This is a genomic window from Rufibacter hautae, assembly GCF_008271695.1.
In the GTDB taxonomy this organism is placed as follows: Bacteria; Bacteroidota; Bacteroidia; order Cytophagales; family Hymenobacteraceae; genus Nibribacter; species Nibribacter hautae.
In genome coordinates, this window is the sequence record NZ_VKKY01000001.1 from 519,044 (window position 1) to 576,714 (window position 57,671).

Consider the following 57,671-nt stretch of genomic DNA (forward strand, 5'->3'; position numbering starts at 1 on the left):
CAAACCTCCAGCCCACTCATCTCCGGCAGCATGATGTCCAGAATGATAAGGTCGAAGTGAAAGGCCTGCGCCATTTCTAGGCCGGTGGTGCCGTTCATGGCTACGCTCACCTGATACCCCTCCTGTTTCAGGCCGCGCTGAAGCATGTCGGCCAGCTTGGCCTCATCCTCCACGACTAAAATCTTCTGCCCCATAGACGCGTGTTGTTACGTACTTTATTGTAGTGAAGAGGAAACAACCCGGCGCAAAGGTTGTTTTGCCTTCCCTCTTTTTGCAGCGCAGCGGCGCGCTGACGTACCAATTTTGGGCACGTTTTCCGGAAAACAGCCCAGAAACGCTTCTTAGCGTCTTACCTCTTCCTGGCCAATCTTCCGGTCCAGCACAAACGTCCCGAAGGGCAGCAGCGAGGCCACAAACGCCAGCACCACCTTCCAGAACGACCACTTATAGGTCACCCACACCTGCAGCAGCAAACCCACAAACAGCACAAACAGCACGCCGTGGGCCCAACCCACGTATTTCACCGGCTCGGGTATCCCGGCCAGGTATTTCATGGGCATGGCAATCAGCAATAAAACCAAAAACGAGATACCTTCTAAAATGGCAATGGACCGGAAACGGTTAAGAGGTGTATCGAAAGAGAAATGCATAAGTTTAAAAGTTTGAAACCCAAAGGTACACCACAAGCGCCTAAACCTCATGCCTATTGCCCCACGGCTGTCAGATAATTGCGTTGGAACCTGCATTTCGCACAGTAACAGCCTTCATTTATTTTAGGCCTGATTTCCAGAAAAGAAGCGCTAAACGGCATTTTTAAACCGCAACTTTTAGCCCCGGGTCCGGTGTTTTCTTTGTATCTTCGTAGTCCGTTTCGGGTCCTTTTTCAACTCAGGACTCTAGACTCAGAACTCTAGACTATTTACCGCTGTGCCAGATTTTTCCCACCTCCATACCCATACCCAGTACTCGTTGCTAGACGGGGCCGCCAGCATTGGCGCGCTCATGAAAAAGGCCTCGGCCGATGGCATGAAAGCCATTGCCATGACCGACCACGGCAACATGTTCGGGGCGTTCAACTTCGTGGCCGAGGCCAACAAGTACAACGTGAAACCCATTGTGGGCTGCGAGTTCTACCTGGTGCAGGACCGCCATCAGAAAAGCTTCTCTAAGGAGCAGAAAGACGTGCGCCACCACCAATTGCTCTTAGCCAAAGATCAGGAAGGTTACCAGAACCTGGCCAAGCTCTGCTCCTACTCTTACATTGACGGCTTGTACAGCAAGTGGCCGCGCATAGACAAGGAGTTGTTGATGAAGTACTCCAAAGGCTTGATTGCCACCTCCTGTTGTATCGGGGCCGAGTTACCGCAGGCCATTCTCTGGAAAGGCGAAGAAGAAGCGGAGAAACTGCTGAAGTGGTGGCTGGATCTGTTTGGCGAAGATTACTACATCGAGATTCAGCGGCACGGCCTCATGAACATTGATGGCACCGGCCTGAGCCAGGAAGACGTAAACCAGGTGCTCCTCAAATTTGCCATCAAGTACAACGTAAAAGTCATCTGTACCAACGACTCACACTACGTGGAGCAAACCGACTGGAATGCGCACGACATTCTGCTGTGTGTGAATACCGGTGAACAGGAAACCGTACCCGTGGGCGATTTCCAGACCCAGTATTTCCGGATGATGTCTGGTAGCGGCGAAGTCATTTATGATACTATAAACAACATCCGGAACACGTATGGCCACGACGAGAACGTGCGCCGTATGTTGTACCGCATTGAGGAAGAGCAGCAGAAACCGCGTCCGCAAGACCGCTTTGGGTTCCCCAACGACCAGTTCTACTTTAAGAACCAGGCCGAGATGAACCAGTTGTTTTCTGATGTTCCGTTTGCGGTAGACAACACCAACGAGATCGTGGACAAGATCACGCCGCCCAAACTGCAGCGCGATATCTTGTTGCCTAACTTCCCGCTTCCTCCGGAGCACCCCACCGCCGACTTATTCCTGCGTCACTTAACCTTTGAAGGCGCTAAGAAGCGGTACCATGAGATTACCCCTGAGGTAGAGGAACGCCTGAACTACGAATTGGGCATTATTGAGACTATGGGTTTTGCGGGGTACTTCCTCATCACGCAGGATTTCATCAACAAAGGCCGCAGCATGGGCGTGGCCGTGGGTCCGGGCCGGGGTTCGGCGGCGGGTTCTGCCGTGGCGTACTGCGTGGGGATCACTAACATCGACCCGATCAAGTACTCGCTCCTGTTTGAGCGTTTCCTGAACCCGGAGCGGGTGTCCATGCCCGATATTGATATTGACTTTGATGATGTGAACCGCCAGCGCGTGATTGACTACGTGGTAGACAAGTACGGCAAAACGCAGGTGGCCCAGATCATCACCTTCGGTACCATGGCGGCCAAGTCGTCTATCAAAGACGTGGCCCGCGTGCTGGATTTACCTTTGTCTGAGGCGAACGAACTGGCCAAAATGGTACCGGAAGCCCCGGGCACCACACTGGCGAAAGCGTTTATTGAATCACCTGAACTAGCGGCCATCCGTGACGGGAACGATTTAAAGGCCAGAACCCTAAAACTAGCCGAAAAACTGGAAGGCTCCGTGCGGAACACGGGTATTCACGCGGCAGGTGTCATCATCGCGCCAGATGACATCACCAACTACATTCCGGTGTCCACTTCCAAGGACTCTGACCTCTTGGTGACGCAGTTTGACGGGAAGGTGATTGAGAGCGCGGGCATGCTGAAGATGGACTTTTTGGGCCTGAAAACCCTGTCCATCCTGAAAGATGCCATGGCGTTGATCAAGCGGAATCATGGCGTGGAGATCGACATTGACAACATTCCGCTGGACGACGAGAAAACCTACGCCCTCTACCAGCGCGGCGATACCATCGGTACGTTCCAGTTCGAGTCGGAGGGCATGCGCATGTACCTAAAGGACCTGAAACCCACCAACATTGAGGACTTGATTGCCATGAACGCCTTGTACCGTCCGGGCCCGATGCAGTTCATCCCGAACTTCATCAACCGGAAGCAGGGCAAGGAAGAAGTGGAATACCCGCACATCCTTTTGGAGCCGCTTTTGAAAAACACCTATGGCATCATGGTGTACCAAGAGCAGATCATGCAGACTGCGCAGGTACTGGCGGGTTACTCCCTGGGCGGTGCCGACTTGCTGCGCCGCGCGATGGGTAAGAAGGACATGAAGAAAATGGCCCAGGAGCGCGAGAAATTCGTGGCCGGAGCCAAAGAGATTCATAACATCCCGGCCAAGCACGCTTCTGAGGTGTTTGACGTGATGGAGAAATTCGCGCAGTACGGCTTCAACCGCTCACACTCCGCTGCTTACTCTGTGGTGGCGTACCAGACCGGTTACCTCAAGGCGCACTACCCGGCAGAATACATGGCCGCCGTGCTCACCCACAACATGAACGACATCAAGAAGGTGACGTTCTTTATTGAGGAGGCACGCAAGCAGCAGATCCAGGTGTTGGGACCCGATGTGAACGAATCCATCCACCAGTTCAACGTGAACCAGCAGGGACAGATCCGTTTCGGGATGGGCGCCGTGAAAGGCACCGGCGAGGCCGCCGTGGAAGCCATTATAGAGGAACGCGAAAAGAGCGGTAACTACACCGATATCTTTGACTTCGCGAAGCGCGTGAACCTGCGCGCAGTGAACAAGAAAACCTTTGAAAGCCTGGCCCAGGCTGGCGCCTTTGACTCGTTTGAACGCTACCATCGCGCTCAATACTTGGAAACTCCGGAAGGCGAAAGCATCAACCTGATTGAAAAGGCCGTGCGCTTCGGGAACCAGTTCCAGGCCGAGAAGAATGCTGCCCAGCAATCACTTTTTGGTGGCGGCGGAGCCGTGGATATGCCATTGCCGAAGGTGCCGGACGTACAACCCTGGACCTTAACGGAGATGCTGCGCCGCGAGAAAGAAGTAATTGGTTTCTACCTCTCAGGCCACCCGCTGGATCAGTTCAAACTGGAGATTGACTCGTACTGCACCTGTAGTTTGGATAGAATCGCGGAGTTCAAGAACCGTGATGTGAACGTGGCCGGCATTATCAGCAACGTGGTCATGCGGACCGGTAAAAACGGTAACCCGTTCCTGCTCTTCTCTCTGGAGGATTACGACAACACCATGGGCTTGGCTTTGTTTGGGGAGGATTTCGTAAAGTTCTCGCCTTACGTTAAAGAGGGCATGTACCTGTTCATCCGGGCCAAAGTAACCCTGCGCTATAAGTCTGAGGACCAGTGGGAGTTGAAACCCATCTCCATGCAGTTACTCTCTGACGTAGCCGATAAAATGGCCAAAGGCGTACGCATGGACATCGACATCCGGAACATCAACGCCATGCTCATTGACCGCCTGGAGGAAGCCGCCATCAACAGCCCGGGCCAGAAGAAACTGGAATTGGTGCTGACGGAGCCCGGCGAACGCTTATCCGTGGAACTGTTCTCCCGCCGCTACCGCATCGACCCCAAAGCGTTCCTGAACAACGTAAAGGATTTGGAAGTAGCTACCTGCCAGTTGATCTAGAACACTAGCAAGTACCACAATGATAAAAAAGCCCGGTTGAGGAAGCGATCCTCGGCTGGGCTTTTCTGTTTTTGGTGTGTTTTCACAAAACCAATCCAAAAACTGGAACCTGAACCAGCTTGTTTATAAGCTTTCTCCTATATTCACCAGGAGAGAACCTATTGAAACACCGCCATGCGCCTTCACCTTACGCCAAAGAATACCGTCGCATTTCTGGCGCTGCTGTTCATCTGCCATGAGTTGCATGAATTGATTCACATCTTAACCGGGTACTTTTTGTGCGGATGCTTTGGAACGCGGGACTTTGAGGGCTGGGAAGTTTGCACCGCTTGTCCGCCTTCGGTGACCATTGCCTGGATCACGTTTGCAGGGCCGTTCCTCACCTATGGGCTCATGTGGGTGGCTTTCTGGCTCATGTCTTCCCGGAAAACTGCCGGACAACGGGCCATAGGATTCGCCTTGCTGTTCGCCAATCTTCCGCTGGGGCGTATTCTGCCGGTACTGGACCGCGAAGGCGATGAATCTTTCATTACCCGCCAAATCATTCAGAAAACGTCTATGACGGTGATGTCGTGGGGTACGGAGATGGCCATTGTGTTCCTGCTCACCCTTCCGGTGCTGATAAGGGCCTGGCAGTTGCTGCATCCCAAATACCGGTTCCTTGTCTTCTTAGGGCTTTTAACGGTCCCCCTGCTGGCAGAATGGGGGTTGATGAACAGACTGGCTAATGGCCTGCTCCACCAGGGTGTTTTAGCCGGAAATGGAATTCTGGGGAGTCCGGTGCTGGTGAATGTGTGGAATGCCGGGTGGCTGCTGGTTTTGGCACTCACCTGGCGGCATTTGCAAACCCTGCTTACCGGGGCAGAAAGGAAGCCTCAGGCTACCAGGCAGGTACTGGAGGAGGCCTCCTGATAAGGGCCAATGCCGCTGGCTTGGGGGTAAAGGCTACGCCATTCTGTCATTTAAGCTTCTTTCTTTTTTAGGCCCAACCTTTTCTGCATGATTCAGTAGATATACTAGGTTTTTGGCCCGTTTTCCAGAATCCGATGCTAAAACGGTATCCTCTAGGATAGCGGCAAACCTGACACAAAAGCGTTAGATTTACTGTTGCATTGGAGTTGGTTCTATTTTTGAACTGAGTCTTTCATCATTCATGATACTTATATAAACAGACAATTATGGCACATAAAGCAATCGAGATCACCGATGCTAACTTCGAGGAGATCATCAATTCAGATAAACCTGTTCTGGTAGACTTTTGGGCAGAGTGGTGCGGACCTTGCCGCATGGTAGGCCCAGTGGTAGAAGAACTGGCCGGCGACTATGAAGGTCGTGTGGTGGTAGGAAAAGTGGACGTGGACGCCAACCCACAGACTTCCGCTAAATTCGGTATCCGTAGCATCCCAACCCTGTTGGTTTTCAAGAACGGACAAGTAGTAGACAAACAAGTAGGTGCTGTTCCTAAGAACGTATTGGCCCAGAAATTAGAAGGTCAGTTAGCGTAAGCATTCCCTGCTTTTATATAATGAAGAAAGCCGCTCCTGTTCAGGGGCGGCTTTCTTGTTTTAGGCCAGTTTTAGGCAAAACAAGCCTAAAAGAGACCTTCAGGTTTTCTGTGGCTAATCACAGCCGCAGAGGTTCTTCTCGGCGGCGCAGATATCGGCGTAGCCTTGGTCCAGGCGGCGCATGAGGCCGCTGAGGCGTTGGTTATGTTCTTTAACCGGGTCCAATTTAAGTTCGGCAGGTGGTGTTTTTTGGGCAGTTTCCAAGTCTCCTACCACTTTCCGGAGTTCCAGTTTCTTCTCGTACAGACGCTGCACGTACTCGGGCAGAGACTCGGCCGGGTACTGGGTTTTGAAGGCGTTGTCCATGCAGGCGTCTTGCTTCAGGTACGCTAGGATTTTGCGCTCCACCTGTTGGTTTAGGTCCAGTAAGCGGGCTTTTTCCTTTTCCAGCTGCTGCTCCTCCAGGCGTTGGTTGAAGAGGCGGGCAGCATTCTTTACCTCATCGCGGCAGGTACGGCATTTGGTGGCGTTGGCTTTCTCCAGCAGGTTGTTACGGAAATTGATGTTCTCCTCGGTAGGCGCCATATCGCGCAGGCGCGATACCTCTTTGGCGTACACATCGTTGTAGAGCGTGGATTCCAGCCGGTTCAGGTGCCGTGACAAGCCTTCGCCCTCTAGCGTGCTGGCCAGGAACTCGGGGTTGGGCAGTTCCACGGAGTACAGTTTGTTTAAGTATTGCTCGCGCTGCGCTACGCTGTAGGTTTTGGCCTGTTCCTGGTCAAGATCCAGCAGGGTGTTCACCATTTCTTTGCCGTTTTTCAGATTGAAGTCAGATTCCATGTAACTATCAGCGTTTGCCAGGATGGAGTTGTACTCGCTTTTGAAAATGCGTTGGTAGGTGTAGTTGCGGGAGAACTCGCGCTCGCGCTGGTACGCCAGGGTTTTCAGGCGCTTGTAGTCCTGCACCACCGCAAACATGGTCTTGGCGTTGGCCTCGGGGCTGTTGTTTTTGTAGTTCAGGCGGTAGTTGTTCAGGTTCTGCTTCAGGTCGCTGAAGTTACGCAGGAACTCCACAAACAGCTTTTCCTGCTTGTAAGCATCCTCGGTAACCAGGCCCGCGGCAAAGGCCTGCTCAATTCGGATGCGGCGTTTCTCAATGGTCTCTGAGGTGATGTCGCTGCCGGTGAGGGCATCCATCTTGTAGAGCGATTTGTAGTTGGCCACCACCAGCACCGGGTAATCTTTGAAGTTCAAGGCTGCCTCCAGTTTCTGGCGCTCAAACCCCTGCGGACTGTTGCTCAGCAGCTCGGTGAGCCGAACCGTGCGTAATGCGGGCAGTTTTGCGAAAGAGGGCACAAACACGTACACCCGCACCGAGTGCAGCCGTGTGTCAAAGTTCTGCCCTTCGTAGAGCCGGATGGTGGAGCTGAATTTGTATTCTTTGCGTTGGGCAGCGTTTCTGATCAGGTTCCCGAACTCCCCCACCAGCGACAGCATAGCGGCCTGCGGCGTCATCAGTTTGGAGATGTTGGTGAGTTGGTTGGCAATGAGGCTGAAGAAAACCTCGCGGCTGTCTGAGGTGAACAGCTTGGCTTCTACCGTGGCGTCAATGTTGCGCTCATCGGCGGCAAGAGGCAGCTTGTCAATGATCCGGATGACCTCTATGTTATCAGAGATGCGCGAAGAGTAGTTTTTGCTATTGCTGGCGGGCTCAAACGCGAAATTGTACAAAGGGTACACCACGGGCTCCTGCCCGAAAAGCTTGGCGTTCTTCAGCTGCGCCGAGATAAAGAGCGACTCCAGGTTGATGTAATCACGGCGGCGCGCTTTGGTGGTACCCTGCTCCAGCTCGTTGATGACCTTGGAGAACTGCCCCGGGTTAAACAGGTACATGTCGGTGGTGAGGTACTGCCATTCATCCGTGAACTCAAACTTATCTAAGTAATTGTACCCCAGACGGGTTTGGATCATGTCTTGTGCCTGGCCTTTGAAGGCGCACAGCACCAGAAAAACAAGCAGGAAGCGGGTAATGCTTGACTTCATGTATGCACTAGTTATGGTATCTGTTTTTGGGTAAAGCTTGACGGCCTAAACGCGTGTGCCCAACCACAAAGTTCGTTCCTAAATTACCCATTCCCAAAGGAATAGTCTTTGCTTTGTGTATTCTTTCTCCCGACCTTTCTCTTTTCAAAGAATACTCCAACCAGTGCCCCAGTTTTTTTCCCTGATTCAGCGCCCGCTCTCCTCTCCCCGCTTCTGGTTTCTGGCCGTAGTTGGCTTTACCCTGGCGTATTACTTTCTGGCTCACGAAGGCTTCTACTTCGGAGACGATTACTCCTACAGCCTGTATGCCCACCAACTGCTGCACGGCGGTTTCCACTTTGACGATTACTCCTTCTGCCACCGGTTCATGGTCTTTGTGCCCACCGCCCTATTTTACTGGCTGTGGGGCATGAACATCTATACCACCACCCTGTGGCCGCTTTTGTGCACTTTGGGCACTTTGCTCTTGCTGTACCTCACCTTCCAGAAAGACCATCCCGTCGCTACTTCCTGGGCCCTGGTGCTGCTGGGTTTGTATTACTTTCAGCTGAACACCGTCAATTACCTGTACCCAGACAACATTCTGCTATTCTTCACCACAGCCTGCCTGTTGGTGCTCTACAAAGGCAGAAATCCACTCCCCCCTGTAAACCAGGAAATCATCTGGGGGATAGCTTTCGCCGGACTCAACCTGTTGGCCTTTCTCACCAAAGAAACAATCGTCTACGCCCTGCCCTTTTACCTAAGTCTGTTGGCCCTGCAAGTAAGTAAGCGGGAGAACTTGCGTTTCTGGCTGGCGGCCGGCATAATGGGGGGCTTTTTGCTGGCGGGATACTTTCTTCTCTACAAGATCTTCTCCGGCGATGCACTGCAACGGTTCAAAGACATTGCCGCCGCCGGAAGAGCGGATACCGGGGCAGCGTATTTTGCTTCGCGCGCCTCTACTGTACCCAAACGCCTCACGTATGAACCCTTGCTGTTCTTCGTGGGCTCCGGTTTAGCTTTTCCGGTGGTTTTTGCAGTGACAGGACTCTTCAACAGAAGAAGTAAAGCCTTCCGCTTCTCTCAGCCACTTACATTTTGGGTTATGGCCACAGTAAGTATGCTGCTGCCCATCTGGTTTGGGTCGGTTTCGCTGGAATATTACAAGCCCATGCCGCTGCTGCCGCGCATGTTTCACCCGCTACTCCCGGCCTTCTGCCTGGTAGCTGGTTTGGCGATAGAGCAAACCTGGGGCAAACGCCTTCTGTTCTTACTACTGGCCTTTCTATTTGGGACTTGTGCGTTGCTTGCAGACCAGAAGATGATGGTCATGTACGCGCCTCTGGCTATTTTCTTCCTCGGGTTGTTTCTCTGGAACAGACCATGGCCCCAATGGCTTGGCTTGGCGGCAGTAGCGGCTGCTTTGGCCATCAGACCGGTTTACTTCATGCTGAAGCCGACAGTATCTTACTATTTTGAGCAGAAAAGTATTGTAGACCAACATTTGAAGCACCCAAAGGGAAACTATGTGGTTCTCATAGATTCTGTAATGCTAAGTCGTTATAAATACTTCTATGGCTTTGACGTGCCAAATAATTATTCCTTTCGCAAGTACGCTGCCTATCCCATCCAGACATCTAAATCAGTTGATACAGTTTATTTACTCGTCAACAACGGGGTATTAGAACATCCTGAGCTGATGATAAAGCAACGAGAAAAAGACATTCTCCCGCTTTTCCCTTCGGCGAAGTTCCTAGACCAGAAAGGGAAAGTAAAACTCTTTATGCTACCCAAAGACACCTTACACTAAAAGCAAAAAGGCCGGATGCATTTCCGTCCTTTTTTATTGAAAGTAGCTTCAAAACAAGTTCAACTAAGAATTACTCATTAGGCCACAGCAACAACCTAAATTTTCAAATCTCCACATCTACAAATCTCCCAACCTAACAATAGTACATCAGCACATTAAACAAGTAGCATATTGTTACTGCCCCGCCTGTTCTTTCTTTATGCGTTGGTAATCCCTCAGATCTGCTTTGTTTTCCAGGGCCACGTATTCGGCTTGGAGGGCTTTGATCTTGGTGGCGTGCCGCAGTATGATATCGCCGTGCAATACCCGCTCACGGTCATTGAGGCGTTTGTAGATGGAGTTGGCGTAGTCCCAGTCCTCGGTGGTCCATACTTCTTTGCGGTCGCGCACCTGTTGCAGGAAATGAACATAAGCATCCCGGATACTGTCTGCCGGTACCTGGGCCAGGTTCCGGTAGTCGCCCAGCAGTTCCCTTTCCATCTGCACCTGTTTTCCGGCTACCGGTCCGCGGGCTTCGCGCCTCTTGCGCTCGGCACGCTGTCTGGCCAGGGCACGCCCGGCTTCTTTCAGCTCATCTTTGGTTTTGACGGCTGCGGCATTGGCTTTTTCGTCTAGTTTGTCCAGCTCGCGGGAGGCAATCTCCTTGCGCTGGTTAGGGGTGGTATCACAGGCGGTCAGCAGCAGTGTCGCCACCAGGAACGGTGCCGCCACAAGGTTTATAGAAAACAGATTTGCTCGTTTCATAGTAGTACAGAAAGGTAATCACCTCCCATACGCAAGCCAAGGCAGATTGGGTGCTTTGGCCTGCAAGCGCAAACCTACATGGCAAAAAACGGCTTCAACTATACGCTAGACTTCAAAACCACCGATTTCCGGCAACATCCAGAACTGTACCGGGTAGGCGTGGGCGAACAGGGCGTTTTGCTGGTGGAACCCTACAAAAGCGAGATTCTGCCCCATTGGAGGTTCAAGAATGTGGAGGTAGCGCAGGCCTCGGCAGAAAAGATCTACGGGTTATTTGAAGCCTACCTGGGCCAGCATGATTTTGTAGGCGCCGATATGGCCCGCAAGTTCCTGCAGATGGGTTTCACGCGCGCGCGCCGCTACGCCAACCACAAAGGCGGCCGCAAATACACGTCCTCGGCGGAAAACAACAACGAAGGCTTGGCTTATCCTTACTCCTCTGGCAGCGCGCACAAAGGCAATAAGGTGCTTCCCCAGGAGGCAGATGCCCTCACGAATGAGAAGGCGCAGGCGGCGGCTATTTTCAAGGAGTACTGGTTCAAAGCCAAAGACCATCCCGAGTACCTTCGGCAGAAACAGGAGTTCAGAGACCGTTACTACGAGAAGTAGCTTTTGGCTTGTTTTGCCAAAAAGAAGCCAAAAGCGCCATTAGCCTTGGTCCGTTGGGAATCAAAGCATTTCGGCTAGGTAAAAGATTGGGCCTCTGTTTTAGGGCTGTTTCCTGTGAAACACCCGCAAAACAGAGGCCCAAAAAGTATGGAAGTTTCTGAAGCTCAACTTACATCACCGGCTGCTTACGGGCTTTGTAGGCCGCTACGCCGGCATCCAGGAATTTGATAAAGTTCTGCACGTTGGGCTCGTAGGCGATGGGCGTTACCAGCGGGTTCTCGTTCCCGTCCATGAGCACGTAATACGGCTGGGCGTTCACGTTGAACTTAGTGATCTGGTAATCGGCGTACTTCTTGCCCAGGGTGGTTTTCTGTTTCTGGTCGTAGGTGCTGGTGTACCACTCGCTTTGGGGCAGTTCGCTTTTGTCATCCACGTACAGGGCCACAATCACGAAGTTCTCGCGCAGGCGTTTCAGTACCTCAGGGTCCGACCACACGTTGGCTTCCATCTCGCGGCAGTTCACGCAGCCGTGGCCGGTAAAATCCACGAAGATGGGTTTGCCTTGTTCCTCAGAGCATTTTTTGGCCTGCTCCAGGTCAAAGTAGCCCTGCAGGTTGTGGGGCAGTTCCAGGAAATCGGCGTACTTGGGGGTCTCGCAGATGGTGCTGGCAGTGCTTCCGCCCGATGACATACCGGACGTGAGGTTGAAATCCTGGGTGGCTTGCGGCGGCAGGTACCCGGACAGCGCTTTCAGCGGCGCACCGAACAAACCAGGGATCATGTACACCACAAAGCCAAAGGTGGCAACGGCCATCAACAGCCGGGGCACCCCTAAATAGGGCAAGTCTGAATCATGGGAGAATTTGAGTTTGCCCAGCAGATAAAATCCCATGAGGGTGAAAATCACGATCCACAAAGCCAGGTATACTTCCCGGTCCAGTAGCCGCCAGTGGTACACCTGGTCAGCGATGCTCAGGAATTTTAGCGCCAAGGCCAACTCAATAAACCCCAGGCAGACCTTCACCGAGTTAAGCCAACCGCCCGATTTAGGCAAAGAACTGAGCCAATTAGGAAAAACCGCGAACAAGGTAAAGGGCAGCGCAAAAGCCATGGAATAGGCGAACATGCCGGAGATAGGCTTCAAGGTCTCACCGCCCGCCGACATCACCAGAATAGAACCCACAATGGGACCGGTACAGGAAAAAGAGACCAGCACCAGCGTGATGGCCATGAAAAACACGCCGTAGTACCCGCCTTTGTCAGCCTGGGCATCGGCTTTGTTCACGAGCCAGTGCGGCAGCGTGATCTCAAACATGCCCAGAAACGACATGGCAAACAGCAGGAACACCACAAAGAACAGCAGGTTAGGAAACCAGTGCGTGCTTAGGAAATTGGCCACCTCGGGTCCGGCCAGTTTGGCTACCAGCGTCCCGATGAGGGTGTAAAAAGCGATGATAGACAAGCCGTAGACCAAGGCCTTGATGATGCCTTTGAAGCGGTTGGCGCTTCCGCCAGTGAAAAAGGTCACGGTCATGGGAATCATGGGGAACACGCAGGGCGTGAGCAGGGCCACTAACCCCGAGAGAAAAGCCCCAATCATGAACTCCCACAAACCAATGGGTGCCGCTGGCTCGCCGGTGGTGACAGCCATTCCGGCCAGGGTAGCTTTCGGTTGCGGGTCGGCAGAAACTTCGGCGCGGTTGCTGTCACCGGCCTGCGGGAAAGCGGTGGTCGGGACATCGGCGGTTAACCCGGAAGTATCCGTTGAAAGGCCAGTAGCAGACGGCGCAATGGGGGCCACGGTACCTGAGTTGGGAGCGACGGTGCCCGTACCGGCTGCTGATGGGGTTGACCCGGGAGCAGCGCCGCCGTTGTTGGTGCCGGCATCTGGCGTGGGGGTGTTGGTAGCGGGTGCCGCACCGGGCAACACCTTTATCTGGGTAAAATTGAAATCGCCCTCGCCCGGAATGCATTGGCCGTTGACCTCAGAGCACACCTGGAATTCATAGCCGCCCTTCACTACCAGCGTGGGCTGCAAGACCTTTATCTTTTGCCGGAACTGGGCCGTTTTGGTGAAATAGGTGTACTCGCCCCCCCACAGCTGGTCAAACTTTTTCTTTGGGTTCACGGGCTTAATCTTGCCCACCAGCGCGTAAGAAGGGTGTTTCTGGAAGGTAAACGTAGTCACAATCGGCCCCAGATCGGGGTCAAAGTCTGAGGAGTAGAGGTACCACTCGGGGATGATCTTGACGTTGAAGATGAGCTCCACCTCCTCGCCTACCTTCACCTCCTGGGCAGACACGTCATAACTCCAGGTTGAGGGTTTGAGCACCTGGGCCTGAACCGCCAAGACCAAAAAGAGCAAAGGCAGCAGCAATCCCACGGTGCGTTTCCAAACAATTATCATCTGATTTTCAGCTTCTGGTAAAGAGTGGCAAATTACTACAAATCCGGCGTAAACCCGAACAAACCAGCACAAAGCCTGGCTTTTAAAGGATACTGGTCACCTACTTTCTAACGCGGTTCACGTAGAGGAAACGAGCCCTGTCCCTTTGATAGTGCTGATAAACCATTAAATTTGACGCAAGTGATCCTTTTGCACCCCTAAAGGACCGCCTCCAACTATGATCCTCAACATCTTTCTTACCATTCTGCTCGTTGCCCTGAATGGTTTTTTTGTGGCCGCTGAGTTTGCCTTGGTTAAAGTCCGGGCTTCGCAGATTGAGCTTCGGGCGCAGGCCGGAAACCAACTGGCTAAGATTGCCTACCACATGATCGGGCACCTGGATGCCTACCTTTCTGCCACCCAGTTGGGGATCACGCTGGCCTCCCTCGGACTTGGCTGGATTGGCGAGGGCGTGGTGTCTGAGATCATCATTGAGATCATGCACGCCTTTGGGGCGGCCCCAGACCCGGTTCTGGCCCACAAAATAGCCTTGCCGGTTTCCTTTGCGGTGATCACCGTTTTACACATCGTTTTCGGGGAATTGGCTCCAAAATCCTTGGCCATCCAACGGCCCGAGTCCACCACGCTAGCCGTAGCGGTTCCGCTGCGGATTGTGTATTACATTCTGCTGCCTTTTATCTGGATTCTGAACGGTTTTTCCAATTTCATCTTGAAACGGGTAGGCATCACGCCCATGCACGGCTCAGAGGTACACACCGCTGAGGAACTGAGGCTCTTGTTTGAGCAAAGCGCCGAGAGCGGCGAGATTGGCGGCAGCCAGCAGGAGTTGATTGAGAACGTGTTCGAGTTCAATGAGCGCATGGTGAAGCAGATCATGGTGCCCCGCACCAAGCTGGTAGCCCTGGACCTTGATTCTACCGAGGAGGAGATCTTTGAGGTGGTGTTCAACGAGGGCTACACCCGCATGCCCGTCTACCGCGACTCCATTGACAATATTGTGGGCATCATGTACGTGAAGGATCTGCTAGTGGTGCTGCGAGCCGGCGAGAAGGTGGACTTGGAAAAACTCATGCGCCAGGCCTACTTCGTGCCCGAAACAAAGAAAATCAGCCGATTGCTCAAAGACTTCCAGCGCAACCGCATGCACATTGCCGTGGTGTCAGATGAGTTTGGCGGCACCTCAGGCATTGTCACCATTGAAGACATCATTGAGGAACTGGTAGGCGAGATCCAGGACGAGTACGATGAGGAAACCCCGTTGGTGGAGAAACTGAACGACTTTGAATTCAAAGTAGACACCTCTGCCTCCATCCTGGACGTGAACGACGACCTGCCCTACCCGCTTCCCGAAGGCGAAGATTACGAAACCGTGGGCGGCTACCTGAATATGATCTATGGCCGCATCCCAGAGATTGGCGAAACCGCAGTACACGGCGTCTACGAGTTCAAGATCCTGGAGAAGACTGAGCGCAACGTAGAATCCGTGCTGCTCACCGTCACCGAAGACAAACGCGACGACATCTTGTAAGCCGTTTTGGGGCTTGTTTACAGAAAACAGGCGCTAAACAGAATTTGAAGGTTATTCCATGAAAGGCTCCTTAAAACAGCATCTTTCAACCGCTGCCGTATTTGGAATCTCTATTGCTCTTTTGGTAGGGTTTGGGGCCTTAATAAACCTCTATCAAAATACCTATCTCCTTGATGGAGGAGAAGCATTCCATAAAGGCTATGGCCATATCCTGAAAGAAAACTTGGAAACTGGACTGGTGTTCATTCTCCTTGTCAACTCCATTCCTCCCATCTTACTTACCTTTTTGTTTTTCCTTCTCCTTGAAAGAGAGGTGCAAATCATAGCCTTCAAGATTCTAAGAGTAGTCGTCCTTTTATTCTTAATCATATTGATGATGTACCTGGCCTCAAACCTAAATGAAGGTATCCCCTTGGCCATTGACGGAAACCAAAGATTATTAGAACTTTCCCTCACCTGGGTTTTAAGGTTCATGGGTTTCTTCCTGGGCTACCAACTTACAAAGTCAAGCTTTCTTACTAGAAGAAACTAAAGCTTTTTAGACTGGTATTGATCACCATTCATTTTCAACTGACCTTATTGATTAGAACCCAGGTCTTACCTTGGTTTACCTATATTATCCTCTTCAACACTTCCCTCTCTTCTCTACCCCTTCCCCTCAACTTTCTACTTGTAGTGAATAATAAAAACGCTTGTGACCTGCTTATGGATAATAAAGCGTTATCTTCCTTAACCTCAGGGCCGCTTACCATTCACCCACATCCAAACCACCCAAGTTCACTTAAGTAGAACTACTTGTTTGGCATCCGTATAAGTACCAAGAAAATGGCCAAACATAACCCAAGGAGGATGTTCTTCGTTCCTTTCCATAAAAAAAGAATAAAAGCTATATATTAATTCCTCAGCATCTTCTACTATGGTTATAAGCCTTTCTATTCCTTCAATGTGGGTTTTCCTCTCAGAGGATGGCGCGTGCGGAAGAAGCAAGGCCCTAGAAGGGAGGCATATGGCAGGTAGCAAAAAAGACCTGGTGCCTTGGGTAGGTACTCCAAAGATAGAAAATCTGCGCAACCTTGCCACCAGAACCAAGGCCTTCACGGGCTCTTTCCTCATTGACAACACCAATCCTGTAAATAACACATTTGAATTCATCTGGTCTGGAGCTTTAAACCCTATGAAGTCGGCCCTCCCAGGCGGTTTGCTCTACGGCAATCCCTGCGCTACTTCTGGGGGGCACAAAGCCTCTCCGCACCTTTTGTAACCAATTAAAACACCTACTAACAACTATGAAAAAGAAAGTCTTGATAACGGGCGGCGCAGGCTTCATCGGGTCGCACCTGGCAGATGAGCTGATCAATTTTGGATATGAAGTACGCGCCCTGGACAACTTATCTGAGCAGGTTCACGGCAAAGACTGCACGCGCCCAGAATACCTCAACCCCGAGGTAGAATTGCAGGTAGGTGATGTGCGCGACAAGGCCGCCGTTCTCAAAGCCCTAGAGGGCGTAGATGCTGTGTTCCATTTCGCCGCCATGGTGGGTGTGGGACAGAGCATGTATGAAATCAAAGAATACACCGATGTGAACAACATCGGCACCGCCGTGCTTCTGGAGTGCCTGATTGAGAAACCAGTAAGCAAACTGGTAGTGGCTTCCAGCATGAGCATTTACGGCGAAGGGTTGTACACCTCTACCACCGGTGAGAAAGTGATTGGCGCCGAGCGCGTCCTGGAGCAACTCAAAGCCGGTGACTGGGAACTGAAAGACGACAAAGGCGGTCTCCTCACCCCGATTGCGACGCCAGAATCCAAAATCCCGTGCCTGTCTTCAGTGTACGCGCTGTCTAAGTATGACCAGGAGCGCCTTTGCCTTATGGTGGGCCGTGCCTACAACATCCCAACGGTGGCCATGCGCTTCTTCAACGTGTACGGAACGCGTCAGGCGCTTTCCAACCCGTATACCGGCGTATTGGCGATCTTCGCCTCGCGCTTCCTGAACAACAACGCCCCTATGATCTTTGAAGACGGAAACCAGCAGCGCGACTTCGTGCACGTGCGCGATGTGGCCTTGGCCTGCCGTCTGGCCATGGAGAAAGAAGAAGCCAACGGACAGGTCTTCAACGTGGGCAGCGGCAACAACTACACCATTAGAGAGATTGGCGAGCGCCTGGCCGAAGTGATGGGCAAGCAGGACCTCATGCCGGAGATCACGGGCAAGTACCGCGTAGGCGATATCCGCCACTGCTACGCCGATATCAGCCTGGCCAAAGAGGTGCTGGGCTTCTACCCGCAAGTGGAGTTCAACAGCGGTTTAGCGGAGTTAGCTGATTGGCTGGAAGGACAGATTGCGTACGACCGCGTTAATGAGGCTTCTGCCGAGTTAGCCGCAAGGGGCCTAACGGTTTAAGCCCGCGTTTCTGCCCTGTTTTTCCAAAAGAAGCCTACAAACGCTATGAATAAAACCAAGAAAACGCAACCTACACATACTCCCCTCGCCGCCCCCACCATCAGCTTGGCAGAATGGTTCCAGCCTGGTGAGCACGCCCGGGTAGACCTGGTTCTGTCTGAGCTGAAGGAACTGGGCGTAACTGAATTGCGCACCGGCATTTCATGGGCCCACTACGCCACCCCCGAAGGCAAGGCGTGGTACACCTGGCTTATCCCCACGCTGGCCAAACAAGTGCAGGTGCTGCCTTGCTTCCAGAATACCCCCGCAGATTTGGGCGTGACTGCCAAAACCTCGGCTCCTCCCAAAGATCCCCAAGCCTTCGCCGGTTTCCTGGAGACCTTTCTCTCAGAACTGGGCACGCACCTTACGTGGGTAGAGCTTTGGAACGGGCCCAACAACAAGCGAGAATACGACTACACCCTGGACCAGAACTGGACTACCTTTTCTGATATGGTTTCTGCAGCCGCGCAGGTGGCCCGGCAACACGGCAAGAAAACCGTGCTGGGTGGCATGAACCCCGTAGACCCCAATTGGTTGCAACTCATGTCTGACCGCGGCGTACTGCAACACATAGACGCCGTGGGCATCCACGGCTTCGCCGATGACCAGGAATGGGAAGGCTGGGAAACGAATCTCCAGAAAGTACGCGATGTACTGAGCCGCAACAACGCCAAAGCCGAATTATGGATCACCGCCGCCGGGTACTCTACCTCCCAGCACGATGAATACCGCCAGTTCCAGGAGTTCCGCAACGCGTGCAAGGCCCCGGTGAACAAAGTATTCTGGTATACGCTCCATGACCTGGACGTAAACCAAGCCCCTGAAGGCAAGTTTCACGTGGACAGCCGCGCATGTTCCTTCGGGTTGAAAAACGTAGATGGCTCTCCAAAGCTGCTTTACAGATTATGGGCTGAAAACGGCTTGGATGGTCTGGACAAATTCAGCTTCATCCGCCGCAAAGAAGATTTCTCAGATCAGGAGCGTTACTCTGTGGTGACCGGCGGTGCCGGATTTGTGGGCACGAACCTGGCCAAGCGCCTTTTAGAGCAAGGCAAGCGCGTGCTCATTTTCGATAACCTTTCCCGCGTGGGCGTGGAGCGCAACCTTCAGTGGCTGCACCAGAACTACGGCGACAAACTGGAAGTCTACGTAGGCGACATTCGTGATCTGCAAGCCGTGAAACGCGTGATGAAGTACGCCAACGAGGTGTACCACTTCGCGGCGCAGGTAGCAGTGACTACTTCCTTGACTGGCCCTATCCAGGATTTTGAGATCAACGCAAGAGGGGTGGTCAACGTGCTGGAGGCCATCAGAGCCCAGGACAATCCGCCGCCGTTGGTGTTCACCTCCACGAACAAAGTGTACGGCGGCCTGGAAGACCTTCGCTTCATCCCGAACGGCACCCGCTACAACCCTTCAGACAAGCACATCAAAGCCAACGGTATCTCAGAAGCTCGTCCGCTGGACTTCCATAGCCCGTATGGCTGCTCCAAAGGCGCTGCCGATCAGTACGTGGTAGACTACGCCAGAACCTACGGCATCCCGGCGGTGGTGTTCAGAATGAGCTGCATCTACGGTCCGCACCAGTACGGCAACGAAGACCAGGGCTGGGTGGCGCACTTCGCCATCAGAGCCATTGAGAACAAAGCCATCAGCATTTACGGCGACGGCAAGCAGGTGCGCGATATCCTGTTTGTGGAAGACCTGGTAGACGCATTTTTGCTGGCCCAGGAGAACATCCAGGAACTGTCTGGGCAGGCCTTCAACATTGGCGGAGGCGTAAAAAACACCACCAGTTTATTAGAACTACTGGATTTGATTGGCAACTACCGCGGCAAGAAAGTGAACCTGAGCTTCGGCGATTGGCGTCCCGGCGATCAGCACTACTATGTGTCTGACATCCGCAAGTTCCACGAGGCCACCGGCTGGTACCCTAAAAACAGCGTGCAGGAAGGCGTGGCCAAACTCTACCAGTGGCTCTGCGAGACCAGGGGCATTGAAGTGTCGCTCAAAGCGCCGGTCGCCCTTGAACAAGAAACCGATAACGTAGCAGTAGCATAGTACAGCATGCAAACCAACCTATTTCCAGAAACCCTTGATACCGCCGCAGCCACTACCAACATGGCTGCGGCGGTGATTACCGCTCCTAAGCAAGTAGAAATCCAGGAAGTGGCGCTGCCCGAACCAACGGCCACGCAAGTGCGCATCAAGCTGGAAGGCTGCGGACTGTGCGCCTCCAACATTCCCGTGTGGGAAGGCCGCGAGTGGTTCTCCTACCCTACCCCGTCCGGAAATCCGGGCCACGAAGGTTGGGGCATCATTGACGCCGTGGGCTCAGAAGTAAAAGACCTCAAAGTAGGCGACCGCGTAGCCGCCCTTTCCTATAATTCTTACGCCGCCTATGACGTAGCCGAAGCCACCTCGGTGGTGAAGTTACCAGAGTCATTAGCGGGCAAACCGTTCCCGGGCGAGCCGCTGGGCTGCGCCATGAACATCTTCAAACGCTCTGACATCAAAGCCAGACAAACCGTGGCCATTCTGGGTATCGGGTTTCTGGGGGCTTTATTAGTACAATTAGCCAAAGAGGCGGGCGCCAGGGTTATTGCCATCTCCCAGCGTCCGTTCTCTCTGGACATCGCCCAACAGTGCGGCGCCGATGAAATCATCCCGATGGATGACCATTACAAAATCATTGAGCGCGTGAAAGAACTCACTGGCGAGGTGTTCTGCGACCGCGTGATTGAGTGCACCGGCAAAGAATGGCCATTGAACCTAGCCGGCGAACTGTGCAAAGAGCGCGGCCGCCTCATTATCGCCGGCTTCCACCAGGACGGCATGCGCCAGGTGAACATCCAACTCTGGAACTGGCGCGGCCTGGACGTCATCAACGCCCACGAACGCGACCCGCAGATGTACTTAGACGGCATCAAAGAAGCCGTGGAGGCCGTAGAAAGCGGCCGCCTCAAACCCGAGATGCTCTACACCCACACCTTCCCGCTGGAAAACATGGAAGAAGCCTTCACCGCCTTATCAGACCGCCCGGATGGATTCATGAAGGCGATTGTAACGATGTAAAATGTAGGGGCAATCCCTTTTGGTTGCCCTTTGCTGCTATTACCATTAGGACAACTACAAGGGATTGCCCCTACAAACCAAAACCCGTTTTGGCCCTGTTTTGAGAAAACCAGGGCCAGAACATGCTTCTACAAAGAAGCTTAACCAAACCTTAGACGAACCCTTTCATTCAATGACTGAAGATACTTTACTAGAACCAACTGAGGCAACCACGCCAACCACAGACACCCTGAAGCTCGGCTTTCTGGGCATCGGCTGGATTGGCCGCAACCGCATGGAAGCCATCGCCCATGCCGGCGTGGGCGAGGTGACCTCTGTGGTAGACCCTGTTCCTCAGAACGTGGAGGAAGCCCACAAAACTGTCCCCAACGCCAAAGTGGGCAACACCATTGAAGACTTGTTGACCGATGAAATAGACGGGGTGGTGATTGCTACGCCCAGCGCTTTTCACGCGGATCAATCCATCCAGGCTCTGGAAAGCGGGAAAGCCGTTTTCTGTCAGAAACCCTTGGGCCGATTTGCCGAGGAAACCAGACGTGTAGTAGAAGCGGCCCGCAAAGCCGACACACTTTTGGGCGTAGACCTCTCCTACCGCAGCACGGTGGCCATGCGCAAAGTCTATGACCTGGTGAAATCCGGTGAACTGGGCGAGATCTACGGCGTGGAGCTGGTGTTCCATAACGCCTATGGCCCTGACAAACCATGGTTCTATGACCCCAAACTCTCCGGCGGCGGCTGCGTGATTGATCTGGGCGTGCACTTAGTGGATTTAGCCCTCTGGACCTTAGACTTCCCGGCAGTGGAAAGCGTGACCAGCAGCCTCTTCTCCAAAGGCAAACGCCTGACCTCCTCTGCAGATACCGTGGAAGATTACGCCACTGCCAGCATCCAGTTAGCCACTGGTCCGCATGTGCAGTTGACCTGCTCCTGGAACTTGCCCGCCGGGCAGGAGGCCATCATTAGCGCTACTTTTTACGGCACCAACGGCGGCGCAGCTTTTAAAAACGTAAACGGCTCTTTCTATGACTTCGTGGCCGAGCGCTTCTGGGGCACCAAAACCGAGTCCCTAGTTTCGCCGCCGGATGCCTGGGGCGGACGGGCCGGTGTAGAATGGGCGCAGCGCGTGGCCAATGGCGAGAAATTCAACGAGGACGCCGAGCAGTTTGTGAAAGTAGCCGAAGTTTTGGACAGCATCTATGGTAGATAAACCGCACAGAAGCGTACTCATGACCACCGACAGCGTGGGTGGCGTCTGGACCTACAGTCTGGAGCTCATCCGCGCCATGGCACCTTTTAACGTGCACTTTTACCTCGCCACCATGGGCGCCGCCATCACCCTGCAGCAACGGCAGGAACTGGCGGCCCTCACCAACGTGACCGTGTACGAAAGCGAGTACCAGCTGGAGTGGATGGACAACCCCTGGGCAGAGGTAGACCTGGCGGGCCAATGGCTCTTGGAACTCAACGAGCAGCTCAACCCCGATCTCATTCACCTGAACAACTTCTGCCACGGGCAACTTCCCTGGAACAAACCCGTGCTCATGGTCATCCATTCCTGCGTACAAACCTGGTGGCGCGCCCTCAAAGGCGAGAATGCCCCCGCAGACCGCAACGATTACCTGGACCGCGTGCGCGAGGGCCTGCATGCCGCTGATTTGGTAGTGGCGCCCACCCAAGCCATGCTGGAGGAGGCTGAAACCGTTTACGGCACCTTTTCCCAAAAACAGGTCATAAACAACGGCCGCGATCCGCATGCCTTCCGCTTCGGAAGAAAAGAACCGTTCATCTTCAGCATGGGTCGCGTCTGGGACGAGGCCAAGAACATCGCGCTGCTCACCCAGGTAGCCGATAACGTGGACTGGCCCATCTACATCGCCGGCGATGCCGTGCATCCGGCCACCGGTGACCACAAGCTTTTCAAGAACGTGCACTTCCTGGGCAAACTCTCGCAGCGCGAGGTCGCCGACTGGCTTTCCAGGGCTTCGTTGTACGTGCTACCCGCCATGTACGAGCCGTTTGGGTTATCCATTTTGGAGGCCGCGTTCTCGGGTTGCGCCTTGGTACTGGGCAAGATCAACAGCCTAAAGGAAATCTGGGGCACCTCCGCCGATTACGTGGACACCAATGATGCCGAAGGCCTCACCCTGCTGCTCCAGAAACTGATCAAAGACGAATTCCTGCGCAACATCATGGCCTGCCGGGCGGTGAAAAAAGCCCAGGACTACACCACCGAGCTCATGGCCCAGGATTACCTCCGGGCCTACGCAACTTTATCTAACCGCGTGATAGCCGAAGCGCCGGACCAGGTGGAGACGGTATAAATCAAACCTCTTCACCATGGTAGGTTCAAGTTTTCAACTTGAACCTACCATGGTGAAGAGGTTTGAGCCTCAAGATACGCATTGCTGTTCAAAAGTAATGCTGAAGAGAAAGCGCCACACGGCAGTTACAAACTGCCATCATTGTAGGTCCAAGTCACAGACTTGAACCAGCGCAAAATGTAGGGGCAATCCCTTGTGGTTGCCCTAATGCGGTGCAAACGTGAACGGGCAACCACAAGGGATTGCCCCTACAAACAAAACCAAAATTCTAGTATTCAGCTACTAGCGTCAACCCAATAGAACTATGAAACTTGTTTTATTCTACCACTCCCTGCTCTCTGACTGGAACCACGGCAATGCCCACTTCCTGCGCGGCATAGTGCAGGAACTCAAAAGCCGCGGCAACGACGTGCAGGTCTACGAGCCCAAAGACGGCTGGAGCCTGCAGAACCTTGTCTCGCAGTACGGCGAGGAGAAGATTGAGGAACTGCACCAATACTACCCTGGACTGGACACCAACTTCTACGAGCTGGACACGCTTAACCTGGACCAGGTTTTGGCCGGTGCCGATCTGGTGCTGGTGCATGAGTGGAACGACCATGACCTGGTGCGCATGGTGGGCGAACACAGAACCAAGAACAACTACCGCCTGCTCTTCCACGACACCCACCACCGGGCCGTGACTGAGCGCGAGAGCATGGCCGCCTATGACCTCACCCATTATGACGGCGTGCTGGCCTTCGGGAACGTGATCAAGGAACTCTACCTGAAGGAAGGCTGGACGAAGAAGGCCTGGACCTGGCACGAGGCCGCCGACACCCGCATTTTCTATCCGCGCACCAAAACCGAGACCGAGGGCGACCTGGTCTGGATTGGCAACTGGGGCGACGAAGAGCGTACCGCGGAGCTGCATGAGTACCTGCTAAATCCGGTGAAAGAACTCGGTCTTAAAGCCAAAGTCTACGGCGTGCGCTACCCAGAGCATGCCATCAAATCACTGGCCGAGGCGGGCATCGAGTACGGCGAGTGGCTGCCCAACTACAAAGCCCCGGAAGTGTTTGCCAAGTACAAAGTCACCGTGCACGTGCCGCGCAGACCTTACGTAGAAGCGTTGCCTGGTATTCCTACCATCCGGCCGTTTGAGGCGCTGGCCTGCGGTATTCCGTTGATTTCAGCGCCCTGGGAAGACGCCGAGAAACTGTTCACGCCGGGCGAGGATTTCCTGGTGGCCAGAAACGGCGAGGAAATGAAAAAGCACCTACACAGCGTGCTGCATGACCACCGCCGCACCCAGGAAATGGTTAATAACGGGCTGCGCACCATCAACCGCCGGCACTCCTGCTCGCACCGCGTGAATGAGCTGGAAGCCATTTGCGACGAACTGGGCATTGCCCCGGAAAAAATCCATCCGCACAAAAAATCAAACACCACTTATGCAGAATAAAAAGCTTAACATCGCCTTCTTCGGATCTAGTTTGGTATCGGCGTACTGGAACGGAGCCGCCACGTATTACCGCGGCATCGTGCGCGCCCTGCACGAGCGTGGCCACCAGGTTACGTTCTATGAACCGGATGCTTACCAACGCCAGGAAAACCGCGACATTCCAGACCCCGAGTACGCCAAAGTAGTCGTGTATCCGGCCACCGAGGAAGCCGTGTACCAGATGCTGGAAGACGCGGCCTCGGCCGATGTGGTGGTGAAAGCCAGCGGCGTAGGCGTGTTTGACGAGTTGCTGGAGGCCGAGGTACTGAAACTGCAATCTGAGAACTGCCTCGTGATCTTCTGGGACGTAGACGCGCCCGCCACCCTGGACCGCGTGGAAAGCGACCCTTCCGATCCGTTTAGAGCTCATGTTCCGCAATACGACCTCATTCTGACCTACGGCGGCGGTGACCCGGTCATCAACGCGTATGCGAAGTTGGGTGCCAAGAAATGCGTGCCGGTTTACAATGCACTGGACACCGCCACGCATTACCCGGTTGAATCCGAGGAGCGTTTCCAATGCGACTTGGCCTTCCTGGGCAACCGCCTGCCCGACCGCGAAGCGCGCGTAGAGCAGTTCTTCCTGGACGTAGCCGCTAAATTACCTGAGCAACAGTTCCTCATCGGGGGAAGTGGTTGGGGCGATAAGCCTATGTCTTCCAACGTGAACTACATCGGGCACGTGTATACCAAAGAGCACAACGCCTTCAACTGCACGCCTAAAGCCGTCCTGAACATCAGCCGCGAAAGCATGGCCCGCTACGGCTTCTCGCCCGCGACCCGCGTGTTTGAAGCCGCCGGCGCCGGTGCCTGCATCATCACCGATTACTGGGAAGGCATTGACTTCTTCTTCGAGCCGGAGACTGAAATCTTGGTAGCCAAAGACGGGGCCGAAGTGGCCGAGCTGCTGCAAGGTTTAACGCCAGAACGTGCCAAAGCCATCGGTGAAGCTGCGTACAAAAAAGTACTGGCCCAGCACACCTACGGCCACCGCGCCGATGAACTAGAACAACTCCTGCTCACCACGCCGCGCACCAAAACCGACATTACCGCTACAGACACGAAGGAAGTAGTGTCCTAAATCTGTTTTGGGGCTGTTTTTAGAAAAACGGCCCCTAAACGGAAATACACATTCCGCTGCTTCCCGTTGCTCCCGCTGGCGCGAGCGTCCCGCTCGTGTCCTCACGCGTTTCAGAGGACATCGATTCCACCCACTCCTGTCATCTTGGAAAGATCTTGTGGGCGAACTAGAAAGGCGTTGAAGAAAAGCCACTACCGTTCGCTCACAAGATCCTTTCAGGATGACAAAATTTAGGAAAGCTATTTATCCAAAATGCGTGCGGACACGAGCGAGACGCTCGCGCCAGCGGAATATTTCGTTTCATTGTTCTTTTCAGAAAAACAGGTCCTAAACGGACCTTCCAAAGAAAGAATAAAAGTCTAGGGTCTACCATCTAGATACTAACATCCTCCACATGAGTCAAAAACCGTTGAACATAGTCATTCTGGGCTTGTCCATTACCTCTAGTTGGGGGAACGGGCACGCCACCACGTTTAGGGGCCTCGTGCGCGAGTTGCGCAACCGGGGCCACCACATCCTGTTCCTGGAGCGCGATGTGCCGTGGTACGCCTCTAACCGTGATTTACCTAACCCGGAGTATTGCCAGACTGAGTTGTACCAATCCTTGGAAGATTTGCAGGCCCGCTTCACCGAGCAGGTGCGCGCTGCTGATTTCGTGCTGGTGGGCTCGTATGTTCCTGAGGGAGTAGCCGTGGGTGAATGGGCTATCCAGACTGCCCAAGGCGTGACCGGGTTCTACGACATCGATACCCCGGTGACGCTGGCCAAACTGGCCCGTGAAGACTACGAGTACCTGCATCCGCGCCTCATCCCGCGGTATGATATGTATTTGTCGTTTACCGGCGGACCAACGTTGGAGAAACTGGAGAAGGAATTCGGTTCGCCCATGGCCCGGCCGCTATACTGCTCGTTTGACCCTGAGCTGTATTTCCCCGAGCCGCAGGAAGAGAAAGTGTGGGACTTAGGCTATCTGGGCACCTACTCAGATGACCGTCAGCCACCGCTGGAGAAACTCATGCTGGATGCCGCCCGTGCGTGGCCGCTGGGCTCCTTCGTAGTGGCCGGTCCGCAGTATCCGGAGACGGTTCAGTGGCCCGAGAACTGCGAGTACATCCACCACCTTCCGCCCGCCGAGCACCGGAAGTTCTACAACCAGCAACGCTTCACCCAGAACATCACCCGCGCCGACATGATCAAGGCCGGCTACTCGCCCAGCGTGCGCCTCTTTGAAGCCGCCGCCTGCGGTACGCCCATCATCTCAGATTACTGGGACGGACTGGATGAGCTGTTTGAGTTCAACAAAGAGATCCTGGTCTCCTACTCCGCCGAGGACACCTTGGGCTTCTTGAAGGACTTACCCGAGGAGGAGCGCTTGGCCATGGGGGAACTCGCCCGCCAGAAAGTCCTGGCCCACCACACTGCCGCGCACCGCGCGCAGGAGCTGGAAAGCTATATTTATGAAGTCCTGAGTTCTGCGTCTAGCATTCTGAGTCAGGAAAAAGAAGTGGAGCTGGGAAGCTAATTTGCTTTCACTCTCGTGCTTATTGTTTTCGGCCTGTTTTGAGAAAAGCAGGCCGAAAATGTTTTTACGCCCACGTAATCCTCACCTACACCATCACTTTTCATCAGCTTGGTGGAGGTAGCTTTCGCACTTCTTTGGTTGTTTTCTCCAAGGCATAGATTCGCCTGGTTTTTACACGTATAAAGAAGATCATGGGAATAGAAAAGCACATATGGATGAGCAGCCTCCTGTTGCTATGGCTGGGCTCTGCCTGTGAACCATCATCCTCGCAGACGCAGCACCAACCAGAGAAAGCAACTGTCCAAACCATGGCTGACAGCTGCGACAATCCCGATGCCGCTATTGAATGCTGTTTCCTGAACATGCCTCAGAAACTCACCAGCACCATGACCATCGCGGGTAGAGCAGAACCCGGGGAAAGGCTGGTGATTTCGGGCCGAATTTTCAAAAATGACGGTAAAACGCCCCTTTCCAACGCCCTCATTTACGCCTACCAAACAGACAATACAGGCCATTACACCAAAAAAGGCATTGAAACCGGCGTACAGAAATGGCATGGGCACCTGCACGGCTGGTGCAAGACAGACCAGAACGGTTCCTATGAAATCCAGTCTATCCGGCCCGCACGCTACCCAGACAACTCCATGCCCGCCCACATCCACGCGGCCATAAAACCGGAGAACACCGCACCCTTTTACATCAGTGATTTCGTGTTCAAAGACGATGACTTGGTAACCGACAAATACCTGGCATCTCTGTTTACAGACCTAGGAGGCACGGGCATTGTGACCGTCCAGAAGAACGCAAACAACACCTGGATTGGGAAGAGAGACATTGTCCTGAAGTAGCATTCTTTAACCCTTAGTTCACTTCAAGCATTAAGCATACAAGAGTTCTTGGGTAACAGCCTGCAAACATCCTTTCAACCCATTGCTATTCTCCTGAAGCTCCCTATCTTCATACTGGAAGGTAATTGGTAAGAAAACCCTCCTTTACTTTTGCAGGACTTGCCGGGACCAGCAACGATATCTTTGTTCACCCCCAAAGCTCAGACCATGCATTCCATCGGTTTTTCTTTAAGAATTCTCCTGCTTCTGGTACTGGTGGCCGGGCTCCCTTTCTGTGAATTGAAGGCGCAGACCAAAAACTTGCACATCCTTCAAATCAGTAGCCCGAAGGAGCTATCCAACTTCTTCCGGTTCAGCCCAAACAGCATTCCTTTGATCAGTGGTCACCGAGGCGGAATGGAGAAAGGGTACCCAGAGAATTCCATTGCTTCTTTTGAACATACACTCCGCAGCACGCCGGCTTTTTTTGAGGTTGATCCGCGCCTGACCAAAGACAGTGTCATTGTGCTCATGCATGATGAAACGCTGGACCGTACCACCACCGGCAACGGCAAGGTTTCTGACTATACCTGGGAAGAATTGAAGAAGTTGAACCTGAAAGACAAAGCAGGAAATGTTACCGCGTACCATATCCCCACCCTGGAAGAAGCCATCACGTGGAGCAAAGGAAAAACCATTTTGAACTTGGATAGAAAGGACGTGCCGCCTTCTATGATTGCTCGGTTCCTGCGTGACCGCAAAGCCGAAATCCATGTGATGCTGACCGTGCACAATGCCCAGCAAGCCAAATACCACTATGAACAAAACAACAAAGTAATGTTCTCGGCCCACGTGCTTACCAAGGATGCGTTTTTAGAGTATGAGAAAGCCGGTATTCCTTGGTCGCAGACGATGGCCTACATTGGCCCCACGTACAAGCCCGAAAACCAGGAACTGCTGGACCTGCTGCATGCCCGCGGGGTGATGTGCATGATTTCGGCGGCGCCCACGTATGACAAACTTCAGAGCAAGGCAGAACGGCAGAATGCCTACCGCGAAGTTATCAAATCCGGGGCCGATATTATTGAATCTGATTTGCCCACCGAGGCCGCAGAAGCTATCAAACCTTTAATACCCGGTAAAAGTGATAAAGCCAAATACTTTAGGATCGTGGAAGCAAAATAACTTTTCAAGACGCAAAGACAATGGTATCTTTCAGAAAAGTAAATTGATTTTTACAGCCACTTATCACTTGTTAATACCCGCAACAGAAAACATCAAACACCTAGCGAATAAGACCAAACCATGAACCATAGACTAAACAAAATCTTCCTCCTGCTCCTGCTGGCGGTGCTGGTGGCACCCACGGTAGGGGCGCAAACCAAAAGCAAAGCCTCTGGGGCTTCCACTTCCTCTGCCAACCAGGTAAAAACAGCCAACGGCCTGGTAGAAGGCACCCGGGAGAAAAGCGGCATCCGCTCGTTCAAGGGGGTGCCGTTTGCCGCGCCGCCTGTAGGCGATTTGCGCTGGCGCGAGCCGCAGCCGGTGAAGAACTGGCAGGGCGTTCGCAAGGCTACCCAGTTCGGACCGCGGGCCATGCAGTTGCCGGTGTTCGGGGATATGAATTTCCGGAGCAACGGCGTGAGCGAGGATTGCCTGTACCTCAACGTCTGGACACCGGCTAAAACCGGAAAAGAGAAACTGCCGGTGCTGGTGTACTTCTATGGCGGCGGCTTTATTGCCGGCGACGGTTCTGAGCCGCGCTATGACGGCGAGAGCATGGCGCAGAAAGGCATTGTGGCCATTACGGTCAATTACCGCTTGGGCGTGTTCGGGTTCTTCGCGCACCCAGAGCTGACGCAGGAATCACCCTACAAAGGCTCGGGCAATTACGGGTTCCTGGACCAGTCCGCGGCCTTGCGTTGGGTGAAAGAAAACATTGCGGCGTTTGGGGGTGATCCGGCCAGGGTGACCATTGCCGGAGAATCGGCGGGGTCTATCTCGGTGAGCGCGCAGATGGCGTCTCCTTTGTCTAAAAACCTAATGGCCGGGGCTATTGGTGAGAGCGGAGCCCTGGTGAACTCCCCCTTCGACCCTGTTCCGCTGGCCGAGGCTGAGCAGAACGGCGTGAAGTTCGCTTCCAGCATCGGGGCTACTTCCCTGGCCCAATTACGGGCAATGGACGCCAAGCAGTTGTTGAACGAGGCCGGCAAACCGGGTATGGGCCGCTTCGTGCCTACCCTAGACGGTTACTTCTTCCCTAAATCGCCTGCGGCCGTTTTCGCGGCGGGTGAGCAGGCCAAGGTTCCGCTGCTTGCCGGCTGGAACTCAGAGGAAATGACCTACCGCGCCCTTTTCGGGCAGGATGCGCCTACGAAGGAAAACTACACCAAACTGGTGCAGAAACTGTACGGTCCCCGCGCTGAAAATGTCCTGAAACAATATGCCGCTGCCTCCGATGCCGAGGTCGCGCAAGTGGCCACGGACTTGTCTGGTGACCGTTTCATTGCCTACAGCACCTGGAAATGGATGGACCTGCACAGCAAAACCAGCGGCAAACCCGTGTACCGTTACCTGTACTCCCGCCCTCGGCCCGAGATGGTGCCCGAGATGGGCAACGCCACCGCGGGTCTGGCGGGCGGCGTGGTAAAGGACTCCAACGCCCCCAAAGCCCCACCAGCCACGGGCGCTGTGCACTCCGCCGAGATTGAGTACGCCATGGGCAACCTGGCCACGAACAAGGTCTTCGCCTGGACGCCGGAGGATTACAAAGTCTCCAAAACCATGCAGGAGTACTTCGCCAACTTCATCAAAACCGGCAACCCCAACAGCGGCAGCTTGCCTAAATGGCCCACCGCCACCGGCAACGCCGTGCAGTACCAGGTCATCGACGTGAACACCAAAACCGTCACTGAGAAAAACCGCGGGCGTTACTTACTCATGGATGAACTGAACACCAAGAAATAACCAGTCCGACCCTTTATAACGCGGCAAAGCCATCGGTCAGAAACGTAGCTTTTCAGGAGCTTCTTTTTCTGGCCGATGGCTTTCTCTTTTTATGCTTACTTTAGCCCAGATTTCTTAAAATCACCCTCAAACCGATACAAGATTCTATCCACCCAGCCTCCCTATGAAAACGAAACCTACCCACTGGTTTGCCGCCTTACTCTTCACCTGCCTCGGATTATTTTCCTTTCTGCCCAAGAAAGAATGGACGCCTTTACTAGACAAGAATCTCACGCAGTGGGAAACGTATCTGAGCTACCGGCATAAGCTGGGCTACAACGGCAAAGTGCCGGTGGATGCACAAGGAAAGGAAATCGCCCCCATTGGCTATAACCAGAAAGGCCAGACTGTCTTCACGTACCTAGAGGAGAAAGGTGAACCTATGCTGAAGGTGAGCGGCGAGATCTACGGTTGCGTCTATACCAAACAGGAATACGAGAACTACCACCTGAAGCTTAAATACAAATGGGGCCAGAACAAGTTCGAGCCCCGCAAAGACCTGCTCAAAGACTCGGGGGTGCTGTACCACTCCGTGGGGGAAAGCGGCAAGGATTATTGGCGCGCCTGGATGCTCTCGCAGGAATTCCAGATCATGGAAGGCCACACCGGCGACTACTGGAGCATCGCCAACTCGGCCATTGACATCCGGGCGTTTCTGCCCGAGGGCATGATGAACTCCGTGGCCGATGCCAAACAGCCGTTCCTGGGTTTCGGGAGAGGCTCCGGCAGAGACGGCCTTTGCCTGAGAAGTGAAAACCGCGAAAGCAAAAACGGCGACTGGACCCAGATTGAACTGATCTGCTACAAAGGCAAAAGCCTGCACATTGTGAACGGCCAGGTGGTGATGGTGCTGCAGAATTCCCGCTACGTAGAAAACGACAAAGCCACTCCGCTCACCAAAGGCAAAATCCAGATCCAAAGCGAAGCCGCCGAGGTGTACTACAAAGACATTCTGCTGAAGGAGTTAGACGAGCTGCCCAAAGAGTACGCGGCGTATTTCAACTAAGTGTTTTCAGGCAAGAATGCTTCACTATAAAACCGACCTACGAGCGCTCAAAAAGAAGGAACTCAAAAACTTGTGGTTTTTTGTACCGTTTTATGGATTGCTTCCTGCCATAGACTTTCTATTCAAAACGGACTTGGTTTGGGACAGCTATTATTTTGTAGTCGGGGCTCTTTCCTTGGCCTCTTTGGTGGACTTGTACAGTAAAAGGAGACTGCACCAACTTGTCTTTGATACCCAACGGGCAGAAATCATCATAGAGACTAATACGTTCGAAAATCTTTTAAAAAGACAAACACTCCCTTTTAGAGAAACCAATCTTCAGGTTTCTAGACCGGTTACAATATTCCAATTGAAAGAAACCCCGCTCACCTTGACCTTCTATCATAGGAGAAAAGAAGTCCTGAAAATAAACAACCATAAGGATGGTCTTCCACCGGAGACTTTGGAGGAAATCAGGGAAAAGGTGCTGGCATATTGCAGCCCTAACCTCGCAAATTGAGCTTGTACTTTCAGCTGGAGGAGAAAAATAAAAGGTCGGCCCTGTTTTACGTAAGTTTTCTGAAAAACTGCCGCAAAACGGGGCCGACTTGTTTAGGAGGATCAGACTACTTCTTCGCGGAGGCGGTTGCTTTCAGGTGCTTGGCGGCTTCAATAAAGGTAGTGTTCCAGATGTCTTTTTCGTTCTTCTTCAGGAACTGCAGTAATTGGCGGTGCGCTTCCAAGGAGACGTTCAAGGAGTGCTCGCCACCTACGCCGTGGAAGAGGAACACGATCATGCTGTTGGTCTCCATGGCCTTTTTCACCATGGCAATAAGCTCGTCGCCGGTCTGGCCGTTGATCATGAAGGAACCTACGTTGTAGACGTCTGTCTCCGTTTTGGGAACATAAACGCCCTGCACGCCACGAGCTGCTACCAGGTCGTTTTTCAGGCCATCAATGAAGTTGACACCGGCCACTTTGGTATCGCCGCAGGGATAGGCGAAGGTGTGCTCTTTCTTGCCGTCCACGGCTTCCAGGGCAGCGTTGGTCATCTTGATTTCATCGGTGATGCGGCGCACGGTGTAGGTGGCCAGGTCATAGTCTGGAATCACAAAACTTCTGCCAGGTTGGCGCCCGTCGCACGGGTGAAAAAGCGAGTGGTTGGCGAGTTCGTGCTTGTTGGCAGCGGCTTTCCGCCACTCGGGCAGGCGTTTGGTGAAGGCCGGCGAAGAGGCGATGAGGTAGAAGGTGCCTTTCAGTTTCACGGAGTCCAGGGCTGGAATCACTTTATCCAGGTGCGTGTTGAGGGCATCGTCATAGGTGAGCACCACGGCGCACTTTTTCTTGTTCCAGTCTTGCGCGAAAACAGAGGCGCTCACCAGGCAGAGCAGAAACGTAAGGGTTCTTTTCAGGATCATTTTGTTTGTATAAATGGCTTTTTAGGGAAGAGACAAGTTTGCCATAAGTTACAGCAACTCCGCCACAAACCTTGCATTTAGGGCCTGATTTTCACAAAACAACCTCAAAACAACCAGGCAAGGCCACTTACCAAAGAGGATATAAATCCCCAGGAACTCTTCGGCGCTCCCTGCACATACATATAACTTTTACTATCCTGTTTTCCGTACAAGCGTGTGAACACAAACTAACCCCAGCCACCTTCTATGGACCTAACTCAGGAAATAGCCCAACTAGGCCCCTGGTTTCATAACCTGCACTTGCCAGACGGCACCCAGACTGCCCCCAACCATAGCTTAGGCGATTTCCCGGCCTTTAAATGGGAACACATCAAAAAATACATTCCAGAGGACCTTACCGGCTGGCGCGTGCTGGACGTAGGCTGCAATGCTGGTTTCTACACCATGGAACTGGCCAAGAGAGGCGCCTCGGTGCTGGGCATTGACGTAGACCCGCATTACCTCCGGCAGGCCGCCTGGGTAGCCCAGCAGTTCGGGTTTGATGACAAGGTGGAGTTCCGGCAGATGCAGGTCTATGACGTGGCCCACCTGCAGGAGAAATTCGATCTCGTCTGGTACATGGGCGTGATGTACCACTTGCGGTACCCCTTGCTGTCATTGGACATTCTCTCGCAGAAAACTACGCGCCTGATGGTGTTTCAGACCCTCACCATGCCTGGCGAGGAAGTAGCCGAGATACCCGCTGATATTGACTTCAACGAGCGCGAGGTGATGCTGGAGCAAGGCTACCCCAAGATGGGTTTTATTGAGCATAAGCTGGCCGGCGATGTCACCAACTGGTGGGCGCCTAACCACGCCTGCATTGAGGCCATGCTGCGCTCCTGCGGCCTGAAAGTGACCCAAAAACCAGACCACGAAATCTACCTCTGCGAGCCAGACCCCGAAAACCAGAACAGCACGCACACCTGGAACAGTTCTGAGCTGCTCTCGGCCACCGGACAAGCCTGGCAAGAGGCCGTAGCCGCCAAGGTGGAAGGCAAAAACAGAACCCTTACCCGTTAATACCCCCATCAGAAATATGCTCGTTTTGAGGCCTCTTTCTGGAAATGAGGCCAAAAACGAGCATATTTGTTTTCAATTAGTTTAAAGTCATGCCTTACCCCCGTCCCTGGCGATTGCTTCGCTCCCAGATTGCTTACAAACACAAATGGTACACCCTGCGCCGCGATGAGGTGGAACTGCCCAGCGGCCACGTGGTAGACGATTTCTTTGTGAGCGAGCGCCCCGATGGGGCTTATGTCTTCCCGGTTACTGCGCAGAACGAGGTTCTTTTTGTGCGCCAGTACAAACACGCCGCCGGCAAGATTTTCCTGGAACTGCCCGCCGGCTCTTTCTACCCAGACCAAGAGCAAGCCCAGGATGCCGCTACCCGCGAACTGCTGGAAGAAACCGGTGCCGTCCTCACGCAGGAGTTGGTGCCGCTGGGTGTGCTGCATGACAACCCAGCCAAAGACACCAGCCGCATCCATCTTTTCCTGGCCCAGAATGTACGCGTGGAACAGCAGCAGGCCCTGGACGTCACAGAAGAGATTGAGGTGGTACCTGTGCCCCTAAACCAAGTCTTGTCTAAAGTACTGAACGGTGAGATCTGCGTCTCGGGCTCGGTGTCTCTGTGCTTTCTGGCGCTGCGGCATCTGCAGGCTCTATAAAGACAAATGCGGGAAATGATTGCATCGGCAGGGCCAAGAAAGAAATTACCGGTAGACCTCAACCACAGCACTAAAACTAAGTATAGGGAATGTAACCGCGGAAGAACTCTGCCAGCTCAGCCTTCTGCAGGGCCACGGTTACGTTTATCCCCACCATACTTAACTACCGCAGCGCAATGGCTGAAGTGAACGAGGGTGCACTCCCTGAAGGAAAAAAGAAAAAAGACAAGGCACAGAAAACCCAGCGGGGCACAGAAACCATGTTCCGGATCACGGCCGCCAACCAGATGCGGCTCAGTGACATGGCAGACAACAAGGCGCATATTCTGCTTACCATTAACTCCATCATCGTGTCTATTCTGCTGTCGGTGCTGTTCAGGAAACTGGACACCGAGCCCCAGCTTATTGTGCCGGCCATGCTGTTTCTGTTCACTTCCCTCTGCACCATGGTATTGGCCATTCTGGTGACCATGCCCCGCATCAAGAAAGACCAGCCCAACAGAGACCTGAGCAAAGACAAGATCAACCTCATGTTCTTCGGGGATTTCCACAGCATCAGCCTGCTGGAGTACGAAGAGGGCATTACCGAGATGATGACCAACCCCAAGACGCTGTACGGCAGCATGATCAAAGACAACTACCACCTGGGCGTGGTGCTGCAGAAGAAATACACTAGCCTGCGGTTTGCCTACATCTTCTTCATGGTGGGCTTTGTGGTTTCGGTGATTTCCTTCGTGATCACGCAATTGTTCTCCTAGGCACCTGCCTTATTGCATTACAGTATTTATTCATCGTCCCTACCCTTCTGCTTTACGTTAAACCATGCCAGGCGAATTCTTCTTTTCGCCTGAAAAACTAATGCCCAAGGCGCCAAAGCCCTCAAACCAAAAAGTAACGGTAGGCCCACCCGCCGCTGCTTAGGATTAACAGATATATAGCAAGCCAAGAAACATGCGTCAAGCCTCTATTTTAAAACCTGCTCCTGCTTCTAAGATTTCCCGCTTACCAGATTCCCCTTCCCTGCCCTGGATCCAAGTAGCACCAGACGCTCCCTATTTCATCACTGAGGACGGCCAGCCCTGGACCCCGGTGGGCCAGAACGATGCCATCACCTGGCCCGAGCTGGAAGGCTTGTTCCGCCGGAAGAACCTGGCCGCCGTAGAGGAATACCTGGCTTACCTCTCGCAACACGGCGTGACCTGCCTGCGCCTCATGCTGGAATACGCCCAGGTGAAGCACCGCTATTTTGAGAAACCGGCAGGCACGTTCAACCCCAGCATGGTCAAACTCTGGGACGATCTTTTCGCGCTCTGCGCCAAATACGGCCTACGCATTCTGCTCACGCCCTATGACACCTTCTGGATGTGGCTCAAGTGGAAGTATCACCCGTACAACAAAAACCTAGGCGGACCTTGCGCCGGCCGAGGCCAATGGCTCCTTTGCCCAGACACCATGGCCGTCATCAAGGCGAGGCTCACGTTTGTGGTAGAGCGCTGGGGCGGCAGCGGCGTGCTCTTTGCCTGGGACCTCTGGAACGAGATGCACCCGGCGCACATGGGCAACAGCTCAGAGAGTTTCTCCCGGGTAGCCACCGAGCTGAGCGAACACGTGCGCGATCTGGAACTACGCCTCTACGGCCGTTCCCACCCACAAACCGTGTCTATCTTCGGGCCTATCCTGCACACGCACCCAGACACCGCCGATACTATTTTCCGGCATCCCTTGCTTGATTTCGCCAGCACTCACTTCTACGATGCCAAAACCATTGACTACCCCAAGAACACGGTAGACTCGGCCATCAAGGTAGGCGAACTGGTGCGCGAAGCCCTGGAGCACGCCCCCGAGAACCGCCCGTTCTTTGATTCTGAGCACGGTCCCATTCACCTGTTCAAAGATAAAAAGCACACCCTGGCCCCCGAGTTTGACGATGAGTATTTCCGGCACATCCAGTGGGCACACCTGGCCTCGGGCGCGGCCGGCGGCGGCATGCGTTGGCCCAACCGCCATCCGCATACCTTAACCCCTGGCATGCGCGTGGCCCAGAAAAACCTGACCGGCTTTCTGGACCTCATCCATTGGCCCACGTTCCGGCGGAAGAACCTGAACCAGGAGATCAAGGTCTCAGAACCGTCCTTCGCGGTGTTCGGCTGCGCCGATGGTCAGCAAGCTGTCGTCTGGTTTCTCCGGAAGGATGCCTTGTACCAACGTAAGCGCCTGATGGACCCTAATGCCGCCCCGCTCACCGTAACCGTGGAGATTCCCGGCCTGCAGAACGGCCACTACCAAATCACTACCTGGAACACGTTAGAAGGCATGGTGCGCGAGCAATTTGAGCTGGAAGTACAAAATGCCAGTTGCAGTTTTACGGTGCCGGAAGTCCGCACCGATGTAGCCGTGGCGGTAGTAAAAAAGTGATTCTCCCCTTGAGGGGAGCGAAGAGGGGTGTTTACATAGGAGAGTATGCATTTCAGAGTTAACTAAAGGTATCCTCTCACAAGAGTAAGCAAAGCATTATAATCAACAATGCATGACCAGCAGGTGTAAACACCCCCTCTTAATCTCCCCTTAAGGGGAGAATCTGCGTTTTGCAGCGCTGTATAAAAGTATAAAGCTATATGCAGAGTTCGGCTGGACTATTCATCCCCCTACTCCCCTTCAAAGGGGACGGAATGCGTGTGCAACAACTTAAGAGGTATAAATCACAGGAAGGCCTTCACCAATTGCTCCCACTCCTCTGGCAACGTACCAGCAGGTCTTGTTTTACCGGCGCGTTTGTACCAGTAATCGGCGTTCCAGAGGTCTCCTTCTTTGCGGTGGAGGTAGGCGTGAATCCGAGCGGCATTTTTATCCGGTAGGTCCTGAATGAGTTCATGCGCTTCTTTCCAATTGCCTTGGGCGTCATGCCACAGTGCCTGCAGGTAGACAGAAGATTCAGCCGGAGGCGTGGGCGCGGAAATACCTTTCTAGAAGGCTGCAAAATCCATAGAATATCTAAAACAGGTTTAAGGGAAATCAGGCATTGTGGCAAGAAGAACTTACCTGCACCTAAAAGCAGACGTCCCTTGTTTTTAAGCTGAATGTAGGAAATCAACTTAAAAACAAGGGACGTTTTTTCAGGCCACTAGTACTGTTACATCGCCTCTACCAAATCCTGGTAGTAATCCATGCCCAGGTGCGTGATCAGGTCTTCGCCCATCATGTGGCGCAGGGTGTTCTGCAGCTTGATCAATTGCTTGAAAATATCGTGCTCTGGGTTGAGTCCCTCCGCCGTTTGCGGTGACTTGAAGTAGAAAGACAACCATTCTTGGATGCCTGACATGCCGGCTCTTTTGGCCAGGTCACTGAACAGGGCAAGGTCAAGAACCAACGGGGCGGCCAGGATGGAGTCGCGGCACAGGAAGTTGATCTTGATCTGCATCTGGTAACCGAGCCAGCCGAAGATGTCGATGTTGTCCCAGCTTTCTTTGTTGTCACCGTGGGGCGGGTAGTAGTTGATGCGCACCTTGTGGTACATATCGCCGTACAGTTCGGGGTTGGACTCAGGGCGGAAGATTTCGTCCAGCACGCTCAGTTTGGAAACCTCCTTGGTCTTGAAGTTCTCAGGGGCATCTAAAACCAATCCGTCGCGGTTGCCCAGGATGTTGGAGGAGAACCAGCCCTTCACACCCAAGGCCCTGGCGTGCAGACCAGGCGCCAGAATGGTTTTCATGAGTGTTTGGCCGGTTTTGAAGTCTTTGCCACCAATAGGGGTTTCGGTTTGTCTGGCGAGTTCAATAAGCGCAGGAATATCGCAGCTCAGGCTGGGGGCTCCGTTCATGAAGGGCACACCCAGCTTGATGGCGGCATAGGCGTAGATCATGGAAGGCGCGATGGCCGGATCATTGTTCTGCAGACCTTCCTCAAACGCCTCAATGCTTTGGTGCACCTCGGACTCTTCAATGTATTTCTCGGTGGAACCGCACCACACCATCACCAGGCGGGCGCAGTCGTTGGCTTCCTTGAAGTTCTCAATGTCGTCCATCAGGGCTTGGGCCAGATCGGCTTTGGTGGCCGCCTCCTTGATGTGGTCACCGTCCAGGTTGGCGATATAGGCCTTGTCAAACACCGCTTTCATGGGCTTGATGGCTTCCAGTTCGGCCTTCACGGCGTGCAGCATCATCGGCTCTATCACCTTGGCTTTCATAGCGGCCTCAAACACGTTGTCTGAGTACACATCCCAGCCCCCGAAGACAATATCATTTAGATGGGCAAGCGGAACAAAGTCTTTGATTTTAGGATGGCGGTTCTCGGTGCGTTTCCCTAACCGGATGTTGCCCATCTGGGTTAAAGAGCCAACCGGCTGCGCCAGGTCTTTTTTAACGGCTTCTACCCCGGCAATAAGCGTGGTGGCCACCGCGCCTAATCCAGGCATCAACAAACCTAGTTTTCCTTCTGCTTTTTCTACGACATTATGCATGTAACACGAGTTTATGGTTGGGTAATAAAGAGTTTACTTTTGATAGGCAGCACCAGGGCTGGGTCTTTTACAAGGGTTATTGATTCTTGCCACTCACCTTCCACTTAGCAGGAAGAGGGCTGCAAAAGGCCAGACTTCCGGTAAGCGCATGGAACCTGCCCGTAAGTGTAGCGATTTTCAGCCGTGGCCTCAAGAGATCAATGAGAAAAAATGAAACTGGTTGATGCGGATCGGGCATCTGCTTATGCTGTATTTTTCAAAAAACGGGTCTGAAACGAAAGAATGCTAAGCACCAGGGAAGCTTTTCCAACCCGGATTTTCCCGGTAGAAAAGCTACTCCTTTCCTTGAACTTAAGCACCTATTGGCCGCAATTAAACCGCAATACTCATTTTAGGGCCTCAAGGTTGTATCTGGCCGGTGTCATTTATTAGCAGAATCCGAGCGGTTTCTTCGTAAACTTCAATTATGCTCACAGAAGCCGGGCTGATCTCCAGGCGCTGGAAAAGGTCCAGGTGAATACCGGCGTAATACGCCACCGCGGCTTTGATCAGGTCTGAATGGCTCACCACGGCCACGGTTTCGTGCGGGTGTTTTGCGCACAGTTTCTGCAAACCGGCCATAAAACGGGCCTGCGCCTCCAGCATCATCTCGCCGCCGGGAATCCGGGTCATGCTCCTGAAGGTGTTGAAGCGCTGGAATTCTGCCTTCCCAGACAGTTCCTCAAAGGCGCAATTGGTCCACTCCCCGAAGTTCAGTTCCAGGAAAGCCTCGTCTTGCTGCACCGGGAGCTGCTGCGCCTGGGAGATGAATTCGGCGGTTTGCAGGGTGCGTTCCAGCGGGCTGCTGTACAGGGCGTGTATTGGGAGACCAGCCAGCCTTTGGGCCAGGTACTGCGCCTGCGCCACCCCTTCCGGGTTCAGGAAAACACCCGGCGTGCGGCCAGATAAACGTTTGCCCACGGCGTCTGTGGTGGCGTGCCGGATCAATAAAATTTTGGTCATGTCGTCTGGTTTATGAAAGCGCTGGTGTGCTATTTAGCGCCTACTTTTTGAATTTCTAGGCAAAAACGGAAAGGAAAATTTCAGCCGTGTCTTTAAACGGGCCATAGCCCAAACCGTTATCGCTCTTCGGCGGCGCCTTTGCTTTGGTTTTTTCCGGTAAATTTTCAATTGTGAGGCTCTGGGCTTTACCTTACATACCGGCTACAGGCGGCAATTTAAGCGGCTGAAGATATAACCTAAACCAAAGGGATGCCGTTGGCATGAATTACCATTTCCCGGGTGTGGGCTGTGCCTACAAAGCAACCCGCCGGCCCGGCCTCTACCCTTATTTCAGAAAAGCTTTGGAGAACCTACAACACAAGAACGTTTTAAAGATCGGGGTCCTGACCTTTCACCGCTGCATCAACTACGGAAGTTACTGGCAGGCCCGCTGTCTGGCCGAGGGGCTGCAGGCGCGCGGCCACGAAGCCGTTATCCTGGACCATGACTCGCGCCGCGTGAACCTGGTAGAATGGAAATGCGCTTTACAACCGGTGCTGCCCACGCCGGTGCCCGCGTCTGACCGCCCGCTGTACCGCGAGAAAACAGAGAAGTTCTTCCGCATCTTTGATACCCTGCCCCTCTCGCCGCGCTTCCCGCTGGAAGACCCCAGCCAGATGGAGAACTACGATGTGGTGGTGGTAGGCAGTGACGAGGTCTGGAACCTCTCGCACCCCTGGTACGGCTGCTGCCCTTTGTTTTACGGCGACGGCCTGAAGACCCAGCACCTCATCTCATACGCCGCCAGTTTCGGGAACTACGATGCCTCCTGGGGCATGCACCCTTTCTGGGCCGATAAGCTGCGCAACTTTGAGTCCATCTCCGTGCGTGACGCCAACTCGCAGACCATTATCAAAGACGCGCTGGGCTTTGAGCCCGAGATGGTGCTGGACCCTTGCCTGCAGTTCCCCATCATCCCGGAGGACCGGGACCACGAGCTGCTGCAGAAGCCTTATATAGCGGTCTACGGACATAACTTTTCAGAATCCTTCGCCCGCGAGATCCGGCAGTACGCCGATAGCCGGAACCTGCCGCTTATCAGTTTTGGGTACCGCAACGACTTCGCCGATGAGCAGTGGATCACCACCGATCCGCATGACTTTGCGCACCTCATGGCCAAAGCCGAGGCCGTAGCCACCAATTTCTTCCATGGCTGCGTCTTTGCCCTGCGCAACGCCAAACCGTTTGTGTGTGAATCCTCGCCGTACCGCCGGCATAAACTGCAGGGCCTCATGGCCAAGATCGGCGGTGAGCACCACCTCCTGCCCGAAGGCTCAGACTATGCCCAGTACGAAGCCCTGCTGAGCACCCCCTTGAACCCGCAGATTACGCAGAAAATTGAGCAACTCCGGGAAACCTCTAATGCGTATCTGGACCGGGCGCTGGCGTTAAAACAAGTTCAATACGCATGAAAGAGCTGCTGAGCCCCCGTGATATAGTGACTTCTGGCTTGTGCATTGGCTGCGGCAGTTGTGTGGCCCAGGCCAACCTGCCAGACACCCAGATGGACTTTGACGCCTATGGCCAACTGAAACCCCAGGGCCCCAACGCCTGGTACAACCGTGAGTCGGGTAGTTTCACCAGAACCTGTCCGTTCTCGCCGGGCTCCAGAAACGAAGATTACCTGGGCGCCACCCTCTTCCCCACCGCTCCCCACGTAGACAATGCCCTAGGGCGTTTCCAGGCGGCGTACGTGGGCCACGTGTCTGAGGAGGATTTCCGAATGCAGGGCAGCTCCGGGGGCATGGTCACCTGGGTGGCTACTGAACTCATGCGCCAGGGCCTTATCGACGGAGTGGCCCACGTGATTGCCACTGAGGACCCGCAGGAAGACGGCCGCTACTTCCGCTATCGCATCGCGCGCACGGAAGCTGAGATCCGGGAAGGGGCCAAATCCCGCTATTATCCCATTGAACTGTCTGAGGTACTTTCTCTCATAAGAGAAGTGCCCGGCCGCTACGCCGTAGTGGGCATTCCGTGCTTTATCAAAGCGGTGCAGTTGCTGCGCAAGGAAAACCCCATGTACCGCGAGCGTATCCAGTACACGCTGGGCCTGTTCTGCGGCCACATGAAGAGCGCCCGTTTTGTGGAGAGTTTTGCCTGGCAGATGAACGTGCCAGTGGACCAGATAGAACAAGTGGAGTACCGCCAGAAAGACCCCAGCCGCCCCGCCAACTGGTACAACGCCAAACTCACCCTGCGTGACGGTAACAGCGTAAACCGCGACTGGTGGCACCTGGCTGATGGCGACTGGGGAGCTGGTTTCTACATGAACTCGGCCTGCAATTACTGCGACGATGTGGTGGCCGAAACCTCAGATATTTCCTTCGGTGATGCCTGGGTAGAGCCGTATTCCTCTGATGGCCGCGGCACGAACGTGGTGGTGGTCCGGTCGCCGTTGGTAGACCAACTGGTGACCAATGCCATCCAGGCAGGCCGCCTGCAATTGGAGCCGGTAGATGCCCGTTTTGTGGAGCAGACGCAGGCCGCCGGTTTCCGGCAGCGCCGCGAAGGGCTGGCCTACCGGCTTACCTGGCCCCGCAGCGGCGTACAGCCCCGCAAGCGCGTGATCCCAGACGACAAAACCCCTACTGCCCAACGCAAGCTCATTTACCGCATGCGCTATTACCTTTCCAAGGGTAGCCACCAGATGTTCAGGGTGGCCCGTAACCTGCAGATGCCCCAATTGTACATTGATTGGGCCCGCATGACCTTGGCAGCGTACCACGGGTTTGCCTATCACCAAGGCAATTATGAGGAGATAAAGAACCGGTATAATCAGTTGAAAGGAGAATAAAAAAAGCGGAGGGTTTCCCCTCCGCTTTTTTTATGGCCGGTGCTTTGGGCCTGCTTTTCTAAAAACCGGCCCAAAACCAGAGCCTTTCTACTTCCTACTTTTCCACCTACGCTTCCTTTTTCAGCTTCTCCAGTTCCACCATTACCCGGCTGATCACGCCTGCCCAATCATCGGCGGTTTCTTGCCGGAAGAGGCACATGGAAGGGTACCAGGGGCTGTCTTCGCGGTCATCCATCCAGCGCCAATCGGCGTGGGCGTGCAGCAGGGTCCAGACGGGCACGTTGAGGGCACCAGCCAGGTGGGCGGGCATGGAGTCTACGGTAAGAAGCAGGTCTAATCCTTTGATGGCGCGTCCGTACTCATACAAGCTGAACTCACCTGGATGGATGCCGAAACCTTCCTGCCAACCGGCAGTAGCGGCATTCTCCTGCAAGATATAGAGGTTGATGCCCTGGACCTCGGCCAGCGGCCGCAGAAAGTCAAACGGAATGGACCGATGTGGATTCCAGTCGCCGGGTTTCCAGACCAAGCCCACGTTCAGTTTGCCCTTATCGCCGGGAAGCGGCAAGGGTTCTAGCTGGAGGTAGGGAATCTGGGAAGGAATGGTGTCCAGGGTGGTTCTGAAGATGTGCGTCAGTTCCATGACCTCCACGTCTACATCGTAGTCCACCTCGGGGGTGCCGTCATGCAGGGGCAAGAGCCGGTCAATGGTAGGAATGGTTTCCAGGAGCGGGATGAGCGGCGCCTGGGCCCACACAATCACTTCCTGGGCAATGGCTTTGATGAGCGGCGCGAACCGGATGAACTGGATGGTATCGCCCAGGCCGTGGTAGCAGCGCACCAGCACCCGTTTGCCTTGCAAAGAGGAGCCGTCCCAGACGTATTGGAAGTGACGGGGCCAGTGCCAGCAGGGTTTTCCGGCGCGTTCCTTCAACACGGCATCGCTGTGCTTCCAAGCTTCTTCAAACGTGCCCCGGCGCATGTTCAGCATCCAAACATCGGGGGTTTCTTCCTGGGTTTCCTGGCTCATAAAAAGAGGTGAAAGATTCTTGAAATGAAGCATCTCTGTTTAGGCCCACTTTTATAGAAAACGGGCGCTAAACAGAGATGCTTTATTGAATTCAGATAAAAGGGACTAAGCGTAACGCCGCATCATGAGGGAGCAGAAATCGGCGAACTCTTCAATGTGCTGGGGCGGACTGGTGTGGTGCGGCTGAATGCCTTTGTGCTCTGGGGTAAAGCAGAACGTGGCGGTCACGTCAAACTCATCCAGTTTCTTCATCACGTGGTCAAACCATTTCTCGGCATCGGGGCGCAGCCAATCGGCCCAGCTCAGGCCGGTGCGTAGCTTCTTCACGCCCAGGTTGCGGAGGTGCTGTACGGCATCGTCCAGGCGGTGGTCTTCAAAGTGGAACCATTGGCAGATCCCGAACTCAGGGGTGTAGTCTGAGAAGTGCTTGTGAGCCATTTTGGGAGTACCGTCTTCCTTGAGCAGGCCCATGTGGAAGTGGCGGTAGTACGAAGAACCTTCGGCCTCGCGGTGACGGGTGGTGGCTTCCCAGGCCTGCGGCAGGTCATAGAGGCTGTACCAGAAAGCGCGGTCCACGCGGCCCATCAGCAGCTCGGCGGTGCGGCGCAAGCCGAACTCCTGCACTTCCTCGGCCCCAAAGGACGAAATCCCCACTTCGGTCACCCACACAGGCAGGTTGGTCACGGCTTCAATCTCGGCGATTTTATCGGGCCACTCGTTGATGCTCCAGAGGTTCCAATCCAGCGGGAACCCGTGCACGGCCACGGCGTCCAGGTCTTCCAGCGTGCCGTGGCGTTCCAGGGTCTTGATGAAATGCGGGTCAATGGGCGAGATGCCGCCTAACACGCGGGTAATCTCTGGTTTCTCGGCTTTCACGGCTTTGGCGGCCAGTCTCACCATTTCCCCGAATATCTTCCATTCGGGGTCAATCTCGTACGCCCAGTGTGATTTGTTGTTTGGTTCGTTCCAGAATTTAACTGCTTCTATCATATTTTCTTTTTAGAAATCTTGTGGTCGGCCCAGAGGCCGAAGGTTGGGAAGCCGAAAGCGGCGGGCATAATGGTTTCTGGTTTTCTGCTGATTTGTTTTTTCTGTGCCCAAAACGGCAGGATGAACAAACCAGCATCAACATTCCTCGCCTGAATCATTGCCTAGTACGCACCAAGCCGGCAGCCGTTACAGAACATTAGAAAATTTAAATATTCATGGTGCCGGAAAACAACCCACATGGGATATTACCGGAGGATTCTTTGCAGCTCAGCGAGGTACGCAGGGTTGGTGGTCATGCCGTTGTGCCCCTGCCCTTTCAGGGTCACCAGGGTGTCTCCTTCCTTCAGCAATGGCCGCAGTTTCAAAGAAGAACCATAGTAGATGATCTCATCCTGCTCGCCGTGGAAAAGGACAACCGGCATTTTACAATTGGGCAAGAACCTGTAGGTCTCAAATTTATACTTAAGGATGAACGTGGGGATGATGGGGTAAAAATGCCGCATCATATCCGCGAGGCTATAGTAAGGGGCCTGCAGGATTAACATGCGCGGGCTGTTCTCTGCCGCTATCTTAGCCGCAGCCCCCGTCCCGATGGAATAGCCCAGCACGACAATGGCACTCTCTGGGTAACGGGTTTTCAGGACATCGTAGGCGGCTTGCACATCCTGGTAGAACTGTTTCTGGCTTTTGATTTTGCCTCTGCTTTTGCCGTATCCCCGGTAATCCAGCATGAAAACGTCATACCCTAAAGCGTTGTACACCTGTGACACGTCTCCCCAGGAATCCAGCGAACCGGCGTTGCCGTGCAAGTAGAACACCACGCCCTTGGGATTCTCTACTTTGAACAGCAGTGCGTGGAGCAGAACGTTATCAGGGGTTTTTACGCTAATTTCCTCAAAAGGACCGTTAAACCTGAACCGGTGGTCTGGGCCCAGTTTCTCGGGGAAGAAGATCAGGTTCTCCTGGAAGAAATACAGCAGCCCGCAGATGGCCACGTACAACAGGGCCACTATTTTTAGGATGGATATCAGCATCGGTTTCATGGGTTCAGGAGACCACAAAAGGACAATACGTTTCTGCCGGTGGGTTGGCTATGGGGAATTACCCTCAAGCAAAGCCGTAAAAGAAATCAGGCAAGACCAGGAGAATGCCTGACCTTGCCTGATGTATACTCTAGTGGACGGTTTCTTCACCTCCATCAAGCTTAATCTAAGTTTTACTACGGAGGTGGCAAAACGTCTCCTACGCTACAGGTTTGGGGTGATAGAGAACCGCAGGTTTTGGGTGCCCAGAAACCCGTTTTTGGTGTACGCCTCCACTTCTACCTCAAACTCACCGATGTCATCTGAGGTGTAGAAACTGATGGTTCCCTGCCCTTTGGCATCTGTGGCAACAGAGGGTGCCCAGAACAGCATGCTCCTTAAATCGGGCGCCGGCGAAGGGGTGTTGTATTCATAGGAAGGCGTCTTGAAAGCGTGCAAAGGAGCCATTCCGGCCCAGGCCAGAGTCTGGTTGTTCTGGAATTCTCTGGGGCTGGGATGCGGGGCATTGGTGGTGATGGACAGCACCCCGTGGCGCGCTATCATGCCTAGGTTTCTGAGTTTACGCTGGGCATAGAATAGATCTATCTTCTTGATGGCCGTGCCAGGCAATTGCAGGATCCAATCATTGTTCAAGGTAGGCACCCCATCCAGGAAATACAGCGGATGCTCTTTGTAGCGGGCTCCGCTCCTCTCGGGAGAGAAAATCCGGATGCTGCGTCCTTTGTCATTCTCTACCACACTGGCCAGCGGAATGGTTTCTTTTATCACCTCGGCCAGGTCTTTGAAGGTCACATACTGGCTCATGTCAAAAGACTGGTCTGGCGTACCCAACTCTTCCAGTAAGGCGTCGGTGCTATCTTTTTCCTGGGCAATGCCTCCCTTCACCCCGAAAAGTGCCGTGGCTTGTTTGCGCAGGGCGGTCTGTCTCAAGTACTGAGCCTCGGGCTCTGTTAACACCAATGGCAAGACCGGCGTCTTTGCAAAGGAAGGCAGGTTGGTCCACACCAGGTTGGCGTCTTTGACCCTTTCCCCGGAGCGCAGCACCTCAAACGTAAATTGGTCTGGGCTCACGAAATCAGGCGACTGAAACACAAAGTTGCCATCTGGCCCGGGTGTCTGAAGCATGGGCTCGGTGCTACCCCGGCCAAACATCAGCAAGGTGGTAGTAGGCACCGGGGCGCCTTTGTCATCCACTACTTTCCCCGCAATGGATAAGGTGAGCGCGGTATCTGGCTGCGCCTGCTGCGCTGGACCAGCCACAAAGTTGCGAAACGGCGTTTGGGCCAGCAGTGCACCCTCTAGGGTAGAATCAACTGCTGGCGCCAGGGCTTTTGTTAACCCCTGCCGGGGCGCCACACCTTGAAAGATTTCCCGCTCCAAAGAGGAAGCATACAGTTCCTGTGACTGTGCACGAGGGCGCACCGCAAAAGCCAGGGAAGCGTCTACCGGTTTACCAGCTGCATCTGTCACCAAAGCGGTCACGCGCACGGGCTCGCGGCGGCCATACCGTATTCTGTCTGTTTTCAGTTGGATGCGCAGCTGTCTGGGGTGTTGTACCAGAACAAACCGCTGGGCCTCTACCTGCCCATCTGCGTTGGCCACGGTGAAGGTTAATAATCCGGCAGGTAGTCTATGCACTGGAATCATGATCTCAGCGCCTTCTGCGCGGTTCAGTTTTTCTTCCGCTGTCAGAACCGTTTTGCCCTCGGCAAGCACTTTGACCTGCACCCGTTTATCGCCTCTTTTTTGAATCCAGGTCGAATTCGGGAGCAGTCTTACGTGCAGCGCACTATCGGTTTGGGGCTGCATCCGAAGGCTTATGCCTTGGGCTTCTACCGCCGGGAATTTGCTTTCTCTTAGTACGGCCGTGGTGTTTCTGTTTTCCAGCACCATCTGGTACTGCTGGCCCTCCTGCGGGGTAAACTGCACCAGGGCCACTCCTTCCTGGTTTGTCTGGAATACCGTTGCGGCTCCCGCAGCACCCATGATCCGGCCTTTGGTGGCTACGCCGTTGCCTTCCTGGTTTGTGGCTTTGATAGCCAGCCGGTTTTCTACCTGTGCTACCAGTTTACCACCCTCGGGGAAGGCCTGCAAGTTCACGGCGGTTGGTTTATTCAAAGACTCTGGATCAACTTTGGCTTTGGCAGTGGCTGGGCCCAGAACCCTTAATCTGGTCTGAAAAGCGTCTTTCTTGCCGCCTGGTATCATCGCCGGAGTGTAAGCTATAACCGCATACTGGCCGCGTGACAGGGTATCTGGCAAGACAAAGCTTCCGGTGGCCATCCCCTGCGTGATGGGGAACCGGAGGTGCTGGGTAGTGCCCGGAACTGTCGTTTTAAACTCGATTTCCAGAATCTGGCTCTGAAACGTGGGTTGCAGGGAGGCAGCCGCGAAAACGTAGGCTTTGAACCTGACGGTGTCGCCGCTGGCGTAGTAGGGCTGGGAAAAGCGCACGTGGACCTGCTCCTCACCTTCTCTTTGGGCCAATATTCCTTTCCAGGAACCAGACCGCCAAGTAAAGGCCATTAACGGGAGCAGAAGTAACAGGAACAATAGTGCTGGTTTAGATCTTTCCAGACACTTTCTAAGGGTAATGCTTGGGCTCATACTTTTACCAGAATGGGGGGCGAATGGTAGTACTGTACTTCATGGTGAGGCAATCATCGGGGTACTTCAAAAGCGGCGGTACCACCGGCACCTCAGACCGATTGATGAAGATGGCATTTCTGGTAACCGCTGAAGCCCCGAAAAACCCATACACCGTTTCATCTGGATCAGTGGTGCTGGACAGGTTGCCTCTGGGGTTGGCCGGAGGCGGATCTAACACAGAACCGGTGTTGCGGGTCTGGGTGATGAAAACCCGCCAGAAATCATAGGCCTCAGGAGAAACCGAGTATTGGGTCACCTCCAGATGATACCGCACATTGATGTTCTCGGCTGTCAAAGGCAGGTACCCAATGATCTGGCGGTAACGGTTGCCGTCAAACAAGCGGTCTTCGCCCACTTCGGTGACCTTGGTGGTATCATAGATGTAACAGGTCTTGCAGCAGGGTTTGGGCATTGGGATAGGGCCGCTGCCCAGCGGAGGCCAGTACTCATAGTCCCAGGGCTGGGTGGAAACCTCGAAAATTCCCCGCCACTCCCATCGGTAGTAATTTCTCTCCCGAGCAGGGTCGGTTACATCCACCGAGACCTCGTAGCGGTAATTGGGCGTGTCTTCCCCCTCTTTCACGGGCACTTTCTGGAATTGCAATTGGATGTTTTCTACCGGAGGGCTGGCGGTGAGCAACTGCGCGGTGGAGGTATAGGCCCGGCCGTCTTTGAGCTTCACATGCAGGGTATATGCTTCACCTACCTTCCCCCGCATGCCGCTGGGCGAGGTCTTGAAGATGCCCAATCCGTGCTCCATCAAGATTTCCCGTTCGCCGGCACTGCTGCTTATTTCTACCTGGGCTCTTTCCAGTTCCTCATCCTTCAGCCCGGTGGGTCTTCCGTAGGGCGAGGTCATGGAGAGTTTCACGGTGTAAGGCCCAGGTTCATTTGTCACCAAGCCCTCTACCACCAGGCTCCTCACGTTGGCGGGCAGTTTTAAGTCAACGGGTTCTACGCAGGAGAAAAGCACGAGCGATAGAAGCCAGAGAAAGCTGTATTTCAAACCAATTTTATACGTTGCCATGGGGGACTAGAATTTGAAGTCATACGTAATGGAAGGCAGGGGCACCCCCACCACGGAGAGCTTGTACCCTTGGGGCGGGGCGCCCACATCGCGCCGGAAGAAGACCGAGTAGGCATTCTGGCGACCGTACACATTGTACACCGACACGCTCCAGCGGCCCTCCCATTTTTTATCTTTCCGGTGATTGGGCTCTATGCTCATGGACAGGTCCAGGCGGTGGTAGTCTGGGATGCGGGCCTGGTTGCGGTCTCCGTATACCGGCACCTCTACCCCCCCAACCATGTACAGCCCAATGGGGGCCGTGGTAGGCCTACCGGAGCTATAGATGAAGTTAGAGGTAAACGCCAGCCGTTTGGTTAACTGGTAAGCGGCCACGATAGAAACGGTGTGCGGCTTGTCATAATTGGTAGGGTAAAAAGCCCCTTTGTTCACCTGCTCCTCGGGGAAGGTCCCGTTCACCTGAATCTCTGATCTGGAATAGGTATAGCTGGCCCATCCGGTTAAATCGCCCTGCTTTTTCGCAAGTTGCACCTCCACGCCGTAGGTGCGGCCTTTACCTGGCAATAAATCAGCTTCAATGGTAGGGTTCAGCCAAAGCTCCGCGCCTTCTTTGTAGTCCAGCTGGTTCTGGATGCGCTTGTAATAAGGCTCTACTGAGAATTCAATGGAATTGCCCGAGAAGTTGTGGAAGTACCCAATAGACCACTGGTCGGCTACCTGCGGTTTCAGGTGCGTGTTACTCGTTTGCCAGAAATCAATGGGTGCAACCGCCATCGCGCCTGAGATCAGGTGCAGGTACTGCCGCATGCGCTGGTAACCTGCCTTAATGGAATTGACCTCTGTGATGCTGTATTTCACCGAGACGCGGGGTTCCAGGCCATGGTAGAACGCAATTCCTTCCCCAGACCCGTAAGACAGCGTATCTGTGATGGTACGTTCCTGTTTGGGCTGACCCGGCGCATACACATACACCGGCCCTGGCCCGCGGTTCTGGTAAAAAGAATACCTTAGCCCCAGCATAACCGTCCACTGCGGGGTGATGGTGTATTCATCACTGGCGAAGATGCCGCCTTCTATGGCCTGGTTCTGGGTGAGGGTAATGGGGTTCACGCCGGAGTTGGCTGAGGCCGGTTCCAGTTTGCCCGGCTGGAAGGTATGGTAACTTCCTTCCGCGCCAAACCCCAGCTGGTGCTGGCGGGCATCGTAGTTTCCTTCGGCTTTTATGCTCGCTGACCAGATGCCGTTGCTGAACTTGGAGGCATTGGTAGAGTCCTGGTCCTGGATACCGAACCGGTATTTACTGAACACCCCGCTCAAAGAACCTACCAACTGCTCGCTGAAGGAGTGGGTGTGTTTCAACGAAGCGCCTATGTTCTGCCAGGAGTAGATACTGTCTTGGGTGAACCCGAAGGAGTCATGGCTCAGGTAACTGTTGAAACTGGTTTTATCTTTGGGACTGAAGATATGAGTCACGTTGGCGTTGCCGTCATAGAAAGCCGCGTGGGTCTGGCTTAGCTGTTTGTCTTTGAGGCTATGCAGCACCCAGTTGGGGTAAGAAGCCCGGCCCGCCACCAGGAAAGTAGTCTTTGGGGAAAACAACGGACCTTCCAGGGCCAGACGGCTGGTGATAGGCCCCACCCCTCCGTTCCCCTTGAGTTTAGTGTTCTGGCCCTCCTTTTGCTGCACCTCCAGCACCGAGGATAACCGCCCGCCGTATTTGGGGGGAATCCCGCCCCGGTAAAAGGTAAGGTCCTTGACCACATCTGGGTTGAAGACCGAAAAGAAGCCGAAAAGATGCGACGGGTTATAGATGGGAATTTGGCCCATGAGCAAAAGGTTCTGGTCAGAGCCGCCGCCCCTAACGTTGAAACCCGCCGAGCCCTCGCCCACCGAACTAACGCCGGGCAGCAGCAGTACACTCTTTACCACGTCTACCTCGCCCATGAATGTGGGCATTTTCCTGATCACGCCAATGTTGAGTTTGTTCATGCCCAACTGCGCGCTGTTCACGTTGCGGTCATTCATGCCATCGGCGCGCACTTCCACCTCATTCAGGGCCACCACCGATTGGTAGAGCTGCAGGTTCAGGGTTCCGGCGGCATACAGGCCCACCTGCCTTTCCTCGGGTAATAACTCAATGGATTTGTACGATACCAGGTGCTCGCCCATGGGCAGCAGAAGCCGGTACTCGCCATTAGCATCGGTTTGGTCGCCAATGGCCAAAGACGGCACAGAAACGGTAGCACCCACCACCGGTTCACCGGTTTTGGCACTGGTGACCTTCCCGCGTAGAACCACCTTCTTATCTTCCTGGGCGTTTTTTGGCAACCCGAAGAGCAGTCGGTTCAGGGGTTTGCCTTCATTGTCTTTGTAGACGATGGCCGGATGGTGGGCCGCCGACGGAAACAGCATCACCGCATAGTTATGGTACCAGGCGGCCTCCAGGTCTGTGTTTTCCAGCAAGGCCTCCACCACGGCGGTCACTTTCTCGCGCTCAAAGCTCTGGGTCACCTTCAAGTTGGTCACCCACTCTGGCTTAAAGTAAAACCTGACCGGGGTTTTGGCCTGTATTTCTTCCAGAACCTGGGTGAGCGGGGCTTGTTTGTAACTACCCGTGAAAAGGATTTCTGTTGGAACCTGGGCATAGCCACCCAGGGAAAAAAGAAAAATCAGCACGAAGAGCCAGCAACGGCGGGGGAGAATGATCATAGGTTAGGGGCAAGCTTGAGGGAAACTCCAATACGGGAACAATTTATATATTCAAAACGGTATATACATGTTAATTTTCACCTGAACTCATATACATTTACAGGCCGCCAGAAGCAGAACGCTTACCCCGTACCGGGTTATTGCTTCTCCTCCCCTTCCTGGAACCAACTGGCGTACAGCACATAGTTGTCAGCAGTTTGGGCCATGCCCGAGATTTGTTCCTGGGTAAGTGCTTTCACTTTCTTGGCGGGCACCCCGGCGTAGATGAAGCCCCCCTCACAGATGGATTTCTCCAGCACTACCGCACCCGCGGCGATAATGGTGTGCTCCTGCACCAAGGCATTGTCCATGACAATGGCTCCCATGCCAATGAGCACGTTGTCTTCAATGGTGCAGCCGTGCACAATGGCGTTGTGCCCAACGCTCACATTGCTGCCTATGAAAGTACCGGTCTTTTTGTAAGTACAGTGAATGACGGCGCCGTCCTGTATGTTGGTCTTGTTCCCGATGCGGATCTGGTTTACATCGCCGCGTACTACGGCGTTGAACCAAACGGTGCACTGGTCACCCAATACCACATCTCCCGCAATGGTGGCGTTGGGAGCCACAAAGCAATTTTCCCCTATAGTTGGGTGAACCCCTTTAACAGGTAAAATGTAGGACATATTCTAAGTTTAAGTGGAAGAAAAGCTGAATATCCCCCTAAACATACAGGATAAAAACATCATTTTCTGATAAACCAGACCATACCTGAGAAGAATGCAACGGCTTTTCAGGCACAGCTTTGTTCATACACCCATTAGTCCTTTCTTGAGAAACCACCCCATCCTCTGACCTTTAGAAAGTTACGACTGTTCGTTCTTTGGCATTGATTATAAGAATTTGTGTCCAAAACCGCAGCCGCTTGTATTCTGGCAAATTCGCCTGTCCTGCCTTTCCAGAGCAATCCGCTTTAAGGCGAAGTATTCTGGTAAATCCCTCTTTTTAAATAATGCGATCATCATTACAGGCCGTAAGACGCAACGCCATTCCTTATTATATCATAGAGTGAACGCCAGCAGTCTATCCCCAACAGGAACCTAAAAGCCAGAAAAAAGGCAAAAAAGTATCCGGCAAGGGGTAGCCACGCTTTTTATAGGACAGATGAACGGCAAATCACCCCTACTTACTGCTGCAGATTATTGAATATTTTTGAAAAAGAGCCTCAAAACAGAGCAAAGGGAAGAATACTCTGGGTGAAGCACGGAGATGAAATAAGCCCTTTTTCAGGAAAATAGACCGAAAACGGGATTTAGGAAAGCATGCGTTTCCAGGTGCCTTTCCGGAGGCTGTATTTAAGGGTGCTGGGCAGGGCTTTCCACCAGTAGCTGTTCATCTCCACCGCAAAACTAGGTTGCATGTAGCAGTTGATGGTGCAGCCTTCGCAGGCGGGCAGCCGTCCTTCCAGAGCAATGAGTTTCTTTACCTCGGGGGAGTTGTACAGCTCGTACAGGTTTCCTTGCACCGGGAACTTCTGCGCACCCAGGTGATAGCACGGTAAAACCAACTCGTTTTCCGGGGAAATAACCAGCGTAGAGGAGGCGGCTTTGCAGATGGGTTTGTCTATGTGGTTGCCGCCGTCTTTGCGCAACTGCACAAAAGCCTCATTCAAGTACACCCACTTCTTTTTGCTGAACGCCGATAAGTAATTCAGTTCCTCGGCAGAAAGCTGGTCGCCGGTCTCTACCTGGTTGTACTCAAAGGCGGGATTCAGGAGGAGCATGAGCTTGTTGGGCAGGCAAATCTCTTCGTACACCCGCTCCATCTGGTCCAGGTTGTGCTTGAAAACAGTGAACAGGATATCGGGGCGTTCGCCCAGGCTCTTGGCTATTTCAATGGATTGCAGCACAAAATCAAAACAGGCCACGCCGCGGCCGGTGTCATGCTCGGTCTTGTCTGCGGAGTCCAGGGAGAAGTGCAGCATGTCTACCTTGCCTTTGAGGCGCTCGGCCCACTTGGGGTACAAGAGTCCGTTAGTGGTAAGGGTGGTGATGAACCCCATGCTTTGGGCCACCTCCAGAAACTGGTCTATCTGCCGGTGCAGCAAGGGCTCGCCGCCGGTGAAGTCAATGACGTTCACGCCCAGTTTCTTCAGGTCAGCCAGATTTCTCTTAACATCCTCTAGTTGAATATAGGGGGATGGCTTTTCCCAGATGTCACAGAAAGAGCATTTGGCGTTACACCGGTAGGTAACGTAGTAATTGCACAGGACGGGATGGGAAATTAAACGCATATTCTGTTAAACGGCTACCTTAGCACCTGCAAGGTACGCATTGCTGATGGAATTAAAACCAGTGGCGCCCCAAGCCCGAGTTTTCTGGCAAGAACGTTTCTGAGCCGTTTTCCGGAAACCGAGTTAAAAATGGGACACTTAGAACTCCAGCACAAACCCCACCGACGGCAGAAAAGTTACGTCATCCTCCGCTAAGATAAGCGGAATGGCATTGGCGCCGTTTGCCTGGAGCGGCTGACCATCTGTGGTAGCGAAGCCCGTGTTCTCTGCGTTGCGCTGGAACGTGTATTGCGGCAAAGAGGGGCCTTTGAACCGGAAGATGTTCTGGATATCTACGTATACATCCAAGGTGGTGCGTTTGTAGTTCCATTTCTTGTCCAGGCGCACATCCAGCTGCTGAAAGGAGCGTAGCCGAAGCGTGTTCAGGCGGTCATAATCCAGCAGGCCGGTACCCAAAGAGGCGTAGTTCTGCTGTGAGGCTTCCAAGTCAAAGGGCGTGTAAGGAGAGCCTCCGGCGAAGCGATATTTCGCGCCCAATTCCCAGTTCTTGCCAAACTGCCAGCCCAGCAGCCCTGAAACTAAATGTCTATTATCCCACGCTGAGGCAATGTACGTTTCCTTGTTCAGCCCGGTGAACTCACTCCGAACCAGGGTATAGGAAACGGAGCCGTACAAGCCGCGGGTGAGCTTCTGCTGGAAAAAGAACTCGGCTCCGTAGGCGCGTCCCTTGCCCACGCTGGCCACTGCCTCATTCCCAATCGCCCCGAACTCAATGCCTTGGTTCGCCAGGGAAACGCCGTCGCGCAAAGAAACCGGGTAATTGGCGTAGCGTTTGTAGAAACCTTCCACGGTAAGGCGGTTAGCGATGGTGGGCAAAAACTCCACGCCGGCCACGTAATGCGTGGCTTTGAGGTAGTCGCTGTTTCTATTCGCGTAAGCACCGTTGGCCTCTTTGTAGCCCAGCACCGTGTAGATAGGGAGACGGTAATAGGTCCCCACCGAGGCGTTCAGTTTCCAGCGCTCGGCCAGGGCATACGATGCTGACCCGCGGGGCGACAGCGTCTCCAGCGGGTTATTTCCACCAGAGGTGAACGAGTTCATATCGGTGCGCAGGCCCAGAGAAAGGCTCAGTTTATCCTGCCAAAAACTTTTAGACGCTTGCCCACACAACCCATAGCGGAAGAAATCTAAATCAGTATTAAAATCCAGGACCACGCGGGGCTGCACCACATTGCCGTTTGGGTCGCGCACCTCCTGCCGAATTTGGCTGAAGAAGGCATTCTCAAAGCCCACGTACTGCCCAATGGCACCGTACGAAAACTTCCAACCGCCCACAAATTTGTTCACGTCTATCCGCAGCTTATTTTCTTTTTCCTGCGACCGCGCTTTGAGTACCCTGCGGGCCTCATTCCCGTACTGCGCGTCCTCAAAGCGGTCCAGGCGGTTCTCAAATACGTTCCGGCTCAAAGACACCTGCACAAAACCGTTCTCAAGCGAGCGTTTCAAACTAGCTCCCACTGTGTAGTTCCATTGGTTAATGAGCGGGTTAGACCGCAGCGCGTATTCTTTCTCAGGCGAAGTCTCTTTGGGCACCGCAAAACTGAACTCGTCAATAGCACCAATACCCAGGGCTGTCAACGTGGTTTTGGAGTCTAGCTGGTGCGTGACTTTGTACTGGAAATCCCAGTAGTTAGGCCTGATGGGCAAATCTATGGCTTTGAACAGCAACTGAAGGTAAGAACGGCGTGCTGAGGCCAGGAACGTGGTCTTAGGCGCGAGCGGACCTTCCAAGGTACCGGCCAGCTCAGTGGCACTCAGGCGCACGTTGCCCTGCAAGCGGTATGGGTTGCCGTCGCGCTGCTTGAATTGGAACACGCTGGATAGCGCATTGTCATAGCGGGCGTCAAAGGCGCTGGTGCTCAGGGTCACGTCTTCAATGAACGAGACGTTTAAGATGCCCTGCGGACCGCCGCTGCTGCCCTGCGTAGAGAAATGGTTGATCACCGGAATCTCAATGCCGTCCAGAAAAAAAACGTTCTCGCCGGGTCCGCCGCCCCTGATCACAATATCGTTCCGGAAGCCCGCGCCCGTGCTGCCCGCCCCGGCCACGCCCGGCAGCGTCTGAATCACGCGAGAAATATCAAAGTTTCCACCCGGATTGCTTTTGATTTCCTCGCTGCTCAGACTCTGAATAGACAGCGGCGTCTCCAGCGTAGCAGCCCTGATGGACCGATCTGCCGTAATGTTTACCTCCTGCAACTTGTTTTGGCTAGGCGAAATCTCTAAGTTGAGCGTAAGGGCGTTGCCCGAGGTCACCGGCACGTTATACCTTGTCACAGGCTCATAGCCCAGGGAAGAAGCTTTGAGGTTATAGTTGCCCGTGGGAATATTCTCTAACCGGTAGCGGCCCTGCGCATCGGTGGCGACGGCAAGCGTGGTTTCCTCCAAAGCCACTGTAGCGCCAATCACAGGTTCCTGCGTGTTTCTATCGCGCACCACGCCGGTGATTCTACCGGTGTTTTGGGCCTGTGCCTGAAAAACAAGGAATAAGGAAATCAGGGAAAGGAGCGCGTAAAATCTAACCATGGAAAT

General features: G+C 53.8%; 44 protein-coding genes (1 of these 44 cut by a window edge). 27 read left to right on the top strand and 17 right to left on the bottom strand.

All coding sequences use genetic code 11. The annotated features are described in order from the left end of the window. Positions 1-194, bottom strand: partial view of a response regulator transcription factor gene (locus FOA19_RS02105; RefSeq protein WP_149089146.1) — the beginning only. It extends 499 nt beyond the left edge of the window; only the first 194 of its 693 coding nucleotides appear in the window; it begins with the start codon at positions 192-194; its stop codon lies beyond the left edge, outside the window. A gap of 147 nt (positions 195-341) precedes the next feature. Next, positions 342-650 (bottom strand): DUF3817 domain-containing protein, encoded by a 309-nt coding sequence (locus FOA19_RS02110; protein ID WP_149089147.1) that lies wholly within the window; start codon positions 648-650, stop codon positions 342-344. A 277-nt stretch (positions 651-927) separates the two neighbouring features. Between FOA19_RS02110 and dnaE the strand changes: the two genes are divergently transcribed. The 3 genes from dnaE to trxA all read left to right on the top strand — a co-directional run bounded on the left by dnaE (position 928) and on the right by trxA (position 6,068). Further along, complete coding sequence (gene dnaE, locus FOA19_RS02115) at positions 928-4,563, top strand: DNA polymerase III subunit alpha (RefSeq protein WP_149089148.1); 3,636 nt, start codon at positions 928-930, stop codon at positions 4,561-4,563. A gap of 174 nt (positions 4,564-4,737) precedes the next feature. Then, positions 4,738-5,475 carry a hypothetical protein gene (locus FOA19_RS02120; protein ID WP_149089149.1) on the top strand — a complete coding sequence of 246 codons (738 nt, stop codon included), beginning with the start codon at positions 4,738-4,740 and terminating at the stop codon, positions 5,473-5,475. 266 nt (positions 5,476-5,741) lie between these two features. Further along, positions 5,742-6,068, top strand: coding sequence for a thioredoxin (gene trxA, locus FOA19_RS02125; protein ID WP_149089150.1), 327 nt, complete (start codon positions 5,742-5,744; stop codon positions 6,066-6,068). Positions 6,069-6,182: 114 nt separating this feature from the next. Here trxA and FOA19_RS02130 read toward each other — a convergent pair whose 3' ends face one another. Further along, entirely contained in the window at positions 6,183-8,111 is a 1,929-nt protein-coding gene (locus tag FOA19_RS02130) for a hypothetical protein (RefSeq protein ID WP_149089151.1), read from the bottom strand. 163 nt (positions 8,112-8,274) lie between these two features. Between FOA19_RS02130 and FOA19_RS02135 the strand changes: the two genes are divergently transcribed. After that, positions 8,275-9,903 (top strand): hypothetical protein, encoded by a 1,629-nt coding sequence (locus FOA19_RS02135; protein WP_149089152.1) that lies wholly within the window; start codon positions 8,275-8,277, stop codon positions 9,901-9,903. A 174-nt stretch (positions 9,904-10,077) separates the two neighbouring features. On the opposite strand, the gene FOA19_RS02140 is transcribed toward FOA19_RS02135, so the two are convergent. Beyond that, on the bottom strand, positions 10,078-10,614 hold the full coding sequence (locus FOA19_RS02140; RefSeq protein ID WP_223808687.1) for a hypothetical protein: 537 nt from the start codon (positions 10,612-10,614) through the stop codon (positions 10,078-10,080). Between the two features lie 111 nt (positions 10,615-10,725). Between FOA19_RS02140 and FOA19_RS02145 the strand changes: the two genes are divergently transcribed. After that, positions 10,726-11,256 carry a DUF4385 domain-containing protein gene (locus FOA19_RS02145; protein ID WP_149089154.1) on the top strand — a complete coding sequence of 177 codons (531 nt, stop codon included), beginning with the start codon at positions 10,726-10,728 and terminating at the stop codon, positions 11,254-11,256. Positions 11,257-11,425: 169 nt separating this feature from the next. Here the strand turns inward: FOA19_RS02145 and FOA19_RS02150 are convergent, their stop codons facing one another. Continuing rightward, a complete protein-coding gene (locus FOA19_RS02150) occupies positions 11,426-13,663 on the bottom strand; it encodes a protein-disulfide reductase DsbD family protein (protein WP_149089155.1) in 2,238 nt (745 codons plus the stop codon). Positions 13,664-13,880: 217 nt separating this feature from the next. On the opposite strand from FOA19_RS02150, the gene FOA19_RS02155 reads away from it, so the two are divergent. The 16 genes from FOA19_RS02155 (at position 13,881) to FOA19_RS02230 (ending at position 32,458) form a co-directional block, all read left to right on the top strand. Continuing rightward, positions 13,881-15,191, top strand: a complete 1,311-nt coding sequence (locus FOA19_RS02155; RefSeq protein ID WP_149089156.1) for a hemolysin family protein — start codon at positions 13,881-13,883, stop codon at positions 15,189-15,191. 58 nt (positions 15,192-15,249) lie between these two features. Beyond that, on the top strand, positions 15,250-15,723 hold the full coding sequence (locus FOA19_RS02160; RefSeq protein WP_149089157.1) for a hypothetical protein: 474 nt from the start codon (positions 15,250-15,252) through the stop codon (positions 15,721-15,723). 474 nt (positions 15,724-16,197) lie between these two features. After that, a complete protein-coding gene (locus tag FOA19_RS02165; RefSeq protein ID WP_149089158.1) occupies positions 16,198-16,452 on the top strand; it encodes a hypothetical protein in 255 nt (84 codons plus the stop codon). 25 nt (positions 16,453-16,477) lie between these two features. Continuing rightward, positions 16,478-17,596 carry an NAD-dependent epimerase/dehydratase family protein gene (locus FOA19_RS02170; protein WP_149089159.1) on the top strand — a complete coding sequence of 373 codons (1,119 nt, stop codon included), beginning with the start codon at positions 16,478-16,480 and terminating at the stop codon, positions 17,594-17,596. Between the two features lie 45 nt (positions 17,597-17,641). After that, positions 17,642-19,699, top strand: a complete 2,058-nt coding sequence (locus FOA19_RS02175) for an SDR family NAD(P)-dependent oxidoreductase (protein WP_149089160.1) — start codon at positions 17,642-17,644, stop codon at positions 19,697-19,699. Positions 19,700-19,705: 6 nt separating this feature from the next. Next, on the top strand, positions 19,706-20,713 hold the full coding sequence (locus FOA19_RS02180) for an MDR/zinc-dependent alcohol dehydrogenase-like family protein (protein ID WP_223808688.1): 1,008 nt from the start codon (positions 19,706-19,708) through the stop codon (positions 20,711-20,713). Positions 20,714-20,885: 172 nt separating this feature from the next. After that, entirely contained in the window at positions 20,886-21,920 is a 1,035-nt protein-coding gene (locus FOA19_RS02185; RefSeq protein ID WP_149089161.1) for a Gfo/Idh/MocA family protein, read from the top strand. Further along, entirely contained in the window at positions 21,910-23,034 is a 1,125-nt protein-coding gene (locus tag FOA19_RS02190) for a glycosyltransferase (protein ID WP_223808689.1), read from the top strand. Before FOA19_RS02185 ends, FOA19_RS02190 begins: the two co-directional genes overlap by 11 nt. A 304-nt stretch (positions 23,035-23,338) precedes the next feature. Next, positions 23,339-24,478, top strand: coding sequence for a CgeB family protein (locus FOA19_RS02195; RefSeq protein ID WP_149089162.1), 1,140 nt, complete (start codon positions 23,339-23,341; stop codon positions 24,476-24,478). Further along, positions 24,468-25,598 (top strand): CgeB family protein, encoded by a 1,131-nt coding sequence (locus FOA19_RS02200; protein WP_149089163.1) that lies wholly within the window; start codon positions 24,468-24,470, stop codon positions 25,596-25,598. Before FOA19_RS02195 ends, FOA19_RS02200 begins: the two co-directional genes overlap by 11 nt. Positions 25,599-25,992: 394 nt before the next feature. Further along, positions 25,993-27,120: a CgeB family protein gene (locus FOA19_RS02205; RefSeq protein ID WP_149089164.1), complete on the top strand. Its 1,128-nt coding sequence runs from the start codon at positions 25,993-25,995 to the stop codon at positions 27,118-27,120. 191 nt (positions 27,121-27,311) lie between these two features. Further along, positions 27,312-27,968: a dioxygenase family protein gene (locus tag FOA19_RS02210; RefSeq protein WP_149089165.1), complete on the top strand. Its 657-nt coding sequence runs from the start codon at positions 27,312-27,314 to the stop codon at positions 27,966-27,968. 300 nt (positions 27,969-28,268) lie between these two features. Then, on the top strand, positions 28,269-29,132 hold the full coding sequence (locus tag FOA19_RS02215) for a glycerophosphodiester phosphodiesterase family protein (protein ID WP_223808690.1): 864 nt from the start codon (positions 28,269-28,271) through the stop codon (positions 29,130-29,132). A 120-nt stretch (positions 29,133-29,252) separates the two neighbouring features. Then, a complete protein-coding gene (locus FOA19_RS02220; RefSeq protein WP_149089167.1) occupies positions 29,253-30,914 on the top strand; it encodes a carboxylesterase/lipase family protein in 1,662 nt (553 codons plus the stop codon). Positions 30,915-31,077: 163 nt separating this feature from the next. Further along, entirely contained in the window at positions 31,078-31,959 is an 882-nt protein-coding gene (locus tag FOA19_RS02225) for a 3-keto-disaccharide hydrolase (protein WP_149089168.1), read from the top strand. A 16-nt stretch (positions 31,960-31,975) separates the two neighbouring features. Further along, a complete protein-coding gene (locus tag FOA19_RS02230) occupies positions 31,976-32,458 on the top strand; it encodes a hypothetical protein (RefSeq protein ID WP_149089169.1) in 483 nt (160 codons plus the stop codon). A gap of 106 nt (positions 32,459-32,564) precedes the next feature. On the opposite strand, the gene FOA19_RS02235 is transcribed toward FOA19_RS02230, so the two are convergent. Next, entirely contained in the window at positions 32,565-33,356 is a 792-nt protein-coding gene (locus tag FOA19_RS02235; protein ID WP_149089170.1) for a polysaccharide deacetylase family protein, read from the bottom strand. Between the two features lie 246 nt (positions 33,357-33,602). Between FOA19_RS02235 and FOA19_RS02240 the strand changes: the two genes are divergently transcribed. The 4 genes from FOA19_RS02240 (at position 33,603) to FOA19_RS02255 (ending at position 37,480) form a co-directional block, all read left to right on the top strand. After that, entirely contained in the window at positions 33,603-34,418 is an 816-nt protein-coding gene (locus tag FOA19_RS02240; RefSeq protein ID WP_149089171.1) for a TIGR04290 family methyltransferase, read from the top strand. 89 nt (positions 34,419-34,507) lie between these two features. Then, positions 34,508-35,065: an NUDIX hydrolase gene (locus FOA19_RS02245; protein WP_149089172.1), complete on the top strand. Its 558-nt coding sequence runs from the start codon at positions 34,508-34,510 to the stop codon at positions 35,063-35,065. Between the two features lie 176 nt (positions 35,066-35,241). Beyond that, positions 35,242-35,823 carry a Pycsar system effector family protein gene (locus FOA19_RS02250; RefSeq protein WP_149089173.1) on the top strand — a complete coding sequence of 194 codons (582 nt, stop codon included), beginning with the start codon at positions 35,242-35,244 and terminating at the stop codon, positions 35,821-35,823. A gap of 193 nt (positions 35,824-36,016) precedes the next feature. Further along, positions 36,017-37,480 (top strand): glycoside hydrolase 5 family protein, encoded by a 1,464-nt coding sequence (locus tag FOA19_RS02255; RefSeq protein WP_149089174.1) that lies wholly within the window; start codon positions 36,017-36,019, stop codon positions 37,478-37,480. A 715-nt stretch (positions 37,481-38,195) separates the two neighbouring features. Here FOA19_RS02255 and FOA19_RS02265 read toward each other — a convergent pair. Next, entirely contained in the window at positions 38,196-39,521 is a 1,326-nt protein-coding gene (locus FOA19_RS02265; RefSeq protein ID WP_149089175.1) for an inositol-3-phosphate synthase, read from the bottom strand. Between the two features lie 399 nt (positions 39,522-39,920). Next, on the bottom strand, positions 39,921-40,523 hold the full coding sequence (locus tag FOA19_RS02270; RefSeq protein WP_149089176.1) for a histidine phosphatase family protein: 603 nt from the start codon (positions 40,521-40,523) through the stop codon (positions 39,921-39,923). Positions 40,524-40,783: 260 nt separating this feature from the next. Between FOA19_RS02270 and FOA19_RS02275 the strand changes: the two genes are divergently transcribed. Both FOA19_RS02275 and FOA19_RS02280 read left to right on the top strand, forming a co-directional pair. Next, positions 40,784-41,974: a polysaccharide pyruvyl transferase family protein gene (locus FOA19_RS02275; RefSeq protein WP_149089177.1), complete on the top strand. Its 1,191-nt coding sequence runs from the start codon at positions 40,784-40,786 to the stop codon at positions 41,972-41,974. Next, positions 41,971-43,359, top strand: coding sequence for a Coenzyme F420 hydrogenase/dehydrogenase, beta subunit C-terminal domain (locus tag FOA19_RS02280; RefSeq protein WP_149089178.1), 1,389 nt, complete (start codon positions 41,971-41,973; stop codon positions 43,357-43,359). Before FOA19_RS02275 ends, FOA19_RS02280 begins: the two co-directional genes overlap by 4 nt. 106 nt (positions 43,360-43,465) lie before the next feature. Here the strand turns inward: FOA19_RS02280 and FOA19_RS02285 are convergent, their stop codons facing one another. The 9 genes from FOA19_RS02285 to FOA19_RS02325 form a co-directional block, all read right to left on the bottom strand. Continuing rightward, positions 43,466-44,389, bottom strand: coding sequence for a glycosyltransferase family 9 protein (locus tag FOA19_RS02285; protein WP_190300255.1), 924 nt, complete (start codon positions 44,387-44,389; stop codon positions 43,466-43,468). Positions 44,390-44,494: 105 nt separating this feature from the next. Beyond that, positions 44,495-45,379: a glycosyl hydrolase gene (locus FOA19_RS02290; protein WP_149089180.1), complete on the bottom strand. Its 885-nt coding sequence runs from the start codon at positions 45,377-45,379 to the stop codon at positions 44,495-44,497. A gap of 245 nt (positions 45,380-45,624) precedes the next feature. Continuing rightward, positions 45,625-46,422 carry an alpha/beta hydrolase gene (locus FOA19_RS02295; RefSeq protein WP_149089181.1) on the bottom strand — a complete coding sequence of 266 codons (798 nt, stop codon included), beginning with the start codon at positions 46,420-46,422 and terminating at the stop codon, positions 45,625-45,627. 204 nt (positions 46,423-46,626) lie between these two features. Then, entirely contained in the window at positions 46,627-48,948 is a 2,322-nt protein-coding gene (locus tag FOA19_RS02300; RefSeq protein ID WP_149089182.1) for a hypothetical protein, read from the bottom strand. Between the two features lie 85 nt (positions 48,949-49,033). Next, positions 49,034-50,098 (bottom strand): DUF4249 domain-containing protein, encoded by a 1,065-nt coding sequence (locus FOA19_RS02305; protein ID WP_149089183.1) that lies wholly within the window; start codon positions 50,096-50,098, stop codon positions 49,034-49,036. A 6-nt stretch (positions 50,099-50,104) separates the two neighbouring features. After that, on the bottom strand, positions 50,105-52,807 hold the full coding sequence (locus FOA19_RS02310) for a TonB-dependent receptor (RefSeq protein WP_149089184.1): 2,703 nt from the start codon (positions 52,805-52,807) through the stop codon (positions 50,105-50,107). Positions 52,808-52,944: 137 nt separating this feature from the next. After that, complete coding sequence (locus FOA19_RS02315; RefSeq protein ID WP_149089185.1) at positions 52,945-53,472, bottom strand: gamma carbonic anhydrase family protein; 528 nt, start codon at positions 53,470-53,472, stop codon at positions 52,945-52,947. Positions 53,473-54,098: 626 nt separating this feature from the next. Beyond that, on the bottom strand, positions 54,099-55,079 hold the full coding sequence (locus tag FOA19_RS02320; RefSeq protein ID WP_149089186.1) for a radical SAM protein: 981 nt from the start codon (positions 55,077-55,079) through the stop codon (positions 54,099-54,101). Positions 55,080-55,217: 138 nt separating this feature from the next. Further along, on the bottom strand, positions 55,218-57,665 hold the full coding sequence (locus FOA19_RS02325; RefSeq protein ID WP_149089187.1) for a TonB-dependent receptor: 2,448 nt from the start codon (positions 57,663-57,665) through the stop codon (positions 55,218-55,220). Positions 57,666-57,671: the final 6 nt, after the last annotated feature.

Excerpts from the sequence above, each read along its gene's own strand:
- FOA19_RS02110 (WP_149089147.1), bottom strand. The coding sequence starts at position 650 with ATGCATTTCTCTTTCGATACACCTCTTAACCGTTTCCGGTCCATTGCC.
- FOA19_RS02120 (WP_149089149.1), top strand. The coding sequence starts at position 4,738 with ATGCGCCTTCACCTTACGCCAAAGAATACCGTCGCATTTCTGGCGCTG.
- trxA (WP_149089150.1), top strand. The coding sequence starts at position 5,742 with ATGGCACATAAAGCAATCGAGATCACCGATGCTAACTTCGAGGAGATC.
- FOA19_RS02130 (WP_149089151.1), bottom strand. The coding sequence starts at position 8,111 with ATGAAGTCAAGCATTACCCGCTTCCTGCTTGTTTTTCTGGTGCTGTGC.
- FOA19_RS02145 (WP_149089154.1), top strand. The coding sequence starts at position 10,726 with ATGGCAAAAAACGGCTTCAACTATACGCTAGACTTCAAAACCACCGAT.
- FOA19_RS02150 (WP_149089155.1), bottom strand. The coding sequence starts at position 13,663 with ATGATAATTGTTTGGAAACGCACCGTGGGATTGCTGCTGCCTTTGCTC.
- FOA19_RS02155 (WP_149089156.1), top strand. The coding sequence starts at position 13,881 with ATGATCCTCAACATCTTTCTTACCATTCTGCTCGTTGCCCTGAATGGT.
- FOA19_RS02160 (WP_149089157.1), top strand. The coding sequence starts at position 15,250 with ATGAAAGGCTCCTTAAAACAGCATCTTTCAACCGCTGCCGTATTTGGA.
- FOA19_RS02165 (WP_149089158.1), top strand. The coding sequence starts at position 16,198 with ATGGCAGGTAGCAAAAAAGACCTGGTGCCTTGGGTAGGTACTCCAAAG.
- FOA19_RS02170 (WP_149089159.1), top strand. The coding sequence starts at position 16,478 with ATGAAAAAGAAAGTCTTGATAACGGGCGGCGCAGGCTTCATCGGGTCG.
- FOA19_RS02175 (WP_149089160.1), top strand. The coding sequence starts at position 17,642 with ATGAATAAAACCAAGAAAACGCAACCTACACATACTCCCCTCGCCGCC.
- FOA19_RS02180 (WP_223808688.1), top strand. The coding sequence starts at position 19,706 with ATGCAAACCAACCTATTTCCAGAAACCCTTGATACCGCCGCAGCCACT.
- FOA19_RS02185 (WP_149089161.1), top strand. The coding sequence starts at position 20,886 with ATGACTGAAGATACTTTACTAGAACCAACTGAGGCAACCACGCCAACC.
- FOA19_RS02190 (WP_223808689.1), top strand. The coding sequence starts at position 21,910 with ATGGTAGATAAACCGCACAGAAGCGTACTCATGACCACCGACAGCGTG.
- FOA19_RS02195 (WP_149089162.1), top strand. The coding sequence starts at position 23,339 with ATGAAACTTGTTTTATTCTACCACTCCCTGCTCTCTGACTGGAACCAC.
- FOA19_RS02200 (WP_149089163.1), top strand. The coding sequence starts at position 24,468 with ATGCAGAATAAAAAGCTTAACATCGCCTTCTTCGGATCTAGTTTGGTA.
- FOA19_RS02205 (WP_149089164.1), top strand. The coding sequence starts at position 25,993 with ATGAGTCAAAAACCGTTGAACATAGTCATTCTGGGCTTGTCCATTACC.
- FOA19_RS02210 (WP_149089165.1), top strand. The coding sequence starts at position 27,312 with ATGGGAATAGAAAAGCACATATGGATGAGCAGCCTCCTGTTGCTATGG.
- FOA19_RS02220 (WP_149089167.1), top strand. The coding sequence starts at position 29,253 with ATGAACCATAGACTAAACAAAATCTTCCTCCTGCTCCTGCTGGCGGTG.
- FOA19_RS02225 (WP_149089168.1), top strand. The coding sequence starts at position 31,078 with ATGAAAACGAAACCTACCCACTGGTTTGCCGCCTTACTCTTCACCTGC.
- FOA19_RS02230 (WP_149089169.1), top strand. The coding sequence starts at position 31,976 with ATGCTTCACTATAAAACCGACCTACGAGCGCTCAAAAAGAAGGAACTC.
- FOA19_RS02235 (WP_149089170.1), bottom strand. The coding sequence starts at position 33,356 with ATGATCCTGAAAAGAACCCTTACGTTTCTGCTCTGCCTGGTGAGCGCC.
- FOA19_RS02240 (WP_149089171.1), top strand. The coding sequence starts at position 33,603 with ATGGACCTAACTCAGGAAATAGCCCAACTAGGCCCCTGGTTTCATAAC.
- FOA19_RS02245 (WP_149089172.1), top strand. The coding sequence starts at position 34,508 with ATGCCTTACCCCCGTCCCTGGCGATTGCTTCGCTCCCAGATTGCTTAC.
- FOA19_RS02250 (WP_149089173.1), top strand. The coding sequence starts at position 35,242 with ATGGCTGAAGTGAACGAGGGTGCACTCCCTGAAGGAAAAAAGAAAAAA.
- FOA19_RS02255 (WP_149089174.1), top strand. The coding sequence starts at position 36,017 with ATGCGTCAAGCCTCTATTTTAAAACCTGCTCCTGCTTCTAAGATTTCC.
- FOA19_RS02265 (WP_149089175.1), bottom strand. The coding sequence starts at position 39,521 with ATGCATAATGTCGTAGAAAAAGCAGAAGGAAAACTAGGTTTGTTGATG.
- FOA19_RS02270 (WP_149089176.1), bottom strand. The coding sequence starts at position 40,523 with ATGACCAAAATTTTATTGATCCGGCACGCCACCACAGACGCCGTGGGC.
- FOA19_RS02275 (WP_149089177.1), top strand. The coding sequence starts at position 40,784 with ATGAATTACCATTTCCCGGGTGTGGGCTGTGCCTACAAAGCAACCCGC.
- FOA19_RS02280 (WP_149089178.1), top strand. The coding sequence starts at position 41,971 with ATGAAAGAGCTGCTGAGCCCCCGTGATATAGTGACTTCTGGCTTGTGC.
- FOA19_RS02285 (WP_190300255.1), bottom strand. The coding sequence starts at position 44,389 with ATGAGCCAGGAAACCCAGGAAGAAACCCCCGATGTTTGGATGCTGAAC.
- FOA19_RS02290 (WP_149089180.1), bottom strand. The coding sequence starts at position 45,379 with ATGATAGAAGCAGTTAAATTCTGGAACGAACCAAACAACAAATCACAC.
- FOA19_RS02295 (WP_149089181.1), bottom strand. The coding sequence starts at position 46,422 with ATGAAACCGATGCTGATATCCATCCTAAAAATAGTGGCCCTGTTGTAC.
- FOA19_RS02300 (WP_149089182.1), bottom strand. The coding sequence starts at position 48,948 with ATGGCCTTTACTTGGCGGTCTGGTTCCTGGAAAGGAATATTGGCCCAA.
- FOA19_RS02305 (WP_149089183.1), bottom strand. The coding sequence starts at position 50,098 with ATGGCAACGTATAAAATTGGTTTGAAATACAGCTTTCTCTGGCTTCTA.
- FOA19_RS02310 (WP_149089184.1), bottom strand. The coding sequence starts at position 52,807 with ATGATCATTCTCCCCCGCCGTTGCTGGCTCTTCGTGCTGATTTTTCTT.
- FOA19_RS02315 (WP_149089185.1), bottom strand. The coding sequence starts at position 53,472 with ATGTCCTACATTTTACCTGTTAAAGGGGTTCACCCAACTATAGGGGAA.
- FOA19_RS02320 (WP_149089186.1), bottom strand. The coding sequence starts at position 55,079 with ATGCGTTTAATTTCCCATCCCGTCCTGTGCAATTACTACGTTACCTAC.
- FOA19_RS02325 (WP_149089187.1), bottom strand. The coding sequence starts at position 57,665 with ATGGTTAGATTTTACGCGCTCCTTTCCCTGATTTCCTTATTCCTTGTT.